The 53902-nt window shown below is 64.4% G+C and carries 62 protein-coding genes (2 of these 62 cut by a window edge); 33 read left to right on the top strand and 29 right to left on the bottom strand.

All coding sequences use genetic code 11. From position 1 onward, the window contains the following. Nucleotides 1–192, top strand: the end of a protein-coding gene (locus Q8M85_RS20335) for a DMT family transporter (RefSeq protein WP_305548029.1). It extends 669 nt beyond the left edge of the window; 192 of the gene's 861 nt are visible here — the last part of the coding sequence; its start codon lies off the left edge, out of view; the stop codon is at nucleotides 190–192. 37 nt (nucleotides 193–229) lie between these two features. Here the strand turns inward: Q8M85_RS20335 and Q8M85_RS20340 are convergent, their stop codons facing one another. The 10 genes from Q8M85_RS20340 to Q8M85_RS20385 form a co-directional block, all read right to left on the bottom strand. Next, on the bottom strand, nucleotides 230–1234 hold the full coding sequence (locus Q8M85_RS20340; protein WP_305548031.1) for a GlxA family transcriptional regulator: 1005 nt from the start codon (nucleotides 1232–1234) through the stop codon (nucleotides 230–232). Next, the gene (locus tag Q8M85_RS20345; RefSeq protein WP_305548033.1) at nucleotides 1227–2297 is read right to left on the bottom strand and encodes a DUF3445 domain-containing protein; all 1071 of its coding nucleotides are present in this window, start codon (nucleotides 2295–2297) and stop codon (nucleotides 1227–1229) included. The genes Q8M85_RS20340 and Q8M85_RS20345 overlap by 8 nt, the downstream gene beginning before the upstream one ends. 9 nt (nucleotides 2298–2306) lie before the next feature. After that, entirely contained in the window at nucleotides 2307–3269 is a 963-nt protein-coding gene (locus tag Q8M85_RS20350) for a PDR/VanB family oxidoreductase (protein WP_305548035.1), read from the bottom strand. Then, a complete protein-coding gene (locus Q8M85_RS20355) occupies nucleotides 3266–3892 on the bottom strand; it encodes a dimethylamine monooxygenase subunit DmmA family protein (RefSeq protein WP_305548037.1) in 627 nt (208 codons plus the stop codon). The genes Q8M85_RS20350 and Q8M85_RS20355 overlap by 4 nt, the downstream gene beginning before the upstream one ends. Before the next feature lie 54 nt (nucleotides 3893–3946). After that, nucleotides 3947–5083, bottom strand: a complete 1137-nt coding sequence (locus tag Q8M85_RS20360) for an aminomethyltransferase family protein (RefSeq protein ID WP_305548038.1) — start codon at nucleotides 5081–5083, stop codon at nucleotides 3947–3949. Nucleotides 5084–5241: 158 nt separating this feature from the next. Continuing rightward, nucleotides 5242–6996, bottom strand: coding sequence for an APC family permease (locus tag Q8M85_RS20365; protein ID WP_305548040.1), 1755 nt, complete (start codon nucleotides 6994–6996; stop codon nucleotides 5242–5244). 356 nt (nucleotides 6997–7352) lie between these two features. Then, nucleotides 7353–7517, bottom strand: coding sequence for a hypothetical protein (locus Q8M85_RS20370; RefSeq protein WP_305548042.1), 165 nt, complete (start codon nucleotides 7515–7517; stop codon nucleotides 7353–7355). Between the two features lie 13 nt (nucleotides 7518–7530). Next, complete coding sequence (locus Q8M85_RS20375) at nucleotides 7531–8919, bottom strand: ammonium transporter (protein WP_305548044.1); 1389 nt, start codon at nucleotides 8917–8919, stop codon at nucleotides 7531–7533. Between the two features lie 245 nt (nucleotides 8920–9164). Further along, nucleotides 9165–10508: an NAD(P)-binding domain-containing protein gene (locus tag Q8M85_RS20380; protein ID WP_305548046.1), complete on the bottom strand. Its 1344-nt coding sequence runs from the start codon at nucleotides 10506–10508 to the stop codon at nucleotides 9165–9167. A gap of 182 nt (nucleotides 10509–10690) precedes the next feature. Next, a complete protein-coding gene (locus Q8M85_RS20385; protein ID WP_305548048.1) occupies nucleotides 10691–11104 on the bottom strand; it encodes a universal stress protein in 414 nt (137 codons plus the stop codon). Nucleotides 11105–11214: 110 nt separating this feature from the next. On the opposite strand from Q8M85_RS20385, the gene Q8M85_RS20390 reads away from it, so the two are divergent. Further along, nucleotides 11215–11577, top strand: coding sequence for a cupin domain-containing protein (locus Q8M85_RS20390; protein WP_305548050.1), 363 nt, complete (start codon nucleotides 11215–11217; stop codon nucleotides 11575–11577). 241 nt (nucleotides 11578–11818) lie between these two features. Here the strand turns inward: Q8M85_RS20390 and glnT are convergent, their stop codons facing one another. Genes glnT through Q8M85_RS20410 form a run of 4 tightly spaced genes read right to left on the bottom strand, consistent with a single transcriptional unit; the run spans nucleotide 11819 to nucleotide 16104 of the window. Next, nucleotides 11819–13126 (bottom strand): type III glutamate--ammonia ligase, encoded by a 1308-nt coding sequence (gene glnT, locus Q8M85_RS20395; protein WP_305548052.1) that lies wholly within the window; start codon nucleotides 13124–13126, stop codon nucleotides 11819–11821. A 51-nt stretch (nucleotides 13127–13177) separates the two neighbouring features. Next, nucleotides 13178–14506 carry an FMN-binding glutamate synthase family protein gene (locus Q8M85_RS20400; RefSeq protein WP_305548054.1) on the bottom strand — a complete coding sequence of 443 codons (1329 nt, stop codon included), beginning with the start codon at nucleotides 14504–14506 and terminating at the stop codon, nucleotides 13178–13180. A gap of 7 nt (nucleotides 14507–14513) precedes the next feature. Continuing rightward, on the bottom strand, nucleotides 14514–15203 hold the full coding sequence (locus Q8M85_RS20405) for a GXGXG domain-containing protein (RefSeq protein ID WP_305548056.1): 690 nt from the start codon (nucleotides 15201–15203) through the stop codon (nucleotides 14514–14516). A gap of 4 nt (nucleotides 15204–15207) precedes the next feature. Then, the gene (locus Q8M85_RS20410; RefSeq protein ID WP_305548058.1) at nucleotides 15208–16104 is read right to left on the bottom strand and encodes a glutamine amidotransferase family protein; all 897 of its coding nucleotides are present in this window, start codon (nucleotides 16102–16104) and stop codon (nucleotides 15208–15210) included. Nucleotides 16105–16338: 234 nt separating this feature from the next. On the opposite strand from Q8M85_RS20410, the gene Q8M85_RS20415 reads away from it, so the two are divergent. Genes Q8M85_RS20415 through Q8M85_RS20440 form a run of 6 tightly spaced genes read left to right on the top strand, consistent with a single transcriptional unit; the run spans nucleotide 16339 to nucleotide 19610 of the window. Then, nucleotides 16339–16626 carry a hypothetical protein gene (locus Q8M85_RS20415; protein ID WP_305548060.1) on the top strand — a complete coding sequence of 96 codons (288 nt, stop codon included), beginning with the start codon at nucleotides 16339–16341 and terminating at the stop codon, nucleotides 16624–16626. A gap of 2 nt (nucleotides 16627–16628) precedes the next feature. Then, the gene (locus Q8M85_RS20420) at nucleotides 16629–17006 is read left to right on the top strand and encodes a hypothetical protein (protein ID WP_305548061.1); all 378 of its coding nucleotides are present in this window, start codon (nucleotides 16629–16631) and stop codon (nucleotides 17004–17006) included. A gap of 6 nt (nucleotides 17007–17012) precedes the next feature. Next, complete coding sequence (locus Q8M85_RS20425; RefSeq protein WP_305548062.1) at nucleotides 17013–17183, top strand: hypothetical protein; 171 nt, start codon at nucleotides 17013–17015, stop codon at nucleotides 17181–17183. A gap of 1 nt (nucleotide 17184) precedes the next feature. After that, the gene (locus Q8M85_RS20430; protein WP_305548064.1) at nucleotides 17185–18621 is read left to right on the top strand and encodes an APC family permease; all 1437 of its coding nucleotides are present in this window, start codon (nucleotides 17185–17187) and stop codon (nucleotides 18619–18621) included. A gap of 39 nt (nucleotides 18622–18660) precedes the next feature. After that, nucleotides 18661–19338, top strand: coding sequence for a hypothetical protein (locus tag Q8M85_RS20435; protein ID WP_305548066.1), 678 nt, complete (start codon nucleotides 18661–18663; stop codon nucleotides 19336–19338). Further along, nucleotides 19335–19610, top strand: a complete 276-nt coding sequence (locus Q8M85_RS20440; RefSeq protein ID WP_305548068.1) for a hypothetical protein — start codon at nucleotides 19335–19337, stop codon at nucleotides 19608–19610. Before Q8M85_RS20435 ends, Q8M85_RS20440 begins: the two co-directional genes overlap by 4 nt. Nucleotides 19611–19666: 56 nt before the next feature. On the opposite strand, the gene Q8M85_RS20445 is transcribed toward Q8M85_RS20440, so the two are convergent. Together Q8M85_RS20445 and hemF are read right to left on the bottom strand one after the other, a co-directional pair. Next, complete coding sequence (locus Q8M85_RS20445; RefSeq protein ID WP_305548070.1) at nucleotides 19667–20020, bottom strand: hypothetical protein; 354 nt, start codon at nucleotides 20018–20020, stop codon at nucleotides 19667–19669. A 4-nt stretch (nucleotides 20021–20024) separates the two neighbouring features. Then, nucleotides 20025–20885: an oxygen-dependent coproporphyrinogen oxidase gene (hemF, locus tag Q8M85_RS20450; RefSeq protein ID WP_305548072.1), complete on the bottom strand. Its 861-nt coding sequence runs from the start codon at nucleotides 20883–20885 to the stop codon at nucleotides 20025–20027. 75 nt (nucleotides 20886–20960) lie between these two features. On the opposite strand from hemF, the gene Q8M85_RS20455 reads away from it, so the two are divergent. Then, entirely contained in the window at nucleotides 20961–21353 is a 393-nt protein-coding gene (locus tag Q8M85_RS20455; RefSeq protein WP_305548075.1) for a hypothetical protein, read from the top strand. Between the two features lie 10 nt (nucleotides 21354–21363). Here Q8M85_RS20455 and Q8M85_RS20460 read toward each other — a convergent pair whose 3' ends face one another. The 3 genes from Q8M85_RS20460 to clpS are packed head-to-tail and all read right to left on the bottom strand — an operon-like array spanning nucleotide 21364 to nucleotide 23536. Continuing rightward, complete coding sequence (locus Q8M85_RS20460; RefSeq protein WP_305548077.1) at nucleotides 21364–22176, bottom strand: SDR family NAD(P)-dependent oxidoreductase; 813 nt, start codon at nucleotides 22174–22176, stop codon at nucleotides 21364–21366. A gap of 13 nt (nucleotides 22177–22189) precedes the next feature. Beyond that, on the bottom strand, nucleotides 22190–23170 hold the full coding sequence (locus Q8M85_RS20465) for a class I SAM-dependent methyltransferase (protein ID WP_305548079.1): 981 nt from the start codon (nucleotides 23168–23170) through the stop codon (nucleotides 22190–22192). Nucleotides 23171–23215: 45 nt separating this feature from the next. Next, a complete protein-coding gene (gene clpS / locus Q8M85_RS20470) occupies nucleotides 23216–23536 on the bottom strand; it encodes an ATP-dependent Clp protease adapter ClpS (RefSeq protein WP_305548081.1) in 321 nt (106 codons plus the stop codon). Between the two features lie 107 nt (nucleotides 23537–23643). Between clpS and Q8M85_RS20475 the strand changes: the two genes are divergently transcribed. The 3 genes from Q8M85_RS20475 to Q8M85_RS20485 all read left to right on the top strand — a co-directional run bounded on the left by Q8M85_RS20475 (nucleotide 23644) and on the right by Q8M85_RS20485 (nucleotide 27185). Beyond that, nucleotides 23644–24339, top strand: coding sequence for an HAD family hydrolase (locus tag Q8M85_RS20475; RefSeq protein ID WP_305548083.1), 696 nt, complete (start codon nucleotides 23644–23646; stop codon nucleotides 24337–24339). Nucleotides 24340–24583: 244 nt separating this feature from the next. Beyond that, the gene (locus Q8M85_RS20480; RefSeq protein ID WP_305548085.1) at nucleotides 24584–26506 is read left to right on the top strand and encodes a D-alanyl-D-alanine carboxypeptidase family protein; all 1923 of its coding nucleotides are present in this window, start codon (nucleotides 24584–24586) and stop codon (nucleotides 26504–26506) included. A 1-nt stretch (nucleotide 26507) separates the two neighbouring features. Beyond that, nucleotides 26508–27185, top strand: a complete 678-nt coding sequence (locus tag Q8M85_RS20485) for a fumarylacetoacetate hydrolase family protein (protein ID WP_305548087.1) — start codon at nucleotides 26508–26510, stop codon at nucleotides 27183–27185. Between the two features lie 83 nt (nucleotides 27186–27268). Here Q8M85_RS20485 and ccoS read toward each other — a convergent pair whose 3' ends face one another. Genes ccoS through ccoG form a run of 4 tightly spaced genes read right to left on the bottom strand, consistent with a single transcriptional unit; the run spans nucleotide 27269 to nucleotide 31565 of the window. Beyond that, the gene (gene ccoS, locus Q8M85_RS20490; RefSeq protein WP_295080716.1) at nucleotides 27269–27427 is read right to left on the bottom strand and encodes a cbb3-type cytochrome oxidase assembly protein CcoS; all 159 of its coding nucleotides are present in this window, start codon (nucleotides 27425–27427) and stop codon (nucleotides 27269–27271) included. Nucleotides 27428–27444: 17 nt separating this feature from the next. After that, nucleotides 27445–29646 (bottom strand): heavy metal translocating P-type ATPase, encoded by a 2202-nt coding sequence (locus tag Q8M85_RS20495; protein ID WP_305548091.1) that lies wholly within the window; start codon nucleotides 29644–29646, stop codon nucleotides 27445–27447. A 1-nt stretch (nucleotide 29647) separates the two neighbouring features. Then, nucleotides 29648–30100, bottom strand: a complete 453-nt coding sequence (locus Q8M85_RS20500) for a FixH family protein (protein ID WP_305548093.1) — start codon at nucleotides 30098–30100, stop codon at nucleotides 29648–29650. Then, nucleotides 30093–31565 (bottom strand): cytochrome c oxidase accessory protein CcoG, encoded by a 1473-nt coding sequence (gene ccoG, locus Q8M85_RS20505; protein WP_371135320.1) that lies wholly within the window; start codon nucleotides 31563–31565, stop codon nucleotides 30093–30095. Before ccoG ends, Q8M85_RS20500 begins: the two co-directional genes overlap by 8 nt. 229 nt (nucleotides 31566–31794) lie before the next feature. On the opposite strand from ccoG, the gene Q8M85_RS20510 reads away from it, so the two are divergent. After that, entirely contained in the window at nucleotides 31795–32226 is a 432-nt protein-coding gene (locus Q8M85_RS20510) for a DUF2270 domain-containing protein (protein WP_305548098.1), read from the top strand. 73 nt (nucleotides 32227–32299) lie between these two features. Here the strand turns inward: Q8M85_RS20510 and ccoP are convergent, their stop codons facing one another. Genes ccoP through ccoN form a run of 4 tightly spaced genes read right to left on the bottom strand, consistent with a single transcriptional unit; the run spans nucleotide 32300 to nucleotide 35742 of the window. Further along, the gene (gene ccoP / locus Q8M85_RS20515; protein ID WP_305548101.1) at nucleotides 32300–33175 is read right to left on the bottom strand and encodes a cytochrome-c oxidase, cbb3-type subunit III; all 876 of its coding nucleotides are present in this window, start codon (nucleotides 33173–33175) and stop codon (nucleotides 32300–32302) included. A 3-nt stretch (nucleotides 33176–33178) separates the two neighbouring features. Then, nucleotides 33179–33376, bottom strand: a complete 198-nt coding sequence (locus tag Q8M85_RS20520; RefSeq protein WP_305548103.1) for a cbb3-type cytochrome c oxidase subunit 3 — start codon at nucleotides 33374–33376, stop codon at nucleotides 33179–33181. 11 nt (nucleotides 33377–33387) lie between these two features. Further along, a complete protein-coding gene (gene ccoO / locus Q8M85_RS20525; protein ID WP_305548106.1) occupies nucleotides 33388–34131 on the bottom strand; it encodes a cytochrome-c oxidase, cbb3-type subunit II in 744 nt (247 codons plus the stop codon). A gap of 12 nt (nucleotides 34132–34143) precedes the next feature. Further along, nucleotides 34144–35742, bottom strand: a complete 1599-nt coding sequence (gene ccoN / locus Q8M85_RS20530; RefSeq protein ID WP_305548109.1) for a cytochrome-c oxidase, cbb3-type subunit I — start codon at nucleotides 35740–35742, stop codon at nucleotides 34144–34146. Nucleotides 35743–35952: 210 nt separating this feature from the next. Between ccoN and Q8M85_RS20535 the strand changes: the two genes are divergently transcribed. Beyond that, entirely contained in the window at nucleotides 35953–36798 is an 846-nt protein-coding gene (locus Q8M85_RS20535) for a universal stress protein (RefSeq protein ID WP_305548111.1), read from the top strand. A 123-nt stretch (nucleotides 36799–36921) separates the two neighbouring features. Here Q8M85_RS20535 and Q8M85_RS20540 read toward each other — a convergent pair whose 3' ends face one another. Beyond that, complete coding sequence (locus Q8M85_RS20540; RefSeq protein ID WP_305548114.1) at nucleotides 36922–37296, bottom strand: MerR family DNA-binding transcriptional regulator; 375 nt, start codon at nucleotides 37294–37296, stop codon at nucleotides 36922–36924. Nucleotides 37297–37416: 120 nt separating this feature from the next. On the opposite strand from Q8M85_RS20540, the gene Q8M85_RS20545 reads away from it, so the two are divergent. The 7 genes from Q8M85_RS20545 to Q8M85_RS20575 all read left to right on the top strand — a co-directional run bounded on the left by Q8M85_RS20545 (nucleotide 37417) and on the right by Q8M85_RS20575 (nucleotide 42547). After that, a complete protein-coding gene (locus Q8M85_RS20545; RefSeq protein WP_305548117.1) occupies nucleotides 37417–37839 on the top strand; it encodes a PaaI family thioesterase in 423 nt (140 codons plus the stop codon). After that, a complete protein-coding gene (locus tag Q8M85_RS20550; RefSeq protein ID WP_305548120.1) occupies nucleotides 37836–38330 on the top strand; it encodes a PaaI family thioesterase in 495 nt (164 codons plus the stop codon). Before Q8M85_RS20545 ends, Q8M85_RS20550 begins: the two co-directional genes overlap by 4 nt. After that, complete coding sequence (locus tag Q8M85_RS20555; protein ID WP_305548123.1) at nucleotides 38327–39637, top strand: MATE family efflux transporter; 1311 nt, start codon at nucleotides 38327–38329, stop codon at nucleotides 39635–39637. The genes Q8M85_RS20550 and Q8M85_RS20555 overlap by 4 nt, the downstream gene beginning before the upstream one ends. A 55-nt stretch (nucleotides 39638–39692) precedes the next feature. Beyond that, the gene (locus Q8M85_RS20560) at nucleotides 39693–40148 is read left to right on the top strand and encodes a universal stress protein (protein WP_305548126.1); all 456 of its coding nucleotides are present in this window, start codon (nucleotides 39693–39695) and stop codon (nucleotides 40146–40148) included. Nucleotides 40149–40273: 125 nt separating this feature from the next. Then, nucleotides 40274–41911 carry a phosphoethanolamine transferase gene (locus Q8M85_RS20565; RefSeq protein WP_305548129.1) on the top strand — a complete coding sequence of 546 codons (1638 nt, stop codon included), beginning with the start codon at nucleotides 40274–40276 and terminating at the stop codon, nucleotides 41909–41911. A 3-nt stretch (nucleotides 41912–41914) separates the two neighbouring features. Continuing rightward, complete coding sequence (locus tag Q8M85_RS20570; RefSeq protein ID WP_305548132.1) at nucleotides 41915–42286, top strand: diacylglycerol kinase; 372 nt, start codon at nucleotides 41915–41917, stop codon at nucleotides 42284–42286. Between the two features lie 105 nt (nucleotides 42287–42391). Then, nucleotides 42392–42547 (top strand): hypothetical protein, encoded by a 156-nt coding sequence (locus Q8M85_RS20575; protein ID WP_305548135.1) that lies wholly within the window; start codon nucleotides 42392–42394, stop codon nucleotides 42545–42547. Between the two features lie 48 nt (nucleotides 42548–42595). Here the strand turns inward: Q8M85_RS20575 and Q8M85_RS20580 are convergent, their stop codons facing one another. Continuing rightward, the gene (locus Q8M85_RS20580; protein WP_305548138.1) at nucleotides 42596–43717 is read right to left on the bottom strand and encodes a hypothetical protein; all 1122 of its coding nucleotides are present in this window, start codon (nucleotides 43715–43717) and stop codon (nucleotides 42596–42598) included. 142 nt (nucleotides 43718–43859) lie between these two features. Between Q8M85_RS20580 and Q8M85_RS20585 the strand changes: the two genes are divergently transcribed. The 12 genes from Q8M85_RS20585 to Q8M85_RS20640 all read left to right on the top strand — a co-directional run. Continuing rightward, nucleotides 43860–44423 carry a NifU family protein gene (locus tag Q8M85_RS20585; RefSeq protein ID WP_305548141.1) on the top strand — a complete coding sequence of 188 codons (564 nt, stop codon included), beginning with the start codon at nucleotides 43860–43862 and terminating at the stop codon, nucleotides 44421–44423. A 100-nt stretch (nucleotides 44424–44523) separates the two neighbouring features. Then, nucleotides 44524–45138, top strand: coding sequence for a tRNA (adenosine(37)-N6)-threonylcarbamoyltransferase complex dimerization subunit type 1 TsaB (gene tsaB, locus Q8M85_RS20590; RefSeq protein ID WP_305548144.1), 615 nt, complete (start codon nucleotides 44524–44526; stop codon nucleotides 45136–45138). Further along, on the top strand, nucleotides 45135–45566 hold the full coding sequence (rimI, locus tag Q8M85_RS20595; protein ID WP_305548147.1) for a ribosomal protein S18-alanine N-acetyltransferase: 432 nt from the start codon (nucleotides 45135–45137) through the stop codon (nucleotides 45564–45566). The genes tsaB and rimI overlap by 4 nt, the downstream gene beginning before the upstream one ends. A gap of 154 nt (nucleotides 45567–45720) precedes the next feature. Continuing rightward, on the top strand, nucleotides 45721–46716 hold the full coding sequence (locus Q8M85_RS20600) for a BMP family protein (protein WP_305548150.1): 996 nt from the start codon (nucleotides 45721–45723) through the stop codon (nucleotides 46714–46716). 117 nt (nucleotides 46717–46833) lie between these two features. After that, nucleotides 46834–48378, top strand: coding sequence for an ABC transporter ATP-binding protein (locus Q8M85_RS20605; RefSeq protein WP_305548153.1), 1545 nt, complete (start codon nucleotides 46834–46836; stop codon nucleotides 48376–48378). Beyond that, nucleotides 48375–49220, top strand: coding sequence for a type VI secretion system-associated protein TagO (locus Q8M85_RS20610; protein ID WP_305548157.1), 846 nt, complete (start codon nucleotides 48375–48377; stop codon nucleotides 49218–49220). Before Q8M85_RS20605 ends, Q8M85_RS20610 begins: the two co-directional genes overlap by 4 nt. Before the next feature lie 52 nt (nucleotides 49221–49272). Next, on the top strand, nucleotides 49273–50373 hold the full coding sequence (locus Q8M85_RS20615) for an ABC transporter permease (RefSeq protein WP_305548159.1): 1101 nt from the start codon (nucleotides 49273–49275) through the stop codon (nucleotides 50371–50373). Then, a complete protein-coding gene (locus tag Q8M85_RS20620) occupies nucleotides 50373–51341 on the top strand; it encodes an ABC transporter permease (RefSeq protein WP_305548161.1) in 969 nt (322 codons plus the stop codon). Before Q8M85_RS20615 ends, Q8M85_RS20620 begins: the two co-directional genes overlap by 1 nt. Before the next feature lie 3 nt (nucleotides 51342–51344). Continuing rightward, entirely contained in the window at nucleotides 51345–51710 is a 366-nt protein-coding gene (locus tag Q8M85_RS20625; RefSeq protein ID WP_305548163.1) for a hypothetical protein, read from the top strand. A gap of 4 nt (nucleotides 51711–51714) precedes the next feature. Further along, entirely contained in the window at nucleotides 51715–52518 is an 804-nt protein-coding gene (locus Q8M85_RS20630; RefSeq protein ID WP_305548165.1) for a purine-nucleoside phosphorylase, read from the top strand. 98 nt (nucleotides 52519–52616) lie between these two features. After that, nucleotides 52617–53537 (top strand): sulfite exporter TauE/SafE family protein, encoded by a 921-nt coding sequence (locus Q8M85_RS20635; RefSeq protein ID WP_305548168.1) that lies wholly within the window; start codon nucleotides 52617–52619, stop codon nucleotides 53535–53537. After that, nucleotides 53534–53902, top strand: partial view of a TIGR02186 family protein gene (locus tag Q8M85_RS20640; protein WP_305548170.1) — the 5' portion only. Its footprint extends 390 nt past the window's final position; only the first 369 of its 759 coding nucleotides appear in the window; it begins with the start codon at nucleotides 53534–53536; its stop codon lies off the right edge, out of view. The genes Q8M85_RS20635 and Q8M85_RS20640 overlap by 4 nt, the downstream gene beginning before the upstream one ends.

Genomic DNA, 53902 nt, shown 5'->3' on the forward strand with positions numbered 1-53902 from the left:
GCGCTGGGTCTCGTCACGGCTTCAGGTGGCCTGCCTCGGGCGGAATACGCGTCGGTCGCCTCATCGCTGTTCGGGGTCCTGACGGTTCTGCTTGCCGCCTGGTTCCTCAAGGAAAGGGTGCGACCCGTGCAATGGTCCGGCATCGCCTGCGTCTTCGGAGGCATCGCCGTGCTTGGACTGCTGGGGGCATGAGTAGGGTGGGCGGTATCGCCCACCTTACGCTTGCGTTCTATTCCGCCGCCTCCACCCGGACCGGAGCGCGGCGCATGGTCTGGGTCAACCGCCGTTCATGGCGGGGCGAGACGCCGAAGAACTCGGTATAGTGCCGGATCATCGGGCTTGAGGTCATGTAGCCGACCGACGCCGCGATCTCGCGCAGGCTGTCGTTGGAATACAGCACCCGCTGCCGCGCCTTCATCAGCCGCAGGTGGTGGTAATAGCGCAAGGGGCTCTGCCCGGTCTCGCGCTTGAACATCCGTTCGAAATGGCGGCCCGACAGGCCCACCGCCGCCGCCACGTCGGGGATGCGCAGGGGGTCCTCGACATGGGTCTCGAACAGTCGGATCGCATCGCGGATCGTCGCTGGAAGGTTGTCGGTCGTGCCACCTGCCCGCGCTACGGGAACCTTCTGCGACGCATCGGCATCGCGGACGAAGGGATGCTGGAACCAGCACGCCACTTCGGTCATGCAATCGCGCCCCAGACGTTCCTCGATCAGCCGCAGCATCAGATCGAACACCGCCCCGGCGCCCGAGGCCGTGATCCGCCGCCCCTCGCGCAGGATGGTCACCTCCCGCGCTTCGATCCCCGGAAAATCGGCCTTGAACGCCGCCTCATAGCACCAGTGGACCGAGCAAGGTTTTCCCTCCATCAGCCCCGCCCGCGCCAGCGGGAAGATCCCGCCCGAGAACGCCCCCAGCGTCACCCCTGTCCGGTCCAGCCAGCGCAGTTTCGCCGGGCTTCGGCGCGGATCGGCGAACTCGGCCGTGGGAGGCGAGATCAGGTACAGATGGTCGACCGCCTCCAGGTCCTGCAGTGTCACGTCGGGATCGAACCCGATCTCGGCCGACGAGCGCACTGGCGTGGGCGCTTCGGCCACCAGTTTCCAGACGAACTCCTGCCGTCCGGTGATCTCGTTTGCTGCGCGCAGGGGTTCGATCGCCGAGGTGAGGCAGGCCATCGGAAAGCCGGGGAACAGCTGGAACCCCAGCCGGAGGGGACCGCGCTCAGTCATCGGGCCACCACCCGGGCGAGGTCGGCGCCCCGTCATCGTATTTCGACAACCACTCCACCATGGCGGGGCGGTTGCGGATGAACCCCTTGTAGGTCGCCAGTTCCTCCGGCAGGTCGCGGATCACCCGGTGCAGGCGGCGCGCCCATTTCGGGACGGTGACGATCTGGTCGAAGCTGCACAGGTAGCAGCGGATGTCGAAGGCGATCGCGTTCGACCGGGGAAGTCGATACAGGGTCTGCAACTCGACGCGCAAGTGCTGCTTCTGGCCCAGGTTTTCGGGCGTGATCGTCGCCTTCATCGGGCCCCATTTGGGGTAAGTCTCGGGCGCGGTGTCCAGCAGCGGGTTGACCGTCATCGTCCAGTTGAACCGCCGGACCGGCGCGCCATGCTGCAACTTCAGCAGGAATTTCAGCGCCCGGTCGAAGACCCCCTTCTCATGCGCCAGCGGGACCGGAGCATGCCATTCGTGGAAGTTCATGCCCACGTCAAAGTCTACCGACCAGTCGGCCTGGGAAGTCGCGATGCCTGCGTCCATCCACAAGGTCCCGTCGCGTTCGTCCTGCAGCGTCCAGTCGCCTTGCGTCTGTCGCATGATGTATTCGAACGGCGGATACGGCAGCGTCGATTCGTCCAGGAATGTGAACGACTGTTCGATACCCAACGGCCGGTTCACCCAGTGCCAGCGATTGCCATCCTTGGTCAGGGAAAACCACTGCGGATAGTCCCGGGCCTTGGCCTCCATGATCAATTCCAGCACGTCCCATCCGGCCAAGGTCATGTGCGGCAAAGATTGGCAACGCAGCGGGTCCTCGGCCAGGACCTTGGCGCGGTCGATCATCTCGGCGATGTAGTGTTCGTCGACATCGAAGACGTGCTCGAAGGCCGTCCCCGGACGTCCCGGAACATGCGGCTCCATGTTGACCGAATACATATAGTCGTCGCGGTCGAAGGGAAACGGGAACCGCCGTGGATTGCTGTTGGTGTAGGTGAAGGTCTCACGGAAGGTCTCGTCCCGGAAGAACCCACCGAAATCGTCGGGCGCAAACTTGAAATCAAGGCTCATCGTCGTCTCCTATCGGTCGATGACGAGGGTCTTGCCCTCGAAGCGGCTCACGCAGGGCATGATCTTCTGGTTGGAAGCCTGCTCTTCCGGCGACAACCAGTGGTCGCGGTGCAGGATTGTGCCTTCGCATTTGTGAACGGACGTTTCACATTGCCCGCAGGCCCCGCCACGGCAAAGATAGGGCGCATCGACCCCGGCGGCCTCCATCGCCTCCAGCAGACTTTGCGTGGTGCCCACGGTGATGGTCTTGCCGCTGGCCGCCAGTTCCACCTGGAAAGGCAGGCCGGTGCCGGGGGCCAGGAATTCTTCGTGGTGCAATGCCTGCTTCGGCCAGCCCATGCCTTCGGCGGTCGACAACACCCAGTTGATCATGCCCTTCGGCCCGCAGACATACAGGTGCGTGCCAATCGGCTGATTTTCCAGGACCTTCTTCAGATCGATCATCTGCTTCTGGTCGTCGAAGTAGCAATGCACCCTGTCAGGATGCGCCGCCGTCAGCCGGTCCATGTAGGCACCAAGCGGCCTTGACCGGGCCGAATAGTGCAGCTCGAACTTGCCGCCGAAATGGGTGATCTGGGCGATCTGGGCCAGGAACGGCGTGATGCCGATCCCCCCTGCGATCATCAGGTGCTTCTTCGCCCGGTTGTCCAACGGGAACAGGTTCACCGGGTACGAGAGCGTCATCTCCATCCCCGGCACCACGTGCCGATGCATGTAAAGCGACCCGCCCCGCCCGACATCGTCACGCCGGACGCTGATCTCGTAGCCTGTCCGATCCTCGGGGTCGGACATAAGTGAATAAGGGTTCAGCCTTCGCGTGCCGTGATCGTCCATCTCGACCACCGTATGCGCGCCGCCGGAAAAGGCAGGCAGGTCAGACCCGTCGCGGCTGACAAAGCGGAACCGCTTGATCAGGTTGTTGACCTCGACCACCTCGGCCACTCGAACCTGAAGTTTCGCACCCCCGCTCATTTGAACCTCACCACGCTTTCCGGGACCAGCCCGGGGTCTTCGGCGTCGATGTTCACGCCCTGGAAGGCGGCCATCCGACGCGAATAATGATCGCGGACGAACAGGCTCAGCCCGCAATGGCTGCACTTGAACGGGTCCGTCGCCACGTTCTCGGTGATCCCCTTGCAGTGCACGCATTGCACCCGCCGCAGGGTCGATCCGCGCTGTTCCTTCTGGATCGAGGCGAAGGGAAAGCCGGTGTTCATGATTTCGCGCTCTGCCTGACCGATCAGGCTTTCGGTGCCCGCAAGGTAGAACTGAGTTCCCATATGGGCGTCCGACAGCACCCGTACAAGCCTTGGCATCAGCGCCGGGATGGTCGGCGCGCGGAAAAACTGTGCCGCGCCCAAGGCTTCCAGCTTCGCCGATCCGTCGGTCCCCGTCGGACCGGGACAGTACATCACGTGGATGGCCGAAAGCATTTCCGAACGGTTGTTCGCTTTGACCAGCATGTCGGCCACAGCATCCGCACCGGCATCGTCAGCGACGATCACATGCAGCTTTCCCGCACGCGGTTCCAGCGGCGCATAGACCGGGCGCGACTTGATCGAAGGGGCGTCGATGGGGGTCAGGTCAGTCTTCAAAGGTCCGATTCCTAGAAGTGGGGACCCGCTTTGGCAGCGGGTCCCGAACGCGGTTCAGTCCTTGGCGGTACGGCGCTTCTTCTCGACGTCGTAGAAGGGCAGCGAGTGGGTCACGGCCTTGATCGGGCCATGCGTCCCGCAGCGCACTTCCACCTCCACGCCGTTCACCGCGCAATCGACCGGCAGACGCGCAATCGCCACGACCCAGTCGTTCAGCGGCGAGTACATCGGCTGCGTCACCACGCCGATCTTCTTGCCATCCTTGTAGACCGGGGCATTGCCGGGGACGTTCTTGCCCTCCAGCTTCAGGCCCCAGATCTTGAACCGCTCCTTGCCTTGCAGCCGATAGTGCTCCTCGGCCCCGCGGAAGCCGGTCTTGCCCTTGGTGACCGTCCAGTCGAGGCCCAGCTCCCACAAGGTATCTCCCGGCCCCTCGTTCTCGAACGGATACATTTCCGAGTTGTCGAAGGGGAAGAACAGCAGGTAGCTTTCGGCCCGCAGCATATCCAGCGTCGTAAAGCGGCAGGGGATGATCCCCATGCTGGCGCCTTCCTCCAGTATGCGGTCCCAGATTTCGCCCGCGTCCTGGCCACGACAGAAGATCTCGTACCCGCGCTCGCCGGTATAGCCGGTGCGCGACAGGGTGATCGGCTTGCCGAACAGCATCGCCGGCATGTGGCCCATATAGGCCAGCTGGCGCACGGCTGGAATGTGCTTTTCAAGATAGTCCACCGCCAGCGGGCCTTGCAGCGAAAGGTCATGCAGGTTGTCGTCGAACCGGATCGAGACATCGCGCCCGGTCGCGGCCATGGTCAGTTGCTCATGCCCCTGACCCGAGCCATGCACCACGGTATAGCTGTTCGGCCCCATCCGGTAGATGATGCAGTCGTCGATGAATTTCCCTGCGTCGTTCAGCATGCAGCCGTAAACCGACTTGCCGGGGGCAACCTTTTCCGGGTCGCGGGTTGTCGCGCGGTCGATCACGTGGCTCGCCGCATGGCCGGTGATATGGACCTTCTTCAGGCCAGACACATCCATCAGACCCGCCTTTGTGCGGATCGCCATGTATTCGGCATCCGGGTCGCCCTTGGAATAGGACCATGCGGTTCCCATCCCGCTCCAGTCCTCAAGGTTGGACCCCAGCGCGCGGTGGCGGTCCATCAGCGCCGAAAAACGCCAGGAATTCGTCATGAGCAGTCCCTCCCAGTGGGCTTTGATTTTCGACGAGTGTCAGGCGATTCCCGCCAGAAAGCAATAATGAAGTGCAACAATCTTTCTTACCAGAAAACATCCGCCCAAGAAAAAGGCCGCCCCGAAGGACGGCCTTTCCCAAAGCGGTTTGCGTAGGCTCAGGCGGGCAGGACAAAGAACCAGTTGGCCCAAAGCACTACCGCAGCGCCCAGAATCAGCGCCAGGTAGGGCAGCATCCCGGCCTTGCGCGCGCCCAGCTCGCCATAGGGCAGACCCAGGTCGTCATAGGCCTCTTTCGGGAACTTGCCGCCGTCCTGGAAATAGTGGCGATACCAGAACACCGGGACGATGAAGGCCGCGAAGATCAGGCCAGACCAAAGCGCGTTCTCATAGCCCCAGACCTTTGCGCCCGCGCCCAGGAACAGTGCGTTGACGAAGGCCAGCAGCGTGTTCAGCCCGATCAGCCAGGTCGGGGCCTTCCAGGGCCGCTCCATGTGGGCGCTGTCGATGCGGTGGATCCAGCCGGCATTCAGGTTCAGGAAGTTGAACAGGATGTAGCCGACGTTCGAGATCGCAAGCACGTAGAAATACCCTCCGGCGTCCGATGCCAGCGCCAAGAGGAAGATGTTGAACGCAACGTCGGTCCACATCGCGTTGCGCGGCGCGCCGTGGGTGTTGACCTCGCCCAGGTACTTCGGCAGCCAGCCATCGCGCGACCCCTGGTACAGCGTGCGCGACGATCCGGCCATTGCGGTCATGATCGCCAGGAACAGCGCGATGATCATCAGGATCACGAAGATCTGGGTGATCACCGGACCGCCGCCGATCATGTTGCCCAGTGCCTCGCCTACGCCCGTCCCTTCGACGATGCTCGCCTCGGTCATCCCGTCCTGGCCAAGGTAGCCCTGGAACGAGAACGGGATCAGGAAGAAGAACACCATGCACAGAAGGCCCGAATAGAAGATCGCGCGGAAGGTGTCGCGCTTGGGGTCCTTCAGTTCGCGGGTGTAGCAGACCGCCGTTTCGAAACCATAGGTGGACCAGGCCGCGATATACATGCCGCCAAGGAACAGCGTCCAGCCGCCGATGTTCCACGACCCGTCCGCATCAGCATTGGGCGGGGTCAGGCTGGTGACGTTCATCCAGTCGATCGACCCGGTCAGGATCGGCACCAGACCGACAAGGAACAGCGGGATCAGCACGATCAGCGCCAGCCACTTCTGTGCCGAAGCGGTCGAGGCGATGCCGCGTTCCTGAATCATCAGGATGATCAGCATCAACACAACGCCGATGATGAAGGTCGAGTTGAAGTGCAGCGTTCCCAGGCCCGGAATGGTGATCGTGAAGGCCTCATAGACCCGGAACCAGGGCGTCAAAGCCTCGACCCCGGCACTACCGGCGACGGCCTGGATTGCCTGTTCGACCGTCACGCCCGCGTTTGCGGCCATATAGGCCACGACCGCCTCGCTGTCGGCGGTGAAGCTGCCGATGTTGGCCGACACCCAATCCACGACCATCTGGCTTTCCGCCAGCGGGATCGGGAACAGCGCATTCAGGATATATCCCGCGGCAATGGCACAGCCCAAGGACAGCACTGGCGACCAGGCGAACCAGTTGCACCAGACCGACAAGGGCGCGATCAGCTTGGAATAGCGCAGCCAGGCGGTCGCGCCGTAGACCGAGGTGCCGCCTGACTTGTTGCCGAACATCCCGGCCATTTCGGCATAGGTGAAGCTTTGCGAGAACCCCATCAGCATGGACAGGATCCAGACCACGAAGGCATATTGTCCCACGGTCCCCGCGATCCCGCCGATCGAGAACAGCACCAGGGGCGGCACACCAGCCGCAACCCAGAAGGCGCCCTTCCAGCTTAAAGCACGGACCATCTGGCCCGATCCAGTTTCAGTCGTCATTCCCTCTCTCCTGTCAGACGGACAGTGCGGCCTTGGGCTTATCGTCTGCCCTTCTTGCCGGATGTCCTGTTGGGTGTTCGCGTCGGATCGTCGTGAGGTGTGGTCCGCTCCTCAGCCTTTCGCCATCCGGCGCAGAATCGTCTCAGGCAGGCGTGCCCTGCGGCCTGATGTCGCGAAGAAAGCACGGTCTTGCACGCAAGGCGAGAAGAATTTCATCTAGGCGAATATTTGTTTCCCAAAAAGTCTGGCCAAGCCGCTGGTGCCCATAGGCAGCCAAAAGGTGCGCGGACCGGGGGGCATCCCCGGTCCGCACACTCGACCCGAAGCTGGGTCGATCCGTCAAAGCGGCGCTGGTGTCAGCGAGCCTTCCTGTAGGCAGCGCTTTCGTGCCGTGACCCTGCTACAAGGACGACGATGCACAGCAGCAACGACAGGCCCAGCCAGATCGCCTCGGTCCCCTGTCCGGCGTAATAGGCGCCTTCCACGGTGCTCCAGTCGGTGATGTTGGTTCCGATCAACATTCTCTCTCTCCTATCATTCGGCAGGGGTGGCAGGCGCAGGTCTTGCGCCCAGGAACTCGGGATAGGCCTCGACCGGAACCTTGACCTTGTCCAGGCCCAGGATCTCGGCCGCTTCGGGTACGCGCAGCAGGCCAAGCTTCTTCAGGGCAAGCGAGACGAGGTAGCCCGGAATGAACCCCAGCGCCGCCATCACCAGCGCGCCCACCACCTGGCCATACAGCGTGATGACCGGAGCCCCCTCGGCCGTCAGCGCCGGATAGCCGCTGGCAAAGATGCCCACCGCGATGACGCCCCACAGCCCCACGACCCCATGCAGCGCCACCGCGCCCACCGCGTCGTCGATCCGCAGCTTTTCGACATAGCCCGCGACAAGCGGCATGATCGCCCCGCCGATCATCGCAATGACGAAGGCCATCGGCGGCCAGTAAAGGTCCAGCCCCGCCGCGACCGAGATGATCCCGCCCAGCGCGCCCGACATCATCCAGAACGGGTCATGCGTCATCACCCAGGCCGCAATCGCGCCCCCGGCAAAGCCCATCAGGATGTTGAAGGTCATTGCCGACAGCGTCACCGGCGTGCCGTAGATCGTGTGGAAGATGCCGGTGCCCCAGCTCCACGGTTCTCCCGGGAAGATCACGCAGCCCATCAGGAACCCCCAGAAGCCCGCGATGATCAGCATGAGGCCGACCAGCGCCGCCGGCATCGAATGGCCCGCGATGGCATTGGCGCTGCCGTCCGGGTTGAACTTGCCGATCCGGGCGCCAAGGTTGATCAGCACGCCCAGCGTGAAGAACCCGGCAATCGCGTGGACGACGCCCGAGGCGCCGAAGTCATGGTAGCCGAAAGCCGTGACCAGCCAGCCGTCCGCATGCCACCCCCAGGCCGCGCCCAAAATCCAGACGAAGCTGCCCAGCACGATGGCCAGGATGGTGAAGCCGACGATGCGGATGCGCTCGATCAGCGACCCGGACATGATGCTGGCCGTCGTCGCCGCGAACATGGCGAAGGCGCCGAAGAACACCCCCGTCGCACTGTCGGCCACGTTCGGACCCATCGCCGTACCAACCGGGCTTGCAACCGCAACCGCATAGTCCCAGCCCGAGGTCCCTATCGGTCCCGGGGTCATGCTGAACCCCGTCGGGAAGGCCCAGTAGATGAACCAGCCCGCGTAATAGAAGGTCGGGATGATGAAGGCGAAGGCCAGGATGTTCTTGATCCCCGAGGCCAGCGCATTCTTCGCGCGGCTGGCCCCCATCTCGTAGGACAGGAACCCGGCGTGGATCAGCACCATCAGCGGGATGGTCAGCCAGTAGAAGGTTTCCGCTGTCGTACGGTTCAGTCCAGCCAGACTGTCCTTCAGGACGGCAAGCTCTGCGGTCAATGCCGCGATCTGTTCTTCCATGATCGTCTCCCCGTTTGTCGCTGCCGCTGTTTGCATGCCGGGCAGCTGGCAGGGAAAGTTAACCACGGGTCGGCAGCCGCCCTTCATCCAGGGCAAAAGTGTTTCCCGCCAGAGTGACGCCCCTGGCTTGATCCGCCCAATGGAAGGCCGGACTGCGGGCGACTGCACGGAAATCCGGCAGAAGTGAATCCCAAAGCAAAAGGCCCCGGACGATACCGGGGCCTTTTCCTCTGGTGACACCTGCCTCAGTTGCGCAGGTAGCTTTCCATCGAATCCTCCAGCGCATCCTTCCACGGCGTGTGGTGGACCGGGGCCATCGTGCCGGTGATGACCGACTTGTAGGCGTTGTTGCGGAAGGCCATGATGTCCTTCTTCTTGTGCTCTTTCCACTCGAAGAAGGCCTCGCAGGCGCCGTCGACGTCAAAGGACGGATAGTCCGTCTCGGCGATCAGTTCCTTGACGTAGTCGCCCTGATAATGGATCGCGTCGTGGGCATCCTTGCCCTCATCCTCGTGGCGAACCCGGTCCTCGACATCCTTCATCAGAACGGCCTTGTCCGTCGGGATCTGGATCTTGCCCATGATCGCGTCGCGGACCCACCACGCCTGCGCGTCGAACATGTTGAAGGTGAACCACTGGTCCTGCATGCCGACATAGAACAGCTTCGGATTGTGGACCCAGGCCACGCCTTTATACAGGTCCGCCGTCGCCAGCCGGTTCGCCGTCTTCAGCCGCAGATCGTCCGGCAGGAAGGGGAAGTGGTGCTTGTAGCCGGTGCACAGGATGATCGCGTCGATCTTCTTGGATGTCCCGTCCGCGAAGTAGGCCGTGGTCTCGTCCACATGGCTTAGCTTCGGGACTTCCTTCCAGTTGTCCGGCCAGTTGAACCCCATCGGAGCATTGCGATAGGCGACCGTGATCGACTTCGCGCCGTACTTCCAGCACTGCGATCCGATGTCTTCGGCCGAATAGGACGACCCCAGCAGAAGCAGGTCCTTGCCCGCAAACTCCCGCGCGTCGCGGAAGTCGTGGGCGTGCAGCACGCGGCCGTTGAACTTGTCGAAGCCGGGGTATTCCGGCACGTTCGGCACGCTGAAGTGGCCAGAGGCAACGATGACATTGTCGAAGTCCTCGGAATACATCCGGTCGGCCTTCAGGTCATGCACCGTGACGGTGAAGTTGCCCTTGTCCTCGTTGTACTTGACCATCCGCACCGTGGTGCAGAACCGGATCCAGTCGCGAACGCCCGCCTTCTTCACCCGGCCCTCGATATAGTCGAACAGCACGGCGCGCGGCGGATAGCTGGCGATCTGCTTGCCGAAATGTTCCTCAAACGAATAATCGGCAAACTCCAGACCCTCCTTGGGGCCGTTCGACCAGAGATAGCGGTACATGCTGCAATGCACCGGCTCGCCGTGTTCATCCAGACCCGTGCGCCAGGTGTAGTTCCACAACCCGCCCCAGTTCGACTGCTTTTCAAAGCAGACGACTTCGGGAATATCCTCGCCCTTTGCCTTGGCCGACTGGAACGCGCGCAGCTGCGCAAGGCCGGACGGCCCCGCTCCAATGACGGCAACTCTCTTCTTCATGGTCAACCTCCGGATGGTGAGTCTTTTATCACGCGTCGGGCGCGCTGGTTTTGGGCTAGCCTAGTGACAAAGTTGCGCCTGTGTCAAATCTTCTTCCTGTTGGTAAACAGACCGCCCCCGGGATCACATGTCCAGTGGGGGCGGCCTTACAACTTCTGCAAGAAAGTTAAGCGCAAGCTGACCTAACGGGCAATGGTCACGGTGCAATGTGCGCGCGTTGCCACTTCGCTGGCGACCGACCCCAGGACCAGCCGCTGCAACCCGCGCTTGTCGCCGGTTCCCATGACGATATGGGTATAACCATTCTGCTCGGCATAAGCGATGATCGCAGGGGCCGCCTCCCGCGCGACGACCTCGACCGTGCCGACATCGGTGGCCCCTTCGCTTTTCGCCAGCGCCTCGGCATCGGCCATCAGCTTCTGCACGTCCTCGGCTTTCCAGTGGCTGATCGTTGGACCCCGCGCGCCACCGTGGGCGATGTTGACAACGCAGATCGTCAGATGGCCGCCGGTTGCCTTGGCAACCTCTGCTGCCTGAAGGACCCCGACCGTGGCGTGATCGCTTCCGTCGGTGGGGCAAAGAATCTTGGCTGTCATGATGTCCATTCCCTTCACAGTTGGCTGGACACCACCAACCATCAAACGGCACACTCGGCTTTGACCTGCGTCAATAAAGTTCACCCGCAGGCAAATTTTCGGAGCCCGCCATGCAGCCTGTCGACCCCAAGGACCGCCGGATCGCGAACATTCACAGCGCCCGTTTCACCCCCTTCGTCTATCCCGACGGCGTGGCGCTGGGGGATACGGTCCTGCAACTGGATAAGGATCAGCCGCTCGGCACCGGCTTCCACGTCTACCGTATGCCCCCCGGCATGACGACGCGCGGCCACCGCCACAACGGGCACGAGCAGTTCCTGATCCTCGAAGGCGAGCTGCACGAAAGTGACGGCACGATCCTGCGGGCCGGGGACCTGGTGTTCTACCGCGACGGCACCGAGCACAATTCCTTCACGCCCGATGGCTGCCTTCTGGCCGTCCACATCACTGCGCCGGAAACCCCGGTCGACTAGGCGCTGCCCTGTCAACCCGCGTCCCCTCTCCCCACCGGGGGCGAGGGTCAGGGATTGGGGGGAGAGCCGGGACAAGAGAAAAGCCCCGGATCGCTCCGGGGCCAGTTGGGGGGTTCAGGTCAGGTAACCGCCGTCGGCACCGGGCCAAACGCCCTGCGCCAGAAGTTAAGAAACAGTGTACGTCCGCAACCAAGCTATTGATAATAATCATGTAGTCGCGATTTTCCACCGTGGACAGACCTCAGATATCCAGCGTCGTCTGGGTCTCCCAGGCCGAGAAATGCGAACAGTAGTCGTTCCATTCCTTGTGCTTCAGTTTCAGGAAGGCCGCACTGAACTCGTCGCCCATCATCGACTTCAGGGTCTTGTCCCGGTCATACTCCCGCAGCGCGTCCAGCAGGTTCAGCGGCAGCTTCGGCGCGTTCTTCACCGTGTGCCCCATCTGATACATGTCGATGTCATGCCGCTTGCCGGGGTCCGCCTTGGTCCGCACCCCGTCGATGCCCGCCGCAAGGATCACCGCCTGCATCAGGTAAGGGTTCGCCGCGCCATCGGGGAGCCGCAGCTCGAACCGCCCTGGCCCCGGCACGCGAACCATGTGGGTCCGGTTGTTGCCGGTCCAGGTCACCGTGTTCGGCGCCCAGGTCGCGCCCGAAGAGGTGCGAGGAGCATTGATCCGCTTGTAGCTGTTCACCGTCGGGTTGCAGATCGCCGCCAGCGCCGATGCGTGTTTCATGATCCCGCCCAGGAAGTGCCGCCCCTGATCCGAAAGCCCCAGCTCCTTGGAGTTGTCGGCAAAGGCGTTCTTCTTCCCGTCCAGCGTCCAGACCGAGATGTGGGCATGGCAACCCGACCCGGTCAGCCCCTTGAACGGCTTCGGCATGAAGGTGCAGCGCAACCCGTGCTTTTCGGCCACCGACTTCATCATGAACTTGAAGAAGCTGTGCTTGTCCGCCGTCTGCAGGACGTCGTCGTACTTCCAGTTCATCTCGTACTGGCCGGTCGCGTCTTCGTGGTCGTTCTGGTAGGCCTCCCAACCCAAGTCCAGCATGTAATCGCAGACTTCGGCGATGCAGTCATATTGACGCATCATGGCCTGCTGGTCGTAACAGGGCTTTTCGGCGCAGTCATAAGGATCGGCGATCCTGTCGCCCTCGGGGGTCAGCAGGAAGAATTCCGGCTCGACCCCGGTCTTGACCCGCAGACCGTCCTTGGCCGCCTCGTCGATCAGACGGCGCAGGACGTTGCGCGGGGCCTGAGCCAACGGCTTTTCTTCCATGACGCAGTTCGAGGCAACCCAAGCCACCTCTTTCTTCCAGGGCAACTGGATCGCCGCCTCTGGGTCGGGGACTGCCATCATGTCCGGGTGCGCCGGAGTGAGGTCCAGCCAGGTCGCGAAACCCGCAAAACCCGCCCCATCCACCGCCATGTCGTTGATCGCCTGCGTCGGCACCAGTTTTGCACGCTGCCCACCGAAGAGGTCGGTGTAGGAAACCATGAAATACTTGACGCCTTTTTCCTTTGCCCACTTGGCAAGGTCTTTAGCCATCACTGTAACTCCCTAGGTCTTTTCTTGTGTGTTTAAGGGGAAACGGCGGCCTTACCAGCCGCCGTTCCGCCCCGGTATCCAGTTGGTGCCTGCCAGCGGAACGCCAGCCATCGCCGCCGCCTCGATGGTCAGCGAGACCAGGTCCTCGGGCTCGAGGTTGTGCAGGTGGTTCTTGCCGCAGGCGCGCGCGATGGTCTGCGCTTCCAGCGTCATCACCTTGAGGTAGTTCTTCAGCCGCCGCCCACCCAGGACCGGATCGAAGCGCTTGGACAGCTCGGGGTCCTGCGTGGTGATCCCGGCGGGGTCACGGCCTTCGTGCCAGTCGTCATAGGCGTCGGCGGTGGTACCGAGCTTCTGGTATTCCTCTTCCCACTTCGGGTCGTTGTCGCCCAAAGCAATCAGCGCCGCCGTCCCGATGGCAACTGCATCGGCACCGAGGGCCATCGCCTTCGCCACGTCCGCGCCCGACCGGATGCCGCCCGAGACGATCAGCTGCACCTTCCGGTGCATCCCCAGGTCTTGCAGCGCCTTCACGGCTTGCGGGATACAGGCCAGGATCGGCATGCCGACATGCTCGATGAACACGTCCTGCGTCGCCGCCGTGCCGCCCTGCATGCCGTCCAGCACGACCACGTCCGCGCCCGCCTTCACCGCAAGGGCCGTGTCGTAATAGGGCCGCGCACCGCCGACCTTGACGTAGATCGGCTTTTCCCAATCGGTGATCTCGCGCAGTTCCATGATCTTGATCTCAAGATCGTCGGGCCCGGTCCAGTCCGGGTGACGGCAGGCACTACGCTGGTCGATCCCCTTGGGCAGGTTGCGCATGTTGGCGACGCGGTCGCTGATCTTCTGGCCCAGAAGCATCCCGCCGCCGCCGGGCTTTGCACCCTGGCCGACCACGACCTCGATCGCATCCGCCCGGCGCAGGTCGTCGGGGTTCATCCCATAGCGCGACGGCAGATACTGATAGACCAGCGTCTTGGAATGGCCGCGCTCTTCCTCGGTCATGCCCCCGTCGCCGGTGGTGGTCGAAGTGCCCGCCTCGGACGCCCCACGGCCCAGGGCTTCCTTGGCCGGGCCGGACAGAGCGCCGAAGCTCATCCCGGCGATGGTGATCGGGATGTCCAGGTGGATCGGCTTCTTCGCAAAGCGGGTGCCCAGCCAGACGTCGGTCGAGCATTTCTCACGGTAGCCTTCCAGCGGATAGCGGCTGATCGAGGCCCCAAGGAACAGCAGATCATCAAAGTGCGGCAAGTGCCGCTTGGTGCCGCCGCCGCGGATGTCGTAGATGCCGGACGCAGCGGCGCGGCGGATTTCGGCGTTCACCGCCGGAGTGAACGTGGCCGAGAAGCGCGGCGGAGTATGGGGGAAGTCGCTCATCTTTACCTCAGTATGCCGCTGCGTTGTCGATGTTGAAGTTGTACAGCTTCCGGGCCGAGCCATAGCGCTTGAACTCTTCTGGCCTGGCCTGGCCGTCGGCCTCGCCGCGTTTCAGAAGGTCTGCCAGCAGGGCCAGATGTTCCGGCCGCATCTCTTTCTCGATGCAGTCCGCGCCCAGCGACTTGACCGATCCGCGCACGAACAGACGCGCTTCGTACAGCGAGTCGCCCAGCGCGTCGCCCGCGTCCCCAAGCACTACAAGGTTCCCGGACTGCGCCATGAAGGCCGACATGTGGCCGATGCTGCCGTGGACGACAATGTCGATCCCCTTCATCGACACACCGCAGCGCGACGAGGCATTGCCCTTGATCACCAACAAGCCACCACGCCCGGTCGCCCCGGCATACTGGCTGGCATTGCCGTCGATGATGACGGTGCCCGACATCATGTTCTCGGCCACGCCGGGGCCAGCAGAGCCCTTGATGCGGATCGTCGCCTGCTTGTTCATGCCCGCGCAGTAATAGCCCGTCGAGCCTCGGACCGTGATATCCACCGGCGCGTCCACTCCGGCGGCAATTGCATGCGCGCCCTTGGGGTTGACGACCTCCCAGGCGGTCATGTTGGTCTGGCCCTTCAGGGCGTGCAGCGAGGAGTTCAGGGCGCGCAGGCCCTCTTTCCCCAGATCGAAGGTCTGCATTCTCTCAACGCTCCCAGAAGTACACAGTGGCGGGTTCGGGCTCCCAGACGCGGGCGTTCTCGATGCCCGGCAGGTTGACCAGCGCCCGGTATTCCGATCCGAATGCCACGTAGGCGTCGGTCTCGGCCATGACGGCGGGCTTGCAAGCGATGGGGTCACGGACGACGCCAAAGCCGTTCTTGGTGCCGACGACGAAGGTGTAGAAGCCGTCCAGGTCTTCAAGACCGGATTCCAGCGCGGTGCCAAGATCCTCGCCTTCTTTCAGCTTCTGGCTGACATAGGCGGCGGCGACCTCGGTGTCGTTCTGGGTCTCGAAGGTCATGCCCTTGCGGATCAGCTCGCGGCGCAACCCGTTGTGGTTCGAAAGGCTGCCGTTGTGCACCAGGCATTGATCCGGCCCGGTCGAGAACGGGTGCGCGCCCATCGTGGTCACGGCGGATTCGGTCGCCATGCGGGTGTGACCGATGCCGTGAGTGCCCTTCATCCGGGCGACGTCGAAGCGGGCGGCCACATCCTTGGGCAGGCCGACCTCCTTGAAGATCTCGATGCTGTCGCCCGCGCTCATCACCTTCACGCCGGGGCGCAGATGCGACAGGGCCGACCGGGCGGCGTCCAGCTGATCCAGCGGCACTTCCAGCACCGCGTGGGTCGACTTGATCAGCATGGTCACCGGCTGGCCGATGGCGTCATGCAGATCGCCATCGAGGTTCTTGAAGTCCTTGTCGGGGCTTGCCGACTGGATGGTGATCTTGCCCAGACCGTCCTTTGCCCCGCCATAGATCGCGATGCCGGCCGAGTCGGGGCCGCGGTCGGTCATGGTGATCAGCATGTCCGTCAGCATGGCACCAAGCTGCGGTTCCAGCTTCGGGTCCTTGAGGAAAAGTCCAACGATGCCACACATGGATTCGTCTCCTTCACGTGATTGCGATGACGCTAGCACCGCTTGATCCACCTATCAACTGGTAAGAAACAAATTTCACCTGTCGGGAAAAACGCTGCTTATTGAACAGGCATCTGCAGTTTTTCTTGACAGATTGTCGCAGGTGGCTTTCCCTGTGGAAAACAAATTTGCCGTGCAGGGAAAGACGTCGGGGCCGCGTCGCACGGGTCGCTCAAGAGCTCAAGGGAGGAAATCGTGGGAGACCTTAATCAGCGGATTGAGGCGATGCACCGACGCGACGTGCTGGTGGCATGGGCGTTCGTGATCGGCCTTTGGTGCGCCGTGATCTTCGTTGCCATCGCGACCTGGGACCTTGCGCCGAATGGAACTGCGCGGGTGCTGCTTATGATCGCCGGGGCTGTCGTCCTGATCTTCAACACCGCCGCCATCCTGGCGATGCTGCGCCATTACCGCGAGGACCGCGACTTCATGTACGGCCTCGACATCAAGTTCCTTGACGAAGCCCGCGGCAGAAAGGGCTGAACATGGCACATTATCAACCCCCGAAGCAGGGCAAGGCCAGCCAGTTGTTTGACGTCGTCGTGCTGGTGGTTCTGACCGTCGGCGCGCTGTTCGTCCCGCTCTGGATGGGCATGGCGGGCGCGGCCAAGTCGGTTTCCACCCCGGTCGAGAATCCGACCTGGGAGACGTTGGGCCAGAATGAAGCGCAGTCCGCCAAATACGAAGCACTCGGCTACACGCCCGAGACCGCCCACGACCTGATCCTGGCACGCTTCGACTACAGCTTCTCGATCACCGCGCTGCTGACGATGATCGCGGTCATCCTGCTATATTACTTCCTGATCCTGCGGTTCTCCGAAGTGGAATACCGCGAAGTCATCTCAGAAAAATTCGGGGAGTAGGCCATCATGGACCTGTGGAACTGGCTTGAATACGGCGCCTGGGGGCTTTCGGCCGCCTTTGGCCTGCACATGGCTGTCGATTGGCTGAAGACCGACAGCACCTATTCCGAAGACGTCCTCACCTCATCCCGCGAAGGCGAGCTTGAGGCGATGGCCGAAGAACGCAAGGGGCACTGACATGGCTGATGTGGACATCACCTCGCAGACCATGGACGGCATGGGACCGCACGGCACCAAGGTCGGCCTTCTCCGGGTCCTTGGCCCGGCCCACGTCTGGGCGCTAGGCGTCGGCATCGTTCTGGTCGGCGAATACATGGGCTGGAACTTCGCCGTCGGCAAAGGTGGGGCCTATGCCGCACTGATCGCCTGCTGGTTCGCGGGGATTCTGTATTCCTGCGTCGCCATGATCGACTCGGAGGTCACCTCGACCGTCGCTTCGGCCGGGGGACAATACACGCAGGCCAAGCACATCGTCGGGCCGCTGATGGCGTTCAACGTCGGTCTCTACCTTGTCTTCGCCTACACGATGCTTGAGGCTGCCAATGCCATCACGGCAGGCTACCTCTTTTCTGTCGTCGCCTCGATGACGGGACATGCCGACGCGCTGGACCAGCGACCCTTCATCATCCTGGTCATCATGTTCCTGGCCTGGCTGAACTATCGCGGCGTGCTGGCGACTCTGACCTTCAACCTGGTCATCACCTCGATCGCCTTTCTTGCGATCCTTGTGCTGTTCCTGTCGACCAGCGGAGTCATCGGCACCGGGATCATGGAGCACGCGGCCTTGTTCGAGGGCCATGAGCTTCCCTATGGCTGGATCGGCGTCCTGGCGGCCATGCACTTCGGCCTATGGTACTACCTTGGCATCGAGGGCACCACGCAGGCGGCCGAGGAAGTCCGCTCTCCAGCCCGCGCGCTGCCTTTCGGCACGCTGGCCGGGATCATGACGCTCCTCATCGCTGCGACGCTGACCTGGTACGTCTGCTCGGGTGTCCTGCCTTGGGAGTTCCTGGGGGATGGGGTCAACGGGTCGGTTGCGCCTCTCTTTGACACGGCGCGTCTGTCCGGGTCGAACGCGCTGATCTGGCTACTGGGCTTCGGCACCCTTTTCGCGACACTCGCCAGCGCCAACGGCTGCATCAACGACGCCTCGCGCGCCTGGTTCGCGATGGGCCGCGACAAGTACCTGCCCGGCTGGTTCGGCGCGGTTCACCCGAAGTACCGCACGCCCTACCGGGCTATCATCTTCCTGGTCCCGATCGCGCTGATCTTCGCCCTTGGCGCGCCTCTGGACCAGGTCATCACCTTCTCCATCCTGTCCGGCCTCTTGGGCTATACCTTCATGCCGCTGAACATCATCCTCTTCCGGCGCAGGTGGCCGTTGGAGACGATCAAGCGCGGCTATGAGCACCCGTTCCATCCCGTGCCCGCGATCACGCTACTGACGCTGTGCGGCGTGACCTTCTTCGCGGTGTTCCTGGGCTATGGCACGCAACTTGTCGCGATGATCGGCTTCTACATCGTCGTGTCGCTGTGGTTCCACTTCTGGCGTTACCGCTTCGTGAACCGGGGGGCGCAGTTCACCATGCCCTGGCCGAAACCTCGCGGCTACTAAGGACAAGCGGCCCGCCCCCGACAGGGCGGGCCTTTTCCCATGTCCCCACTCATTCCCCTTGGCATCGCCCTTGCCGCCCTTGGCCTGTGGCTCGCCCTCCGCCTGTTCCGCGAGGCCTCGGCTCGCGCGCGCGCGCGCGCGAACTACTTCTCTGCGGTCAAACCGCTGTTCGACGGCGGCGAGATACGCGTCCAGCCAACCGGATTTCCGCGCATGACCGGCCGGCGCAAGGGTCTTGCCTTCGACTTGCAGGCCGTCCCGGACACCCTGACCTTCCGCAAGCTTCCGGCGCTGTGGGTCCTGGTCACCCTGCCAGAGCCCCTGCCGCTTCGCGCTACACTCGACCTCATGGCGCGTCCCTCGGGAAACGAGCCCTTTACCCGTTTCGCCACCCTGCCGCAGTCGCTGCCGATCCCACCCGACATGGCGAAGGACATCGCCATCCGCAGCGATGATGCAACCCACATTCCGCCATCGGACCTGCTAACCCGCCATGCCGACCTGTTCCACGATCCCAGAATCAAGGAACTGGTCATTTCCCCCAAGGGCCTGCGCATCGTGATCCTGGCCGAGGAGGCCGACCGCAGCCGCTACCTGATCTTCCGCGAGGCCGAAATGGGCCGCGCGCCGCTTGCCCCCGCAAGACTGGAGCCGCTGCTCGACAGGCTGGCGGCCTTGCGCGAAGATGTCCTGACCCTTGCCAAGGCCCCCGCATGAAACCGCCGCCGAACCCCTACATCGTCCTTGCCGTTGCCGTGGTGCTGCCCGGCATGGGTCAGGTCCTGAACCGCCAGCCGGTACGCGGGTTGATCTTTGTCTGCTTTGCGATCCTGCTGGGCGGCTTCACCCTGAAGACCGCAGCACCCGAAGTGTCCTTCGTCGGCAAGATGGCGGGGGGGCTCTTCGTCTGGGCGATGGCAGTGCTGGACGCCTACAAGACCGCCCGCATCCGGCACGCGGTCTGGACCCACGCAAATGCTCCTCGGTGACTGCGTCACTCGTCGCGGAAGACCCCCGCGAGGAGAAGACGAAGTCGCACGACGAGCTACTCCTGCCAGAGGTCCCCAAGCATCGCCTTCAGCGCAGCCAGTGCCTCCGGCCCGTCCTCGCACCCCGTACCTACCCTGACCGCCACCGTCGCCGCGAACCCATAGGCTGCGCGTTTGTCCGACCGTATCGTCACTTCGAACCCCTTCGGCCCCGCAACAAGGTTTTCGATCGCATCCTCGGCCCCGAAGGTCTCGTCACTTGCCTCGAACCAGACCGGACCGCCGCCGACGGGCTGGCGGAACAGGGCATAGCCTTCGTCTGCGTCCTCCCCCTCGGCGAAGCCTATGAATAGCTCGCCCTCATCCTCGACGACCGAGCCATAGGCCGCTTTGACCGTGATGTCGGCCATGCGCCTAGTACCACTTCGCTACAGGCGGCAGGCTCATCAGCACGGCATTCGCATCGTGCCCCGTTTCCAGTCCGAACTTGGTGCCCCGGTCATAGACGAGGTTGTATTCGGCATAGAGCCCGCGGTGCTGCAGTTGCACCTCGCGATCGGCATCGGTCCAGGGCGTCTGGACGCGTCGTTCGGTCAGCGGCTGGAAGGCCGGCAGGAAAGCCTCGCCCACCGCGCGGGTAAAGGCGAAATCGCGGTGCCAGTCGCCGGTATTCAGATCGTCGTAAAAGATGCCACCGACGCCACGCGCTCGTCCCCGGTGCGGGACGAAGAAGTATTCGTCGGCCCAGGCCTTGAACTTCGCATAGTAGTCTGGCGAATGGGCGTCACAGGCTTTCTGCATCTCGGCATGGAAATGCGCGGTGTCCTCGGCGTATTCGATGCAGGGGTTCAAGTCCGACCCGCCGCCGAACCACCAGGCGCCGGGGGTCCAGAACATCCGCGTGTTCATGTGCACGGCCGGGGCATGGGGGTTGACCATGTGTGCAACCAGGCTGACGCCGCTTGCCCAGAACCGCGGGTCGCTGTCCATTCCGGGCACGCCGCGCGCGGCCATTGCCCGCTGGGCCTTTTCGCCCAGCACACCGTGCACTTCCGACCAGTTTACCCCGACCTTCTCGAACACCTCGCCGCCCCGCATCACGCTCATGATGCCGCCGCCGCCATCCGCGCGCGACGTCGGGGTCACCTCGAACCGGCCCGGAGCGCCCTTGGCATACTTGTCCTCAAGCCCCTCGAAAGCCGCGACGATACGGTCGCGCAGGGTCCGGAACCAGGCAGCGGCGACGGCGTTGCGACTGTCAGTGGGATCGGTCATTCTTGGGTCCTCGGCTGTTGGCACCGCATGCCTAGCACCCCCGCGCGCAGCTTTCCACTGTTTGAGGAGGACGCCATGAAACGGCTGGTTTTACTGACACTTGCCACCCTTGCGGCCTGTGGTACCCCTCAGGAACAATGCATCAGCCGCAACACCCGCGACTTGAGTACGGTGGACCGCCTGATTGCCGAATCCGAAGGTAACCTGGCCCGCGGCTATGCCTTCGAGACGGTGACGGTCTATGAGGATTACTGGGCCTACTGCCCGCAACCCCCGGTGGCCGAGGGCCAGCCCGTCCCGCCGCCGCGCCTTTGCCGGGACGAGCGCCCGGTGACCGAAAAGCGCCCGAAAGCCATCGACCTGAACGAAGAGGCGCGGAAGCTGGCAAGTCTGCAGGAAAAGCGCACAAGCCTGGCCCGTCAGGCCGAAAAGGTAATCACGGCCTGCAAGGCGCAGTATCCAGAATGACCCTGCGGGATCAGTGCGCTGGCGCGCAGACGACGTCCAGAAGACCACGCCCGCCGTCCACGGTCAGCACCTGCCCGGTGATGAAGCCCGACGCATCCGAAGCCAGGAACTGCACCGCCTCGGCAAGTTCCGCCGGCGCCGCGATGCGTCCCAGCGGGGTCGCTTCGGTGATCTGATCGCGAAAGTCGGGGTGTTCTTTGAGAGCGGCCTGCAGGCTTGCACTCATCACGCTGCCAAAGGCCACCGCGTTGACCCGGATGCCCTTCGGCGCCAGCCCCACCGCCAGCGAGCGGGTCATCTGGTCCATCGCCGCCGACGCCATCGAATAGGCCAACAGTTCCGGCCGCGTCGCCTGCGAGGCGATGGAGGACAGGTTGATGATCGAGCCCAGCATCGTCCCCGGCTCTACTTCGGCCCGCTGGGCGTGCTGGATCATCCGCTTGGCCGTCATCTGCGAAATCCGCAGCGCGGACAGGACGTTGTGGCGCCAAAGTTCTTCGACCCCGTCTCCCTCGGGGTTCAGGATGTCCGACACCAGGGTTCGGCGGTTGGCGTTCACCAGAATGTCCACCCGCTCGAACGCGTCGATAGTCGCCGACAGCAGGTTGGCGATGGTCAGCTTTTCGGTCAGGTCGCCCGAAAACATGCGGACCCCACCTTCGGCCCGCGCTTCATCGCCGACCTCGGCTTCAAGCTTGGTTTCGTCCACATCGGCGAACATCACGTTGGCGCCCTTGTCCACCAGATGCCGGGCGATGGCGAGCCCGATGCCAGAGGCCGAGCCGGTTACGATGGCAGTCTTGCCGGAAACAGAGAAAGACATGGGCGGCCTCGTGTCAGGGTTTGGCCCGCTTGGGCTTGATGGCTTGGATCACGCGGAAGCCGCCCTCGGTCACCACTTCCCGGACCTCGAGGAAGCTGTCCGAAAGCACGGCATCGTAGGGCAGATGGCGGTTCGCGACCAACCATAGCTCGCCGCTGGGGGCAAGCATCCGCCGCGCCGCCCGGATGAAGCCCGCGCCAAGCGCCGGATCAGCCTCGCGACCCTTGTGGAAGGGCGGATTCATGACCACGACGTCCAGCAGCGTCTCGGGCCGCCAGGTCGTTGCATCGGCCCAGTGAAAGCGGGCACGCGGGTCGGGGATGTTCACACGGGCGCAGTCCAGAGCGTCGGCTTCGGCCTCGACCAGGTCCAGTTTCTTGACGCCGGGGCGCTTCAGGATCTCGGCCGCAAGGAAGCCCCATCCCGCCCCCAGGTCGGCAACCTTGCCGCCCAGTTTCGCAGGCAGAGCCGAGGCCAGCAGGACCGACCCCCGGTCCGGCCCATCAGCCGAAAAGATGCCAGGCAGGGTCTGAAACCCGTCCACCAGGTGCGGTTTGGCCATCCAGTCCGACAGGTCGGGTCCCGCCCGGAACGACGCCAGCTTGCCATGCGCCTTCGACAGGCTTTCCGAAAGATCGACCCGTGCCCGCAGATCCTTCAGCGCCGTGTCGATCCCGTCGGTCTTCTGCCCATCAACGGCAATCCAGCCGCCCGGAGCGACCTCGGCCGCTGCCCGCGCAATCAACCCCCGCGCCGCCTCGCGTGAGCGGGGCAGGCAGACGATGGCCGCTGCATAGGGCGGCTCTGCGGTCCCCGAATACGCGGCGGCAAAATGGTCATGGTCCGGCTTGAACCCCGTCAGCACCGTCACCCGGTCGCGCGGCAGGTCCGAGAGGTCATCGCCGATCCGCGGCCGATAGACCGCGATCCTGCCCTGGGATGGCAGGTCCAGTGCGCCAGTCTCCAGCGCCAGGGACATTCGGGCGGAACGCATGGGCGGGGCCTCAGGCCCCTGGTCCCCTTATCACGGCACGAAAGGTCATTCCTTTTCCATCGTGCATTGCAGGGGGTGCTGGTGGCGGCGCGCGAAGTCCATCACTTGCGCCACCTTGGTCTCGGCCACTTCGAAGCTGAAGACGCCGACCACGGCCAAGCCCTTCTTGTGGACCGTCAGCATGATCTCGAACGCCTGGGCGTGGTTCAGACCGAAGAAACGTTCCAGAACGTGAACCACGAACTCCATCGGCGTATAGTCGTCGTTCAGAAGCAGCACCTTGTACAGCGGCGGGCGCTGCGTCTTGGACTTCGTCTTCGTCAGGATCGAGGTGTCATTCCCCGGGCCATCCGTCTTGTCGGACATGGTGGATGGGCGGGCTGACACGGGATGCGGGCTCCGGGCGTGGGATTCGGTGTTGCAACTGGTGTATGAAATATAGCCTCTTTTGCCGTGGCGAAAAGGGGGCGGACATGCTGACCACCATCGGCTTTGATGCAGACGACACACTTTGGCAGAACGAGACCTTCTTCCGGCTGACCCAGGACCGCTTCCTGCAGGTCCTGCAGGACCATGCCGATCCACATGATCTGCGCGACCGGCTGGAAGCGGCCGAGAGGCGGAACCTCGACTATTACGGCTTTGGCGTGAAGGGTTTCACCCTGTCGATGATCGAAACCGCCGTCGAGGTGACCGAGGGTCGCGTGCCCGCCAGCGTCATCGGCGACCTTGTGGCGATGGGGCGCAACCTTCTGGAGCACCCGATGGAGCTTCTGCCCCATGCCCGCGCTGCGGTGACGGCATTGTCGGGCGATTTCCGGCTGGTCGTGATCACCAAGGGCGACCTCTTGCACCAGGAACGCAAGCTGGCGCAGTCGGGCCTGGGCGATCTGTTCGATGGGATCGAGATCGTCTCGGACAAGACCGAGGCGACCTATCGCACCATCTTTGCGCGCCACGGAACCGGGGCGGATCAGGCATTGATGGTGGGCAACTCGCTGAAATCCGACGTCATTCCCGCGCTGCGGGCCGGGGCCTGGGGTGTCCATGTCCCGCATGAGCATGAATGGGCCTTCGAGGCCGCCAAAGCCCCGGTCGACCATCGCCGCTTCCATGTGCTTCAGCACCTTGGCGAACTGCCCGACCTTGTGCGTCTGCTTTCAGCCTGACCCCATAATTAGATGCGGAGGCGCCATACTGCCCAAGATATGCGACGATCGGCAGGAATATGCTGCATTCACGCAACTGAATGAACTAATGCTTGAAAGCCATTGGAATTTTTGGGTTTTCGCACGCCCGGTCCTGTGCTAGCCTTTGACTTGAGGCAGAATAAGGCACCGGAAAATTCGGGCCAACAGGCAAAGGGTGGGCGACGTGGCATCGCTTCTCGGGCGGATTTATCACGCTATTTTCTTGGCATTCGTTGTCAGTGCGGTGGTGCTGACATCACCCCTGCAGGCTGCGCCCTTCGCGGCCATCGTCATGGACGGTCGCACCGGCGAGGTGCTGTACGAAAAGAATGCTGACACGCGGCTTCACCCGGCATCGCTGACCAAGATGATGACGCTCTATGTCGTCTTCCAGGAGATCGAAGCCGGACGACTGACGCTGGATACCAAGGTGACCGTTTCGAAGTACGCGGCGTCGCAACCGCCGTCGCGGCTGGGTCTGAAACCGGGGCAGAAGATCGCCGTGCGCTACCTGATCCGCGCAGCGGCGATCAAGTCGGCCAACGATGCCGCCTCGGCCCTCGGCGACCACATCGGTGGCGACCATGTGGGCTTCGCCAAGCGGATGACTCGGACCGCGCGGCAGCTTGGAATGAACAACACGACCTTCAAGAATGCGAACGGCCTCACCGCCGAGGGGCACCTGTCGACCGCGCGGGACATGAATGTCCTGGGTCGGCATCTGTTCTACGACTTCCCACAATACTATCACATCTTCTCGCGCAGGACGGCGGATGCCGGAGTTGCGCAGGTCGCGAACACCAACTCGCGCTTTCTGGATGCTTATGAAGGGGCTGACGGGATCAAGACCGGCTACACCGTGGCCGCTGGCTTCAACCTGACTGCCTCGGCCCATCGTGGCAAGAAGCACGTTATCGCGACGGTCTTCGGCGGAACCTCGACCGTGAACCGCAATGCCAAGATGAAAGAGCTGATGGATATCGGCTTCGGCAAGGCACCGAACAACGTCAAGGAACAGCCTCCGGTCGCGGCAGCGGTAGACGATGCGCTGGTTGCGGCGCTGGAAACGGGGATCGACGAGATCGATGCCGAGGGTGGAGCGGGCAAGATTGTGCGCGTTTCTGGCGAGGTGAAGGTGTCGCCACGGCCCAAGGCCCGGCCTTCGATCCCGGCAGTACCGGACGAGGTTGTCGTCGCGATGAACGCCAGCATCGAGGACGCGCTGGCAGAAGCCACTGCCGCGCCAGCGCCCGAAGGAACGCTGGAGTTTCAGGCCGAGGCCATGACAATGGACGCCGCTCCTGCCGCCGTGACCGCCCTGGTCGCGACCGAGGTTTCGGAAGCTCCCTTCGAAGAGCTTCTGGCCAAGGACGCCACACCGACCGACGGTGAGATGACGCTGGCCGCAGCCGATCCTGCGGCAACTGCCCCTGCCGAGCCGGGAACGTTGGAAGCCCAGGCGGCTGCGCTGGAAGCTGGCGCCGCTCCGCTTGAGACGATGGTCGCCGCCCTTCCCGCAACGCCTCCAGCGGAAGCGGCTGACCCAACCCTTGCCGCGATGAAGCCGAAGGCACGGCCCGAAGAAGTCGCCGAGGTCGCGGACGCCCAGGCTCCGCTACCCGTCGATGAGGTCATGGTTGCTGAAGCCGCCCCTGAACCCGAGCTGGTCGTGACCGATCCGGGCACTGAAGTCATGTTGGCCGATGCGGCGCTTCCCCTGATGGGCGAGGTCACCGAGGTCGAGACGGTGGCGGGTGCCGCCAACCTCGCCCCGCCGAACATCGAGCTGGCTGCGGCCACCGTTGTAGCGCCACTGCCGAAACGGCAGGCGCCGATCTTCGATGCCGTGGCGGCAGAGGAAGCTCCCGCTGAGGCAAACCAGGAGGTCGTCGTTGTGATGTCGACTTCGGGCGGGCGGCATTTTGGGGTGAACGTGGGCGAGTTCCCGTCGCGCTATGATGCCGAAAAGGCGCTGTTGAAGACCGCGCTGGCCGAGAGTGCCACGCTGAACGACGGGCTGCGCAAGACCACCCAGTCGGGCGGGGCCTGGCGGGCCAGCTTCATGGGGCTGACCGAGGAGCAGGCCGAGCTTGCCTGCCGCCGGCTGACAGCGCGCGCGATCCCCTGTGAAACCGTGGGAGGCTGAGATGGTCGCTCTGGTCTTCCCCGCGCTGCCGACCGTGACCCTGCCCGTGACCGGCCGCGCCGAACGTTTCCCGGTCCGCCGCATCTTCTGCGTGGGACGAAACTACGCCGAGCATACCAAGGAGATGGGCGGCGATCCCGAGAAGGAAGCACCGTTCTTCTTCACGAAGCCCGGCGATGCGGTGGTCGAATCCGGCAGCCGCATCCCCTACCCGCCTGCGACCAACAACCTCCATCACGAGGGGGAACTGGTGGTGGCAATCGGCAAGGGGGGGGCGATGGTCTCGGAAGAGGCGGCGCAGGCGATGATCTGGGGACATGCGGCAGGGAATGACCTGACGCGGCGCGACCTTCAGGCCGAGGCGAAGGAGCGGCGGCGGCCCTGGGACATGGCGAAAGGGTTCGACAAGTCGGCGGTGGTGGGGGCGATCCGACCGGGGGCGCTGCCCGAGGCAAGGCTGCGCTGTTCGGTGAACGGGGCGGTGCGGCAGGAGACGGCCTTGTCAGAGATGGTCTGGTCGCCGGCGGCGATCATCGCGGCCTTGTCCCAGATGGTCAGCCTGTCACCGGGGGACCTTATCTTCACCGGGACGCCTGCGGGAGTCGGCCCGCTGAACCGGGGGGACACCTGCAAGGTCGAGATCGACGGGTTGCAGTCGGCAAGCGTGACGATCGCCTGATCTGTCCACGGTGGACAAATTCTGATTATCCCGCAAGTTCATCGACTTGCGGGTTTTCATTTACCTGGTCTTAACTTCTGCGATCACGGCTTGGGCTTGTCGTCCCAGTCCTTCGTCAGGATGCGGTTCGCGTCTCCTTCGGGGTCGTCGAACTGCTTGGTCCGCATTGCCCAGAAGAACGCCGCCAGCCCGATGCCGCCAAGGAACAGCGAGACGGGGATGAGGATTGCCAGGATTTCCATCTACTTCAGCCGCCCCGTCATTTCAGTCTCATGGCGTTCAAGGACACCGTGATCGACGACAGCGACATCGCCAGGGCGGCGGCCAGCGGAGTGGCCAGCCCGACCAGCGCCAAAGGCACAGCGACGATGTTGTAGCCGCCGGAAATCAGGAAGTTCTCCACCATCCGCCGCGTGGCCTGGCGACTGATGCGAACCGCGTCTGCGATGGGGGCAATATCCTGACCCAGCAGCACGATGTCCGAGGCAACCCGCGCGGCATCCAGCGCGGAGGCAGGGGAGATGGAGACGTGGGCCGCGGCAAGGGCTGCCGTGTCGTTCAATCCGTCTCCGACCATCAGCACCTTGCGGCCCTGCGCGGACAGCTCGGCCACGCGGGCGGCTTTCTCGGTCGGCAGGACACCCGCCTGCCAGTCGGTGATGCCAAGGCGGTCGGCCAGATCACGCACCGGGGCTGGCGCGTCGCCGGACAGAAGCTCGATCTTCATCCCGGCGGCTTTCAGCGCCGCAACGGCCTGCTCGGCGCCGGGGCGAAGACGGTCGGTGAAGCCGAAGGCATGGGTCACGCCGTCAAGGGCAAGGTAGGTCGCCGTCGCGGCAATCGGCGATGCCCCACACCAGTCGGCGCGGCCCAGACGGACGCGGACGCCGTGAAACTGCCCCTCAATGCCCTGACCGGGGACTTCGCGAATGTCGGTGACGGCAGCCGGGTCGATGCCAGCGGCCTTAGCGCCGTCGGCCAGCGCGCGAGCCAAGGGGTGCGACGATCCAGCCGCGAGGGCCGCGGCGACGGCCACCGATACCCGCGGATGGTCGTCAAGGCCGACGGGGTCAGGCCGACCCAGGGTCAGCGTGCCGGTCTTGTCGAAGACGACCGTGTCAACTTCGGCCAGACGCTCCAGCGCGGTGCCGTGCTTGATCAGCAGGCCCTTGCGGAAAAGGCGACCGGAAGCGGAGGTTATGACCGCCGGAACCGCAAGCCCCAGTGCGCAGGGGCAGGTGATGATCAGGACGGCGGCAGAAATGTTGATCGCATAGCGCAGATCGCCGCCGGTGGCCCACATCCAGTAGCCGAAGGCGCTGAACGACAGGATATGCACGAGCGGCGAATAGGCCTTGGCGGCCCGGTCGGCAAGGCTGGTGTAGCGGGTCTTGGCCCCTTCAGCGACGGCGACAAGGTCGGCCATGCGGTGCAGGCTGGAATCCTTGCCGGCAGCGGTGACCTGCACTGTCAGGGGGCCGGTCAGGTTGACCTCGCCCGCGCTGACGATAGTGCCCTGCCCTGCCTGCACGGGCAGGCTTTCGCCGGTCAAGAGGCTGCGGTCCAGCTCCGACGCCCCGTGCAGGACGATACCGTCCACCGGCATCCGCGCGCCAGGGCGGACAAGGACGGTGTCGCCCGTTGCAACTGCGGCAATGGGGGTCTCGACCTCGGCGCCATCAACGAGGACGATCGCGCGGGGCACTTCCAGCGCGGCCAGTTCCTCGGCGGCGGACCGGGCGATGGCGCGGGTGCGGTGGTCGAGGTAGCGACCGAGAAGGAGGAAGAAGGCCAGCATCACCGCGGCGTCGAAATAGGCGTGGTGGCCGGACATCCAGGTCTCGTAGACCGAGATCGAGGAGGCGAGGATCAGGGCGAGGGAAATCGGGACGTCCATCCCCAGCTTGCCCAGGCGCAGGCTGGCCCAGGCGGATTTCAAGAAGGGCTGCCCGGCGAAGATCACGGTCGGCAGGGCGATGGCGCCGGAAATCCAGTGGAACAGGTCACGCGTGGCATCCTCGGCCCCGGACCAGACGGCGACGGACAAGAGCATCACGTTCATCATCGAGAAGAAAGCGACGCCAAGGCGCATCAGCAGGTCGCGGCCCTGGCGGTCGGTCTCGGTGGTGGAGAGAAGACCAGGGTCAAGTTCGTGCGCTTCCTGGCCCTGGGATTCGAGAACCTGGATCAGCTGTGCGGCGGTGACGGTGCCTTCCGCCTCGACGCTGACGCGCTTCTGGGTCAGGTTGACGCGGGCCGAGATCACCCCCGGAAGGGCCTGCAGGGCGGACTCGACCGTGGAAATGGATTGGGCGCCACCAGCGTTCGGCAGCGACAGGATGATCCGCCCGGCGCGCTCGGCCCGCAGAGCGGCGATGCGTTCGGCGGCGGGAACGACGACGCAGGCCGGGCAGGCCGAGATCTGGGCGCGGTTGGACCCGAAGTCTTCGGCCAATGCCATGTCAGCCCCGTACGAACAGTTCGGACCGCTGCTCGAACAGCGTGCCGTCGGCAGAGCGGGCGGTGACCTTGACCATCCACTTGCCCTGATCAAGGTCCAGAAGCGCGGTGTAGACATCCCCCGCCAGCATGAACTGGGGCCGCGCATCGGCGGCGGTCGAGGTCGTGCGGCCGACCAGAACCTCCAGGTCCTTGACCGCGATTGGCAGGCCGTCGCGGTCAAGGAAGGCAAGGTCGATCCGTCCGGCGTCGTAGCTGGGGGCGAGGGTCCAGCCCAAAGCCTCTTGCGCGGCCTTGCGGGCGTTGAACCCCTGGCTGGCGACGTAGGAGTTGTCGACCTCCAGCCCCGGGAAGGTGCTCACGGCCTTGAAGGCGAGGGTGAGGTTGACCCCGATGATCACCGCAAAGGCCGAGACGGTGATCGCCAGGACATGCTTGCCCTTGAGTTCAGTCATCGTCGTCTTCCTTTTCCTTGCCGTTGAAGATCGTATCATGGTGGACGCGGTTCGTCGTGCCCAGTTCCTCGACCCAGAGGCGGACGTCGGAGCGGTCCTCAACCGCAGCACGGGTGCCGGCGGCGGCGGTCAGGTAGACCCGCTGCGACATCGTCTCGTTCGCAGGCACGGTAACGGTCAGGCCGTCGCGGCCTTCCAGCCCGAGGGTGACGAAGGCGTCAGAGGTCACGGCGATGGTGAACTGGGCGTCTTCCCCGTGCATGTTGCGCAGCCGGATGTCGTAGGCGTTGCGGATCGACCCGTCAGAAAGGGTGACGAAGGTCGGGTTCCTGACCGGGGTCACGTTCATGTCGATGGGCGAGCGCAGGAAAAGTGCCACGATCAGGCCGATCCCGACCCCGGCCCAAAGGACGGTGTAAAGCATGGTGCGGACACGGAAGACGTGGCTCCAGACCGACTTCGGCGTCTTGCCCTCCCGCTCGCTCACTTCGTCGGTCAGGGCAAGGTAGCCGATCAGGTCGCGCGGCTTGCCGATCCTGTCCATCACGTCGTTGCAGGCGTCGATGCACAGCCCACAGGTGATGCAGGCCATCTGCTGACCGTTCCTGATGTCGATACCCATTGGGCAGACGTTGACACAGGCCATGCAGTCGATGCAGTCGCCTGCGCCTTCGGTGCCCAGCTTGCCGCGCGGTTCGCCCCGCCAGTCGCGGTAGCCGATGGTCAGCGTGTCCTCGTCCATCATCGCGGCCTGGATGCGGGGCCAGGGGCAGGCGTAGATGCAGATCTGCTCGCGCGCAAAGCCACCGAAGAAGAAGGTGGTCAGCGTCAGGATCAGCATGGTGATGTAGGCGACCGGATGGGCCTGCCCGGTGACGAGGTCGCGCAGCAGTGTGGGCGCGTCGGTGAAGTAGAAGATCCAGGCACCGCCGGTCGCGAGGCCGATCAGGAACCAGACCGACCACTTGACCGCTGTCTTGCGGATCTTCTCGCCGTTCCATTTCTGGTGATGCAGACGGATACGGGCGTTGCGGTCGCCCTCGATCCATCGTTCGACCAGGATGAAAAGGTCGGTCCAGACCGTCTGCGGGCAGGCGTAGCCGCACCAGACGCGGCCGGCGGCCGAGGTGAAGAGGAAAAGCCCGAGCCCCGCCATGATGAGAAGGCCCGCGACGAAGTAGAATTCGTGCGGCCAGATCTCGATCATGAAGAAGAAGAAACGGCGGTTCCCGAGGTCGACCAACACAGCCTGGTCGGGAAGCGACGGTCCCCGGTCCCAGCGCAGCCAGGGGGTCAGGTAGTAGATCCCGAGGGTGATCCCCATGATCCACCACTTGAGCGTGCGGAAGGTGCCCTTCACCCGGCGCGGAAAGACGGGTTCACGCGCGGCGTAAAGGCTGGGCGGGGAATCGGGAGTGTCCACGGTGGCTCCTTGGGCGCAGGTCTTGGTTCTGCAATCGGGCATTTGCGGGTCGCGGGCCTTGACCTGCATCAATAGCGGCAATCCCCCGACCGACTGAATGCGGCATTGCAGCGCAAATCGGCGTGAACAGCGACAGGAACCTTGCCCCGGGGATCGAGTTTCGCAAAGGCAGCGCAGGGGGAAACCATGAACGCGCGAGACCGAAGACCTTTCCGCCGCCGAAATCGGCGCACTGGCGCATCTTTACCTCGGCGAGGTCTATCGCAGCACGGTGTGGCGGACGCGGCTGGACACCACGACGAACTGGGCCGTGGTCACGCTGGGCGTGGCCTTGTCGATCACCTATTCCTCGCCCGAGGCCTCACCCCTGCCCCTGGTGCTGGTAGGCGAGCTGATCCTGCTGTTCCTGACGCTGGAGGCCCGGCGTTACCGCTTCTTCAACGTCTGGCGCGCCAGCGCGTGCTGGATCGAACGGCATTTCTTCGTGCCGATGCTGACGGAGGCCGAGGATGCAGTCGGACGCGACTGGCGCGGGACGCTGGCCGAGGATTACCGCCTGCCGCAGTATCACGTCAGTCTTGGTGTCGCCGTCGCGCGGCGGGTCAGGGCGCCCCCCGCGCGGCGCGCACGTCCGAGGTGTTTTGCGTCCCGCACGCAAAACGCCGAGACAAAAGGTCTTCGCGCCGAATGGCGCTCTATCTGAAAGCCGCCCCGGTCCGGCGCGGCGAAAAAAGAAGGGGGCCCGAGGACCCCCTTCAGTCACAAGGGAAAAGGGATCACTCCCCACCACCGCGGCTGTGGACATAGAAGGACACAGCGCGGATTTCGTCCTCGGACAGCCGCTCGTTCCAGTTGGGCATCACGCCGAACCGGGCCTTGGTCACCGTCTCGATGATCTTCTCGCGCGACCCGCCGTACAGCCAGATCTCGTCGGTCAGCCTGGGTGCACCCTGAGTCCGGTCGCCGGAGCCGTCTTCCATATGGCATGCGGCGCAGTTGTCGGCGTAGAGGACAGCCCCTTCCGCCGCCAGGGCGGCGTCATGGCCTTGCCCGGAAATGGCCAGCACATGCTCGGTCACCTGGGCAATCTGGGTTTCGTCCAGGATGCCGTCCAGACCGAACTTCGGCATTTCGGAATAGCGGGCGTCCGGGTCAGTGGTGTTGCGGATGCCGTGAGTGATGGTGAGATGGATGTCCTCCATCGTGCCGCCCCAGAGCCAGTCGTCGTCCAGGAGGTTCGGATAACCCTTGCCCTCGAACCCCGCAGCGCCGGACCCGTGGCAGGTCGTGCAGTTGGTGCGGAAGACGGCCGCGCCCGCCCGTTCGGCATAGGCCGCAAGTTCGGGGTCGGCACCGATGGCGGTCAGGTCAGCTGCGACCAGCTTTTCCTTGATCGCCGCGTTGGCCGCATCGACCGCCCCGATCTCGACCGCCACGTCGGCGCGGGTCGAGGCCCCCAGCAGCCCGGGGGTTGCCTGAGTGATCAGCGGCCAGGCCGGGTAGGCGATGGTATAGCCGATCCCCCAGACGATCGTGGCGTAGAACACCCAGACCCACCAGCGCGGCAGCGGGTTGTTGTATTCCTCGATGCCGTCCCAGCTGTGGCCGGTCGTTTCCACCTGCCGCTGTTCTTTCTTGATTGGCTTGGCCATGGCTCAGGCCTCCTTACGCGGTTGGGCAGGGTCATCCGCCGCAGGACGGTCGTCGTTGCGGAAGATCGAGCTTGCGACGTCCTGGTGCATCGCGCGTGACCCTGGGCGGAAAGCCCAGACACAAAGCGCCAGGAAGCCAAGGGTCATCGCCAGAAGGAACCAGCTGTCGGCCAGGTGGCGGAGGAAGGAATAGGTTTCCATCTTTGCGCTCCTTACCGGTTCGCCACGGGGGTGTAGGTCGAGAAGTCGACCATCGTGCCCAGGACCTGCATATAGGCAATCAGCGCATCCATCTCGGTCAGTTCGGGCTGGCCGTCGAAGTTGCGCACGTTGACCGGGGTGCCGAAGGCGGTCTCGCCATAACGCGCCTCCAGCCCCGAGCTGTCTCCCAAGGGGTCGGCCTGGGCGGTGAAGTCGGCCAGCGCGCTTTCCACCATCTCGTCGGTGTAGGGCACGCCGGTCATCCGGTTCGTCGCCACGGTGTCCTGGATGTATTTCCCGTCGATGATGGTATTGGCCAGGAACCCGTAGGGCGGCATCACCGATTCCGGGACCACGGACTTCGCGTTGGTGAAGTGGTCCTGGTGCCATTCGTCCGAGTAACGGCCACCGACGCGGGCCAGGTCCGGCCCGGTGCGCTTGGACCCCCACTGGAAGGGCCGGTCGTACATCGACTCGGCTGCCAGCGAGTAGTGGCCGTAGCGTTCGACCTCGTCCCGCATCGGGCGGATCATCTGGCTGTGGCAGCCATAGCAGCCCTCGCGGATGTAGATGTTCCGCCCGGCCAGTTCGAGCGGGGTGTAGGGACGCATCCCCTCCACCTTCTCGATGGTGTTTTCCAGGTAGAACAGGGGCACGATCTGCACGATCCCGCCGATGGTCACGACCAGAAGGCTGAGGATCATCAGCAGGGTCGCGTTGGTCTCGATGACCTTGTGCTTGTCGAGAAAAGCCATGTTTGCGTTTCCTTATTCTGCCGGAACGGCGGAGTTCTGGGTGACGCGTGCGGGTTGCGCACGCACCGTCATCCAGAGGTTCCAGCACATGATCAGCGCACCCGTCAGGAACAGCCCGCCACCGGCAGCCCGCACCACGTACATCGGGAACTTCGCGGCCACCGTGTCGGCGAAGGCGTTCACGAGGAACCCGTTCGCGTCGACTTCACGCCACATCAGGCCTTCCATGATGCCCGTGACCCACATGGCCGAGGCGTAAAGGACGATCCCGATGGTCGCGAGCCAGAAGTGCCAGCTGACGAGTTTGAGGGAATAGAGGCCCTCGCGGTTCCACAGGCGCGGCACCAGGTAGTAAAGGACGCCGAAGGTGATCATCCCGTTCCAGCCCAAGGCGCCGGAGTGGACGTGGCCGATGGTCCAGTCGGTGTAGTGCGACAGGCTGTTGACGGCCTTGATCGACATCATCGGGCCTTCGAAGGTCGACATGCCGTAAAAGCCGATGGACACCACCATCATGCGGATGATCGGGTCGGTGCGCAGCTTGTCCCAGGCGCCCGACAGCGTCATCAGCCCGTTGATCATGCCGCCCCACGAGGGCATCCACAGGATCACCGAGAAGACCATGCCCAGGGTCGAGGCCCAGTCCGGCAGCGCGGTGTAGTGCAGGTGGTGCGGACCGGCCCAGATGTAAAGGAAGATCAAGGCCCAGAAGTGGATGATCGACAGCTTGTAGCTGAAGACGGGGCGTTCGGCCTGTTTCGGGACGAAGTAGTACATCATCCCCAGGAAGCCTGCGGTCAGGAAGAAGCCGACGGCGTTATGGCCGTACCACCACTGCACCATCGCATCCTGCACGCCGCTATAAAGCTGGACCTGCGCGCTTCCGAAGATGGAAACCGGAATCGCGGCGTTGTTCACCAGGTGAAGCATCGCCACGGTCAGGATCATCGACAGAAGGAACCAGTTCGCCACATAGATGTGGGGCTCCTTCCGCTTGAAGAGGGTGCCCATGAAGGCGATCAGGAAGGCGACCCAGACCACGGTGATCAGGATGTCGACGTACCAGACGGGTTCGGCATATTCCTTGCCCTGGCTCGCGCCAAGCACATAGCCCGTGGCCGCCAGCACGATGACCAGCTGCCAGCCCCAGAACACGAACCAGCCCAGCGAGCCGCCAAAAAGGCGCGCCGCGCTGGTGCGCTGGACGATGTAGAAGGACGACATGATCAGCGCGTTGCCACCGAAGGCGAAGATCACCGCGCTGGTGTGCAAGGGCCGCAGGCGGCCAAAGTTGCCGTAACCCTGCAGAAACTCGAAGTTCAACTGCGGGAAGGCGAGCTGCAGCGCGATGACCACCCCCACCAGAAAGCCGACGGCCCCCCAGAAGGCGGTGGCAATCGCTCCGGCGCGGATGACATCGTCGAAGTATTCGTGTTGCAGGTTCGGTCTCGGATCTCCTGCCGAGCGCAGCACCCACAGAAAGGCGATGCCTGCGGCAAGCATCACGGTGATCGCATTGACCTGGTAAGCCAGGTCATGAGCGTAGTTGGCCGCGATCGCGGCGCAGACCGCGACGAGGCCTAGCCCTGCCAGTTTCAAGTAATCCCACATGGTTGCGTCCCTTCGTCCTGTTTGCGCGCTTCGCCCGCCCGCATTGATTCGGGGCAACGAGCGCACTTTTCGGCAGGTTGACTTCTGCAGCGCAGCGGAGTCTGCCGCCTTGATCTGGGTCAACCGGGGTTCTGGGCCGCATTGACCTCTGTCAAGGCGCGTCGGTCAGGATGCAGCATGATGGGCCATCACCTTAAAGGGAGACCCATCATGGCCTACAAATCGCTTCTGACCATTGCCGCCTCGCCCGAGGGTGTGCCGGGCACCGTGACTGCGGCAGCGCAGCTTGCGCAGGCGATGGACGCGCATCTGGATGCGCTGGCGGTCGGAGTGGACCGGACGCAGATCGGCTATTCCTATGTGGGGTCGGGTGCCGTGGTGATCGCTGCGGCGATGGACCGCGCCGAGGCGGAAGCGCGCGAGGCGGAAGCCGCGCTGAACGCCGCCATCGGGGCGCAGACGTCGACGCTTCGATTCTCGGTCGAATCGGTAGTGACCCAGTTGGGCGCGCTGACCGATGTGGTGGCGTCCCGGGCGCGCTATTCCGATCTGGTGGTCCTGCCCCTGCCCTATGGCAAATCGCGTGGTATCGAGGACGAGGCGGTGACCGAGGCGGCCCTTTTCGAAGGCATGGCGCCGGTGCTGATCGTGCCGCCGTCAGGCATGCGGACGGCCGTGCCGAAGCGGATCATCGTCGCATGGAATCAAAGCCGCGAGGCGCTGGTCGCCGCCCGGCGCGCGATGCCGTTCCTGAAGCGAGCCGAACTGGTGCAGATCGTCGTCGTCGATCCGCCCGCCCACGGACCGGAACGGTCCGACCCCGGTGGCCTGCTGTGCCAGCTTCTGGTCCGGCATGGGGTAAAGGCCGAGGTCACGGTCCTCGCGCGCACCCTGCCCCGCGTGTCCGAGGTGCTGGCCCGACAGGTGCGAGATGTCGATGCCGAGCTTCTGGTGATGGGGGCTTACGGCCATTCGCGCTTCCGCGAGGCGATCCTGGGCGGGGCGACGCGCGACATGCTGGAACGCGCGGAAGTGCCGGTCTTCCTGGCGCACTGACTCAGGGGCGCGGACTGGGGGCGCGGACTGGGGGCGGCTCGTCGATGACCTCGTCACTCCTCGCAGGGCAACACTGCGACGAGGAGACGAAGTCGAACGAGGAGCGGTCCTTCAGTCCGTCCGCTAAAGCTTGTCCAGTTCCGCCACCGCCGTTTCGCGCAGGGCCCGGAGGTCAGCGATCGAGGCTTCCAGGTCCGCCTTCTGCCTGTCCAGCGCCAGAAGCTGGCGGTCGGCCAGTTGCAGCCAGGCTTCCAGCTGCGGGCGTTCGCCTTTCTTGCCGTAGATCAGGAGCCACTGGCGGATCTCCTCCAGCGAAAAGCCGAAACGGCGGCCACGCAGGATCAGCTTCATCCGCGCGACCTCACGCGGACCGTAGAATCGGGCGCGGCCTTCGCGGTCGGGGGCCAGAAGCTCGATATATTCGTAATAGCGCAGCGTCCGCGGGGTCACGTCGAACCTGGCGCACATCTCCTTGAAGCTGAGGCGGGTCTCGGTCATGCGCGGCTCCTCTCGTCGCGCAGACTAGGGTTGTGCCCGCCTTGGCGCAACCGTGTCGGGGGTTGCCATCCCGCAGTGGCGGCGCTTTGATGCGCGCCCGGAGATCCCCCGCGAGGTTCAATGTCCGACATTACCGCCATCGCCCGCCAGTTCATTCAGGCTCTGCCGCACAGCCATGCGCTGGGGATGCAGCTTGAAGCCATCGGCGCGGGCGCGGCCAGCATCGCCATGCCCTACGATGCACGGCTGATTGGCGACCCGACGACAGGGGTGGTCCACGGCGGGGCCGTGTCGGCCCTGATGGACACCGCCTGCGGGGCCGCCGTCATGAGCCACCCCGAGGCCGGATTTTCGACCGCGACGCTGGACCTGCGGATCGACTACATGCGTCCGGCAAGTCCGGGCCAGACGATCCGGGCCCGCGCCGAATGTCACCATGTCACCCGCAGCGTCGCCTTCGTCCGCGCCGTGGCGACCGACGACGACGAAAGCCGCCCGGTGGCGATGGCGACGGGCGCCTTCACGGTGGAGCGCAAGGGATGAAACCGCCCGAGCCGGTCCATGTCATCAAGCGGCGGCGCGAGGCGCTGTTGCGGAGCCTGGTCGACGGGGTGCCCTACATCCGGTATCTGGGTGTCCAGTTCGACCGGCGCGGGGACGAGTTGACGGCGGTCCTGCCGTTCCGCGACGATCTGATCGGCAACCCGCGCCTGCCCGCCCTGCACGGTGGCGCAACGGCGGCCTTCCTGGAAATCGCCGCGATGATCGAACTGTCGTGGAGCACGCTCTGGGATGGGGTCGAGGCGGACGGCGCATTGCCGGATGGCCCGTTGCGGCTGCCGAAGACCATCGATTTCACCATCGACTACCTGCGCGCCGGCCTTCCGCGCGATGCCTATGCGCGGGCCCGGGTCAATCGGTCGGGGCGGCGCTATGCAAGCGTGCATGTCGAGGCCTGGCAGGACAACCGCGCGCGCCTGTTCGCGCAGGCCACCGGGCATTTTCTGATGCCGCCGGTCGAACTGAAGCCGTGACCGAGATCACCCACGGCCGCCTTCTGCGGATCGCGGGGCCGATTGTCCTGTCCAACGTCACGGTGCCCTTGCTGGGGGCCGTCGATACGGCGGTGATCGGGCAGTTGGGTGATCCGGCCAGCCTGGGCGCGGTGGGAATCGGCGCGGTGATCCTGGCGACACTCTACTGGGCGTTCGGGTTCCTGCGCATGTCGACCTCGGGCCTGGCTGCACAGGCGCATGGCGGTGGCGACGCGGCCGAGCGGACGGCGGTGCTGATCCGGGCACTGCTGATCGGGGCGGCGGCGGGGGTGGCGCTGGTCCTGGCGCAGGGGGCGCTCTTTGCGGCGGCCTTCTGGGTTGCTCCGGCTTCGGATCAGGTGGAAGGGCTGGCGCAGGGCTATCTGGAGATTCGCATTTGGGGGGCGCCTGCCACCGTCGCGCTTTATGCGCTGACCGGATGGCTGGTGGGGCTGGGGCGGACCCGGGACGTGCTGATCCTGCAGCTTTGGCAGAACGGGCTGAACATCGGGCTGGACCTGTGGTTCGTGCTGGGGCTTGGCTGGGGTGTGCCGGGAGTCGCGCTGGCCACCCTGATTGCAGAGTGGACCGGCCTTCTGCTGGGACTTTGGCTGGCGCGGGAAGCCTTCGGGTCCGCCCTGCGACCGGCGCTGGCACGACTGGGGGATCGGGTGGCGATCCGACTGATGTTCTCGGCCAGCCGGGACATCATGGCACGGACGATCCTGCTGCAGCTGTCGTTCACCAGCTTTGTCTTCCTGGGCGCGCGGTTCGGTGACGTGACGCTGGCGGCGAACCAGGTGCTGATGCAGTTCCTGGAGATCACCGCCTATGCTCTGGACGGCTTTGCCTTCGCGGCCGAGGCGCTGGTCGGCCAGGCGATCGGGGCGCGCTCGGTGGCGCAAACGAAGGCGGCGGGGCGAATCTGCATGCAATGGGGCTTCGGCGGAGCGGCGGCGCTTGCGGTGGTCTTCGCTTTGGCGGGGCCTGGGATCATCGATCTGATGACGACTTCGCCAGAGGTACGAGAGGCTGCACGAGGCTACCTGCCCTGGCTGGTGGCGGCCCCGTTGATCGGGGTGGCGGCCTGGATCTACGACGGCATCTTCATCGGCGCGTTGCTGACGGGCGACATGCTGCGGGCGATGCTTTTGTCGGTCGCAGTCTACGGAGTGGCTTTGGCGGTGCTGGTGCCCCTCGGCGGGAACCACGGGCTTTGGGCGGCGCTCATGGTGCTGAATGCGGTGCGGACCGTGACCCTGTGGCGGAAGTATCCGAAGATCCTGGCGCGGGCGGGCAGCGCGTAAGGCTTGCCTTCCCCCCGTGCGCCGGGCCAATATCACCGCCGCAAAGGGGAGAGACATGCGGAAATTCCTGGTCGTGCTGGACGACAGCCGCGAATGCCTGAACGCGATGCGCTTTGCCGCGTTGCGCGCGGCCCATACCGGAGGCGGGGTGACAATCCTTTCCATCGTCCCGCCGGACGAGTTTCAGACCTGGGTCGGCGTGGCCGACCTGATGCGGGCCGAAGCGCGCGAAAGGATCGAGGCGCATTTCGAGGTCTTCGCCAAGTGGATGCGCGACAAGCAGGGCGTGAACCCGGAACTTGTTATCCGCGAGGGCGACCCGGTGGTCGAGATCCTGGCCCAGGTGAACGAGGACCCCGAGATCGGCATCCTTGTCCTGGGAGCGGGCACCGACAAGTCGGGGCCGGGACCGCTGGTCACCGCGCTCAGCCGCAATTCGGGCAATCTGCCGATCCCGGTTACCATCGTTCCGGGCGACATGTCGAAGGAACGGCTGGAAAGCATCACTTGAAGCACATTCGACCGGCACGCCGGAGCTGAGACCACGCCGATTAAGCGCCCGCTTACAGCCAGCGTCGTCACAAAGGTCTAAATGGATCGCGGGGCCATGCAGCGCCTCGCTTTCCTGGACCCTCCATGCCCATTCCCCCCAAGGCGACGTTCGCCGCGCGTCCGACGCTTTCCGCTTTCGCCCTGAACACACTGGTCGCAAGCTACCTTCTGGCTCTTTGCAATGCGACTTTCTGGGGTCATCTGTTCCGCATTTTCGACGGCCGCACCGTCACGGCGCTGGTCTTTGCCGGAGCTGTCTGGGCGCTGATGCTTCTGGTGATCTCGGTCCTTGCCGTCCGCCGGGCGCAAAAGCCGGTCCTGATTGCCATGCTGCTGACTGCGGGCGTCACCTCGTACTATGTCGACGTGCTGGGTGTCGTCATCGACCGCGAGATGATCCAGAACGCGGTGACCACGACCTTCGCGGAATCGAAGCATCTGGTCACCTTGCATTTTGTCGGCCATGTCGTGCTGTATGGGCTGCTGCCCTCGGCCATCGTGCTGTGGGTGCGCATCCGCCGCGACTCGATCAGGCGGGCCGTGGCGGGTTACGGGCTGGTGACGGCGGTATCGGCCGGGCTGGTGGTGGGGCTCCTCTTCACCGATCTCAAGGCATATTCCACCGTCCTGCGCGCCGACAAGGAACTTATGGGCGCGGTCCAGCCGCTTGCACCGCTGTCGGGGGCACTGCGCTACGCGAAGATGATGCTGAAGTCGACGCAGATCGTCGTGCAGCCAACCGCACAAGACGCGGCCAAGGGTCCCTTCGTGGCCAAGGTCGGCAAGCCCGTGCTCCTGGTGATCGTCGCCGGAGAAACCGGGCGTGCCGCGAACTGGTCGCTGGGCGGATACGGTCGCGAGACGAACCCCGAGCTGGTTCAGCGCGACATCACCTATTTCCCGAACGTCACCAGCTGCGGCACCGCCACGGCAACCTCGCTGCCCTGCATGTTCTCGCCCCTGACTCGGGCCGAGTATTCCTACGAGGGCGGTCTGAGCCACGAAAACCTTGTCGATGTGCTGGCCCATGCCGGGTTCCAGGTCGAGTGGTGGGACAACAACACCGGCCACAAGAATGTCGCCGACCGCGTGGCTTCGCGGGTGATGACGGCCGCCGACGGGGCAGAATTCTGCCAGCCGGAATGTATCGACGGGGTCTTCCTCAAGGCGCTGCGGCAGAAGGCCGCGACCATCACCGAGGACACCGTCATCGTCCTGCACCAGATCGGCAGCCACGGTCCCAGCTACTGGCTGCGCTACCCGGCGGACCGCGAGTTGTTCGCTCCGGCATGCCAGACGCCCGAACTGACCGACTGCACGACAGAAGAGATCGTCAATGCCTACGACAACACCATTGCCTATACTGACTGGTTCCTGGCCCAGGTGATCGACCTGCTGGACGCGCAGGACCGTGTCGTCCCGGCGATGTATTATGTCTCGGACCACGGCGAGAGCCTGGGGGAGGGCGGCCTGTACCTGCACGGGACGCCCTATTTCATGGCGCCAGAGTATCAGACGCATGTACCGATGGTCATCTGGATGTCGGAACGGTTCCGTGCCAGTCTTGCGGTCGACCCAGAGTGCATGAAGACTGCCGCTGGAAACCCTGCAAGCCACGACAACATGTTTTCAACGGTGCTTGGGATGCTGGATGTGACGACGAAGGCCAAGGACGATGCGCTGGACCTGGCGGGGGCCTGCCGACAGGTCACGACGGGCTAAGCCATGACGGTGCAGGAAAAGCCGCCGCGAAAGTCGGGGATCGCACATTTCCTTGCCGCCGCGGGCTATTCCATCGGCGGGCTCAGGCGGCTGGCCCGGGAAAGCGCCTTCCGGCAGGAAGCCGCGCTGATCGCGGGTCTGCTGGCGCTGTTGGTGGCCTTTGGAGCCTCGCTGCCCGAGATTCTGGGGATGCTGGCGATCGGCCTGGTGCTGATCGCGGTCGAAGCCCTGAACACCGCCATCGAAGTGCTGGTGGACCACCTCTCGCCGGGTTGGTCGCAGTTCGCCAAGGACGCCAAGGACCTCGGCTCGCTGGCCGTGGCCTGTACCATCGGGGCGCTGGTGATCTATGCGGGCGTCGTCCTGATCTGGTAGCTCATGCTGCAGCTGCATTGCCGCCATGCGGCGATGCGCCTTGGTCCGGTGAACGGAAGGGGCTACCTTGGAGGCTGGGAGGAGCCTTCCGAAAGGCTCAAGATCATGTCCATCCAACCATTCCGCCAAAACCGCCGTGACACAGTTTCCGCGCTGGCAGCCTATTACTCGACCGAGCCGGTCCCCCTGCCCGCGCCACGCCTGCGCCCGCTGACCGCGCTGGAGCAGATGTATGCCTACTGGGGGTCGGACCAGGCCTGACGCCGTAACGAACTTCCCCGGCCAGGCTGTCCCGGCCGGGGAATTGCCCTAGATGGCGTATCTCAGGATTGCGGCCAACGAGGCCTTTTGCGGAATGTCGTCGCGCCGGACTGCCAGAACCCGCCCGCCCGAAGCCAGAACGCGGCCCGCGATCTCGTCCACCACACCGTAGCTGATGGCGCTTTCGGTCTTCTCGAAGGTCACCTCGCCGGTGGTCTCGTCCACCGTGCCGGGCACCACCTCGTCGATATCGACCAAAAGCGTGTCGACCGCGCCGAAGGTAGCCGCCCGGGCAACGCGGGCGACTTGCGTGGACGCGCGGCCGTCGTTCTCGCGGGCCGAGAAAAGGTCATGCACCTCGGCGATCATCCGGGCGTGCAGCGCATCCAGGATCGGGCGGGCCTCGGTCGCCAGATCGGCGGCAGATTTGCGGACCGGGCTGGCCTTGATGCCGTCGGGGGCCAGATGGTCATGGCTGGAGACCGAGCGGAACATCGAGGCCAAAGGATCGGTCGCGGCCAGGATCAGCGGTTCGGATCGGCCCGACAGGACCGGGCGCAGCGCGGCATCGACCTTGCGGCAGAAGGCGCGCAACAGCACGTTCTGCCCCTCCGAGCCGCCCTTGCGCTGCGAATAGCTGCGCGAGTTAACATTGGCCGTGCCCGCGGCAGAAGCTGCGTCCTTCGGCATGTCGGCGACCTTCACCTCTTGCGCGGGCAGATCGGCAAAGACCTCGACCAGACGCACCTCGTTTTCGGCCAGCGCCAGCACGAAGGCGTGCTGCTGAACCGATACGGCGCGCAGGAGTGGCTTGATATGGAACCGGTCCGACACCTGGACCATGTCGGTCAGGTGGTTCGGAAGGCGGAACGACCGCAAGGATCGGGGCGTCACGAAGACGGCCAGAGAATTGGCCTGGAACCTCCAGAAGTCGTCATCGTCCAGCAGGTCCTGGACCTGTTCCTCGATCGGCCAGAGGGTGCGCTTTTCAGTGGCCACCGCTTCCAGTTGGGCAACGGCCTGTTTCAGAAGGTTGCCCAGTTCGGTTCGGGCCTGACCGATGTTCTGGGTTTCCGGCGTGGTGCTCAGGTAGAAGGAAACCGACGCCTCGCCGCGATGGGCGACAAGTTTCTGCAACTCGGGAGCGGTGGGAATATCGACATAAAGCATGGGTACCTCATTATGATGTCCTGAAGATGTGGGCCTTGCACGACGCCGGTTCAACCGTACGACTTGCCGGAAGGCGGCTGCCCACCTTGACAGCATAGGGTGGCGAGCGCATATCCGAGTGGAATAGTCGGAGACTCGCAGCATGTTCATCCAGACCGAATCCACGCCGAACCCCGCGACGCTGAAGTTCCTGCCCGGCCAGACCGTGCTGGAGCTTGGCACTGCCGACTTTCCGTCTGCCGAGGCCGCCGAGAAGTCGCCGCTTGCAAGGCGCATCTTCGCGGCTGGCGGCGTGACCGGGGTCTTCTTCGGCACGGATTTCGTCACCGTGACCAAGGCCGAGACTGTCGACTGGGCCCATATCAAGCCGCAGATTCTGGGCGCGATCATGGAGCATTACCAGTCGGGCGCGCCCGTCATCGAAGGTGAAGGCTCGACCGGCGGCGGCCATGCCGAACATACCGGCGAGGATGGCGACATCGTGCGACAGATCAAGGAACTCCTCGACACCCGCGTCAGGCCCGCCGTGGCACAAGATGGCGGCGACATCACCTTCCACGGCTTTGACCGGGGCGTGGTCTACCTGCACATGCAGGGTGCCTGCGCGGGCTGCCCGTCTTCCACACTGACGCTGAAGATGGGGATCGAAAACCTGCTGCGGCACTATATCCCGGAAGTGCTGGAAGTCCGCCCGGTCGCTGCATAACCGCGCGGCCTGATCCTTCGTGGTGGCGCCTCGCTCCCTTCGGGTCGCTCCTCGCGAGTCGGTCAGCGACGAGAAGTCGAAGACGCACGAGGAGCTTCCGTTGCTTGCCTTCGACACGTCCGGCCCGTGGTGCGCAGCCGCGTTGCTGCTGCCCGCCCCCCTGAACACGTGCCGCGTGATCCAGCGGCTTGAGCCGATGGAGAAGGGTCAGGCCGAACGTCTTTTCCCGCTGCTGGAAGGGCTCCTCGCTGAAGGCGGGATCGGCTGGCCCGACCTCAAGGCGCTGGCTGTCGGCACTGGCCCGGGCAATTTCACCGGCGTCCGAATCTCGGTTGCCGCCGCCCGTGGCCTGGCGCTTGGACTGGGCATCCAAGCCGTTGGCGTGACGCGACTGGAGGCTCTTGCCTTCGGGCTGCCCCGGCCGCTTCGCGTGATCGAGGATGCGCGCCGGGGTGAGGCCTATGTCCAGGACTTCACCGAAGACGGCCCCGGTCCCGCTCGGCTTGCCGTGGCAAGCAGTGTCGGGGGCCGGGCGCCCGCAACCGGCAGCGCCGCAGGTCCAGCCGCCCTTGATCCCGCCATGCCGCTTGCCGAGGCTATCGCCCGGATCGGTGCAACCCGCGCAGGCACGCCGCAGCCTCGTCCCGCCCCGTTCTACCTGCGTGGTGCGGATGCTGCCCCACCCTCCGACCCGCCGCCAGTGATCCTGCCGTGACACCCGAGGTTCTGGCCGCCCTGCACACCCGCGCTTTCCGCACGCCCGCTCCGTGGAGCCCTGCCGACTTTGCCGGGCTTCTTGCCGATCCACTTTGCTTCCTGCTGGTCGAGGGCGACGCGGGCTTCCTTTTGGGACGTGCCGTCGCGGGCGAGGCCGAACTGCTGACCATCGCTGTCGCACCGGAAGCACGGCGTCGGGGGCTGGGTCGCAAGCTGGTCGCACGATTTCTTTACCAGGCGCAGCTTCGGGGGGCAGAGCGGGCCTTCCTTGAGGTCGCCGCGGACAATGCCGCCGCCACAGGGCTATACGAATCGGCCGGTTTTGCCCCTGCAGGCCGCAGGCGGGGCTATTACCTGACGCCCGAGGGCCAGCGCATCGATGCCCTGCTCATGGCGCGGGAATTGGCAGCCGCGCCTTCGGGGTGAAAAAGTTTGACCAAAGGGTCAAGTTGCCGCACCTGCAAAAAGAATCCCGCTTGACCCCCATGCGGGCTTTGCCCCTAATCAGCGGCAGGAACCGCCCGCGACCGGGAAACCGGCGGACAGGGCGTCAATGTGTTCGTCAACCGGGAGACTATCCATGAGCCTTATGAAAACCCTTGCCGGGGCCACCTGTGCGTTCGCCCTGCTGTCGGGCGTCGCCGCAGCGGAACCTGCGATCATCTTCGACCTTGGCGGCAAGTTCGACAAATCCTTCAACGAGGCCGCCTTCAACGGCGCGACCCGTTGGGCCGAGGAAACCGGCGGCACCTTCAAGGAACTGGAGATGCAGGACGAAGCCCAGCGCGAGCAGGCGCTGCGCCGTCTGGCCGAAGCGGGCTCCAACCCGGTCGTCATGACCGGCTTTGCCTTCGGCGACGTGCTGAACAAGGTCGCCCCGGACTTCCCGAACACCAAGTTCGCGATCATCGACATGGTCGTGGAACAGCCGAACGTGAAGTCGGTCGTCTTCAACGAGCACGAAGGGTCCTACCTCGTCGGCATGATGGCGGGCCTTGCCACCAAGTCCGGCACCGTCGGCTTCATCGGCGGCATGGACATCCCGCTGATCCGCAAGTTCGGCTGCGGCTATGCCCAGGGCGTTCTGGCCGCGAAACCCGACGCCAAGGTCGTGCTGAACATGACGGGCACCACCCCGGCTGCCTGGAACGACCCCGTCAAGGGCGCGGAACTGGCCAAGGGCCAGAAGGCGCAAGGCGCGGACGTGATCTATGCGGCGGCGGGCGGCACTGGTGTGGGCGTGCTGCAGGCAGCGGCGGACGAAGGCATCCTGTCGATCGGCGTCGACAGCAACCAGAACTACATGCACCCGGGCAAGGTCCTGACCTCGATGCTCAAGCGCGTCGACAACGCCGTATACGAGGCCTTCAAGGAAGGCGAAGCGCTGACCCCCGGCATCAACGTCATGGGTCTGGCGAACGAAGGCGTCGGCTATGCGATGGACGAAAACAATGCCGCGCTCGTCACCCCGGAAATGCAGGCCGCAGTTGATGCGGCGGCAGAAAAGATCAAGTCCGGCGAACTCGTGGTCCATGACTACATGTCGGACAACACCTGCCCGGCCGCCGCGTTCTGATCGGATGACAGCCTGAAATGAAAGGTGCCGCGCCAGTCACCTGGCGCGGCACTTTGCAACCGGCACCCGTCAAAGCCGCAGTCAAGCGGCAAGGGGCCGTGCACCACGGGGGAAGATATGGCTGATGCATCATTCGCCATCGAACTGAAAGGCATCTCGAAGGCCTTCGGTCCGGTGCAGGCGAACAAGGACATCAACATCGCGGTGCCGAAGGGCACGATCCACGGCATCATCGGCGAAAACGGTGCGGGGAAGTCCACGCTGATGTCGATCCTGTATGGCTTCTACAAGGCCGACGCAGGACAGATTTTCGTCAACGGTCAACTGACCGCAATCCCCGATAGCCAAAGCGCCATCCGCGCCGGCATCGGCATGGTCTTCCAGCACTTCAAGCTGGTGCAGAATTTTTCGGTCCTGGAAAACATCATCCTGGGCGTCGAAGACGGCCCGATGCTGAACACCTCGCTGTCGAAGGCGCGCAAGGAACTGGAACGTCTGGCGCGGGACTACGACCTGGAGGTCGACCCCGACGCGCTGATCGAGGACCTGTCCGTAGGCCACCAGCAGCGGGTGGAGATCCTGAAGGCCCTCTACCGTCAGGCCGAAATCCTAATCCTGGACGAGCCTACGGGTGTCCTGACCCCCGATGAGGCCGACCACCTGTTCCGCATCCTGCGGGGCCTGAAGGACCAAGGCAAGACCGTGATCCTGATCACCCACAAGCTGCGCGAGATCATGGAGGCCACCGACAACGTGAGCGTCATGCGGCGCGGCACGATGGTCGCCACGGTCAAGACCGCCGAGACCAGCCCCGAGCAACTGGCCGAGCTGATGGTGGGCCGCAAGGTGCTGCTGGAGGTCGACAAGGGCGTGGCCAAGCCGGGTGAGGTGGTGCTGTCCGTGCAGGACCTGCGCGTGCGGGATGAGCACAAGGTGGAACGGCTGAAAGGCATCAGCTTCGAGATCCGCGCCGGCGAGATTCTTGGCATCGCCGGGGTGGCTGGTAACGGGCAGTCCGAGCTTCTGGCCGCCTTGGGCGGGATGCAGCCGGCAACCGGGACCGCAACGCTGAAGGGCGCGGTGCTTCCCCTGTCCGGCACCGGGTCTGACGGCCAAAGCCGCCGCCGCGCGGGCATCGCCCATGTCCCCGAAGACCGCCACCACTATGGCCTGATCCTGGACTTCACCGCCTGGGAGAACGTGGCCTTCGGCTATTTCAACGACCCGGACTATCAGAAGAACGCGCTCTTCATGGACAACGACGCGATCCGCGCCGACACCGAAAAGAAGATGGCCAAGTTCGACGTCCGCCCACCGATCGCGACCTTGCCCGCCAAAAGCTTTTCCGGCGGCAACCAGCAGAAGATCGTCGTCGCGCGCGAGATGGAGCAGAACCCCGCGCTTCTGCTGATCGGCCAGCCGACACGGGGCGTCGACATCGGCGCGATCGAGTTCATCCACAACCAGATCATCGCGCTGCGTGACGCAGGGGCGGCGATCCTGCTGGTCAGCGTCGAGTTGGACGAGATCATGTCGCTGTCGGACCGCATCGCCGTGATGTTCGACGGCAGGCTGATGGGCTTCCGCGACCCCGAGACGACGAACGAACGGGAATTGGGCCTGCTGATGGCCGGGGTAACCGGGAAAGGGGAAGCGGCATGAGCGTCGGCAAGGTCGCGTTCGGCCTTTCCATATTGTGCTGCGTTCCTGTCCAGGCAGAGGTCCTGCTGGTCTGCGCCTTCCCAACCCTTCCCGACGCGGTCATCCGTTATCCGGACGATCCAGCGGCAGAAAAGACAATGCAGGTCGGGGCGCGACCCGCGGTTACTTTTCAGGAAGGCCAGGGAGCCGGTCGGATTCTGTCAGCTAACGTCGATGGCTATTCCTTCCAGATTGCGCCCGAAAACTCATACATGGACGTTCTCCGCGAAGGGGCCACGATCCAGAGCGAGCAGGGAGATTGCGTCACAGTCGGAGGGCCGACCAACGATCAGCCGCTAAGCCTGGAAAGCGGGGACCAGGCTCAGGACGCTCCAGTAGCTGAACCGACCCCGAGTAAGGGGCGCTGGAAGACCACGGAAGAGAAATCCGCCTTCGACGACAGCCGGACCGTCGTGCTGTCGATCGAGTCGAATGAGACTGTGCGCGGACAGTTCGGCGCCCCGGGTCCGGCGTTTATGTACTTGCGCTGCATGGAAAACACGACCTCTGCCTATCTTTGGATCAACGAACTCTTCCTAAGCGATATTCAGGGCTACGGAGTGGTCGACTATCGGATCGATGATCGCAAGGCGTCAAAGCTTCGTGCCGAAAGCTCAACCGACAACAAGGCCCTTGGGGTCTGGTCGGGTGGCAAGGCGATTCCGTTCATCAAGGAGATGTTGGGCGGAGGACGCATTGCCTTTCGGGCCACGCCGTTCAACGAAAGTCCCGTTGAGTTCACATTTGACCTGACCGGACTGGACGCGGCAGTCGCGCCCTTGCGGGAGGCTTGTGCATGGTAAGTCTTGTCCCACAGGATCCAAATACGATGATACACGACCGGAGGGCCGCCTGATGGACCGCTTGCCACGCTGGGCCGATGTCGCCCTGGTTCCCTTCGTCTCGCTGCTGCTGGCCGCGATCATCTCGGCCCTGGTCATCATCGCCATCGGGCAGGACCCGTGGGAGGCGATCACCGTCATGGTCCAGGGATCGGTGATGAACGCCTATGGCTGGGGCTATACGCTGTATTACGCGACCAGTTTCATCTTTACCGGCCTTGCGGTGACCGTGGCCTTCCATGCCGGTTTGTTCAACATCGGTGGCGAAGGTCAGGCGCAGTTGGGCGGTCTGGGCGTGGCGATGGCACTTCTGTTCATTCCCTGGCCGCATTGGACGATTGCCCTGGTGGCCGCAGCCTGCGGGGCGGCGCTGTTCGGGGCGGCCTGGGCGGCGATCCCGGCCTACCTGCAGGCCAAGCGCGGCAGCCATATCGTGATCACCACGATCATGTTCAACTATATCGCCGCCAGCCTGATGATCTTCATGCTGGTCGACGTGCTGCGCCCCCCCGGCAAGATGGACCCGACCACCGCCAATTTCCCGCCCGCGGCGCATTTGCCCAGCCTGAACGAAATCCCCGGCCTGAACCTGATCTTCACCAGCGGCGTGCCCGCAAACGTCACTTTCTTCATCGCGCTGGCGATGGCGGTGGTGGTCTGGGGGCTTTTGTGGCGGACGCGGCTTGGCTACCAGATCCGCGCCTTCGGCAAATCCGAGCCAGCGGCGCGTTATGCCGGGATCAACCCGACGCGGATCATCATGATCGCCATGCTGATCTCGGGCGGGCTTGCGGGCCTGATGGCGATCAACAACGTGATGGGCGAGGCAGAGCGGCTTCTGGGCAACTCGGCGTCCGGGGCGGGCTTCATCGGCATCGCCGTGGCGCTGATGGGGCGGAACCATCCGATCGGCGTGGTGCTGGCGGCGCTCTTGTTCGGGTTCCTGTTCCAGGGCGGGGCGGAGCTGGGCCTTTGGACCAAGATCCCGATCGAGCTTCGGACCGTCGTGCAGGGTTTGGTGATCCTGTTCACTGGTGCCTTGGACGTGATGGTGCGGATGCTGCTGATCCGCATCTTCGCCGTCTTCCGTGGTCGCAAACTGGAGGCCGCGTGATGGATTACGCAACGCTTCTGCAAATCCTCGACTCGACCCTGCGGCTGGCAACGCCGCTCTTGCTGGCCTGCCTTGCGGGACTTTATTCGGAACGCTCCGGCGTCTTCGACATCGGTCTTGAGGGCAAGATGCTGGTCGCCGCGATGTGCGCTGGCGCCGTGGCGTTCTACACTGGCAATGCCTGGGTGGGAGCGCTGGCGGGGATCGCCGGGTCCATGCTTTTTGCCCTGATCCACGGGGTCACCTCGATTACCTTCCGGGGTAACCAGCTGATCGCGGGGGTGGCGTTGAACTTCCTGGCTTCAGGGATGACCGTGCTGGTCGCGCAGTACCTTTTTGGCCAGGGCGGGCGCACCCCGCCTTTGACCGGGGGTGCCCGGTTCAATCCGATCACCCTTCCCTTTGCCGATGCGGTGAAGGATGTCCCCGTGGTGGGCACCTTCTACCATGAGGTGATTTCGGGCCATTCGATCCTGGTCTATGCCGCCTTCGGCATCGTCGCACTGACCTGGTGGGTCCTTTACCGCACCCGCTATGGCCTGCGCCTGCGGGCCGTGGGCGAGAACCCGGCGGCGGTCGATACTGCCGGGGTCAGCGTGGTGGGCCTGCGCTTTTCAGCCGTGATGGTGACCGGCGTCCTGTGCGGGCTGGCCGGGGCCTACATGGCGACGGCGCTGCAGGCGGGCTTCGGCAAGGAGATGACGGCGGGCCGGGGCTACATCGCGCTGGCGGCGCTGATCTTTGCCAAGTGGCGCCCGGTGCAGGCGATGTATGCCTGTCTTCTGTTCGGCTTCTTCCAGGCGCTTGCGCTGCGGCCCGACGTGGTGCAGGCGGTGGTACAGGTGAAGGTGCCCGTCCCCTTCCTGGACGCACTGCCCTATATCCTTACCGTCCTGGTCCTGGCCGGGTTTGTTGGCAAGGCCATCCCGCCCCGCGCCGGCGGAGAGCCCTACGTCAAGGAGCGCTAAGGTATGAACCGGACCGTCGTGCTGCTTCTGGCAACCTTGGGTGCACCTGCCGCAGCCGAAACGCTGGCAGAGCTGCGCAACGGGCTGACCGGGCGAGAGATCACGGTGAGCGGTCACATCGGCACCGGCCTCGACATCGGCGATGACGAGGCGCTGTCGTTCCGCGACCTCGACGGAAACACCTACCCCGTGGTGTTCGATGCCGGACGCACCGCCCGCAAGACGCTGGAGGGCTGCAAGTTTGCCATGTTCGGAGGTGGTTCGCCCTGCGCGATGGACGGCAAGGCCGAACTGGAACTGGACGGCTCGCGGCTACGTCTCATCATCTACGAGGTCGCCAGCATCGCCCCACCTGCACCCTTGAAGTGAGCCCATGACCGATACGAACACCCTTTCCGCCCTGATCCGCTCCCGTGCGGGAGAGGCCCCGGTGGCCTTGGGCCTGATCCTTGGTTCAGGCCTGGGACACCTTGCCCACGCAGTCGAGGGGGTGGCGATTCCCTATGCCGACTTGCCCGGCTTCCCGCATGTCGGCGTTTCTGGCCACAACCCGAACCTTCACATCGGCACGTTGGAGGGGGTCCGGGTCGCCGTCTTTGGCGCGCGCGAGCATTACTACGAATCCGGCAATCCCCGCGCCATGTTGCTGCCACTGCAGGTGCTTAAGGCATTGGGGGCTGACAGCCTGATCCTGACCAATGCCGCAGGGTCGATGCGCCCCGATGTCCCGCCGGGCAACGTGATGCTTCTGTCGGACCACATCAACTATTCCGGCCTTAACCCGCTGATCGGCGAAAAGACCGATGCCCGTTTCGTGCCGATGACCGATGCCCACGACCCGGGCCTTCGCGCCTCGCTGAAAGCGGCTGCCGCAGCGCAGGGCATTGACCTGCCGGAAGGTGTCTACTGCTGGTACTCCGGTCCCTCGTTCGAGACCCCCGCCGAGATCCGCATGCTGAAACTGCTGGGCGGTGACGCCGTGGGAATGTCTACCGTGCCCGAGGTGATCCTGGCGCGCTTTCTGGGCCTGCGGGTCGCGGCCATTTCCACGATCACCAACATGGCCGCCGGCATGTCGGACGAGAAGATCAGCCACGAACACACCAAGGCGATGGCCCCGCTTGGTGCGGCAAAACTGGAACGCATCCTGCGGGAATTTCTGCGCTCACAGCATTGAGACGACGGGGCGTTTGACATCCCCGGCAAAGCCGCGCAACCCTTTGAAGACCCCGCCGCTTTCGCCCCGTCCCGCCTCTCCGACCGATTGCCGCCCTGATGCAGCTTTACCTTCCTATCGCCGAGGTTTCGGTCAATGCCTTCCTCATTCTGGGGTTGGGCGGCATCGTGGGGTTCTTGTCGGGCATGTTCGGGGTCGGTGGCGGATTTCTGATCACGCCCTTGCTGTTCTTCATCGGTGTCCCGCCCGCCGTGGCCGTGGCGACCGGGGCCAATCAGGTCGTCGCTTCGTCGATCTCGGGTGTGCTGGCACAGCTTCGGCGGAAGGGCGTCGACTTCACGATGGGGGGCGTCCTGCTGGCGGGGGGGGTCGTCGGCTCGGTCCTGGGGGTCTGGGTCTTCGGCATAATGACCCGGCTGGGGCAGATCGACCTTTTTGTCCAGCTGTCCTACGTGATCTTCCTGGGCCTGATCGGTGCGATGATGTTCCAGGAAAGCCTGCGGACCCTTCTGCGGTCGCGCAAGCCGGGCGGCCCGCCGATCCGCCGGGCGCATGTCCATTCCTGGGTCCACGGCCTGCCGTTCAAGATGAAGTTCCGGGCGAGCGGGCTTTACATCAGCGTCATTCCCCCGGTGCTGATCGGGGCTGCCGTGGGCTTTCTGTCGGCGATCATGGGGGTCGGCGGCGGCTTCATCCTGGTGCCGGCGATGATCTACCTGTTGGGGATGCCCACCAAGGTCGTGATTGGCACCTCGCTCTTCCAGATCATCTTCGTGACCGGTTTCACCACGGTCATGCATGCGGTGAACAGCCAGACCGTCGACATGATGCTGGCGCTGATCCTGATCCTTGGCGGCGTCGTCGGTGCCCAGATCGGCACGCGGGTCGGCGTCCGGCTCAAGGCTGAGCAGTTGCGCATCCTGTTGTCATTGCTGGTCCTGGCGGTCTCGATCCGCATCGCGGTCGATCTTCTGGTCCGGCCGTCCGAACTTTACTCGGTTGCGGGGGTCCTGCCGTGATCCGCGCATTTGCCCTTCTGCTGGCCCTTGCCTGTCCCGCCGCGGCGCAAGAGGTCATCGTCGCCGGGATGAGCCAGAACCGCGTCTCGATCACCGCCGATTTCGACGGGTCAGAAATCCTGATCTACGGCGCCGTCAAGCGCGACTCGCCGCCGCCCGAGGGCGGGCCGCTGGAGGTGATCGTGACGGTCGAGGGGCCCTCCAGCCCCGTTGCCGTGCGTCGCAAGGACCGGGTGGCGGGGATCTGGATCAACAACGCCTCGGTCCGGGTCGACAGCGCGCCCAGCTTCTACGCCGTTGCGACCACGGGGCCGCTGAACTACATCCTGTCCGATATCGACAACCTGCGCCACGGCATCACCATC

The organism is Tabrizicola sp., assembly GCF_030694085.1.
Taxonomy (GTDB): Bacteria; Pseudomonadota; Alphaproteobacteria; order Rhodobacterales; family Rhodobacteraceae; genus Tabrizicola.

Bases quoted from the DNA above. Each gene is read 5' to 3' on its own strand.
- Q8M85_RS20440 (WP_305548068.1), top strand. From the start codon at position 19,335: ATGAAACCGCCGCCGAACCCCTACATCGTCCTTGCCGTTGCCGTGGTG.
- Q8M85_RS20550 (WP_305548120.1), top strand. From the start codon at position 37,836: ATGAAACCGCCCGAGCCGGTCCATGTCATCAAGCGGCGGCGCGAGGCG.
- Q8M85_RS20625 (WP_305548163.1), top strand. From the start codon at position 51,345: ATGAACCGGACCGTCGTGCTGCTTCTGGCAACCTTGGGTGCACCTGCC.
- glnT (WP_305548052.1), bottom strand. From the start codon at position 13,126: ATGGCTAAAGACCTTGCCAAGTGGGCAAAGGAAAAAGGCGTCAAGTAT.
- Q8M85_RS20630 (WP_305548165.1), top strand. From the start codon at position 51,715: ATGACCGATACGAACACCCTTTCCGCCCTGATCCGCTCCCGTGCGGGA.
- Q8M85_RS20360 (WP_305548038.1), bottom strand. From the start codon at position 5,083: ATGACGAATTCCTGGCGTTTTTCGGCGCTGATGGACCGCCACCGCGCG.
- Q8M85_RS20580 (WP_305548138.1), bottom strand. From the start codon at position 43,717: ATGCTTTATGTCGATATTCCCACCGCTCCCGAGTTGCAGAAACTTGTC.
- Q8M85_RS20485 (WP_305548087.1), top strand. From the start codon at position 26,508: ATGGTCGCTCTGGTCTTCCCCGCGCTGCCGACCGTGACCCTGCCCGTG.
- ccoG (WP_371135320.1), bottom strand. From the start codon at position 31,565: ATGCCCGATTGCAGAACCAAGACCTGCGCCCAAGGAGCCACCGTGGAC.
- ccoS (WP_295080716.1), bottom strand. From the start codon at position 27,427: ATGGAAATCCTGGCAATCCTCATCCCCGTCTCGCTGTTCCTTGGCGGC.
- Q8M85_RS20535 (WP_305548111.1), top strand. From the start codon at position 35,953: ATGGCCTACAAATCGCTTCTGACCATTGCCGCCTCGCCCGAGGGTGTG.
- Q8M85_RS20345 (WP_305548033.1), bottom strand. From the start codon at position 2,297: ATGAGCCTTGATTTCAAGTTTGCGCCCGACGATTTCGGTGGGTTCTTC.
- Q8M85_RS20385 (WP_305548048.1), bottom strand. From the start codon at position 11,104: ATGACAGCCAAGATTCTTTGCCCCACCGACGGAAGCGATCACGCCACG.
- Q8M85_RS20455 (WP_305548075.1), top strand. From the start codon at position 20,961: ATGAAACGGCTGGTTTTACTGACACTTGCCACCCTTGCGGCCTGTGGT.
- Q8M85_RS20540 (WP_305548114.1), bottom strand. From the start codon at position 37,296: ATGACCGAGACCCGCCTCAGCTTCAAGGAGATGTGCGCCAGGTTCGAC.
- Q8M85_RS20615 (WP_305548159.1), top strand. From the start codon at position 49,273: ATGGACCGCTTGCCACGCTGGGCCGATGTCGCCCTGGTTCCCTTCGTC.
- Q8M85_RS20365 (WP_305548040.1), bottom strand. From the start codon at position 6,996: ATGACGACTGAAACTGGATCGGGCCAGATGGTCCGTGCTTTAAGCTGG.
- Q8M85_RS20435 (WP_305548066.1), top strand. From the start codon at position 18,661: ATGTCCCCACTCATTCCCCTTGGCATCGCCCTTGCCGCCCTTGGCCTG.
- Q8M85_RS20350 (WP_305548035.1), bottom strand. From the start codon at position 3,269: ATGAGCGGGGGTGCGAAACTTCAGGTTCGAGTGGCCGAGGTGGTCGAG.
- Q8M85_RS20460 (WP_305548077.1), bottom strand. From the start codon at position 22,176: ATGTCTTTCTCTGTTTCCGGCAAGACTGCCATCGTAACCGGCTCGGCC.
- Q8M85_RS20465 (WP_305548079.1), bottom strand. From the start codon at position 23,170: ATGCGTTCCGCCCGAATGTCCCTGGCGCTGGAGACTGGCGCACTGGAC.
- Q8M85_RS20340 (WP_305548031.1), bottom strand. From the start codon at position 1,234: ATGACTGAGCGCGGTCCCCTCCGGCTGGGGTTCCAGCTGTTCCCCGGC.
- Q8M85_RS20500 (WP_305548093.1), bottom strand. From the start codon at position 30,100: ATGACTGAACTCAAGGGCAAGCATGTCCTGGCGATCACCGTCTCGGCC.
- Q8M85_RS20380 (WP_305548046.1), bottom strand. From the start codon at position 10,508: ATGAAGAAGAGAGTTGCCGTCATTGGAGCGGGGCCGTCCGGCCTTGCG.
- Q8M85_RS20610 (WP_305548157.1), top strand. From the start codon at position 48,375: ATGAGCGTCGGCAAGGTCGCGTTCGGCCTTTCCATATTGTGCTGCGTT.
- Q8M85_RS20475 (WP_305548083.1), top strand. From the start codon at position 23,644: ATGCTGACCACCATCGGCTTTGATGCAGACGACACACTTTGGCAGAAC.
- Q8M85_RS20405 (WP_305548056.1), bottom strand. From the start codon at position 15,203: ATGCAGACCTTCGATCTGGGGAAAGAGGGCCTGCGCGCCCTGAACTCC.
- Q8M85_RS20560 (WP_305548126.1), top strand. From the start codon at position 39,693: ATGCGGAAATTCCTGGTCGTGCTGGACGACAGCCGCGAATGCCTGAAC.
- Q8M85_RS20570 (WP_305548132.1), top strand. From the start codon at position 41,915: ATGACGGTGCAGGAAAAGCCGCCGCGAAAGTCGGGGATCGCACATTTC.
- Q8M85_RS20575 (WP_305548135.1), top strand. From the start codon at position 42,392: ATGTCCATCCAACCATTCCGCCAAAACCGCCGTGACACAGTTTCCGCG.
- ccoP (WP_305548101.1), bottom strand. From the start codon at position 33,175: ATGGCCAAGCCAATCAAGAAAGAACAGCGGCAGGTGGAAACGACCGGC.
- Q8M85_RS20370 (WP_305548042.1), bottom strand. From the start codon at position 7,517: ATGTTGATCGGAACCAACATCACCGACTGGAGCACCGTGGAAGGCGCC.
- Q8M85_RS20430 (WP_305548064.1), top strand. From the start codon at position 17,185: ATGGCTGATGTGGACATCACCTCGCAGACCATGGACGGCATGGGACCG.
- Q8M85_RS20375 (WP_305548044.1), bottom strand. From the start codon at position 8,919: ATGGAAGAACAGATCGCGGCATTGACCGCAGAGCTTGCCGTCCTGAAG.
- Q8M85_RS20420 (WP_305548061.1), top strand. From the start codon at position 16,629: ATGGCACATTATCAACCCCCGAAGCAGGGCAAGGCCAGCCAGTTGTTT.
- Q8M85_RS20425 (WP_305548062.1), top strand. From the start codon at position 17,013: ATGGACCTGTGGAACTGGCTTGAATACGGCGCCTGGGGGCTTTCGGCC.
- hemF (WP_305548072.1), bottom strand. From the start codon at position 20,885: ATGACCGATCCCACTGACAGTCGCAACGCCGTCGCCGCTGCCTGGTTC.
- Q8M85_RS20635 (WP_305548168.1), top strand. From the start codon at position 52,617: ATGCAGCTTTACCTTCCTATCGCCGAGGTTTCGGTCAATGCCTTCCTC.
- Q8M85_RS20495 (WP_305548091.1), bottom strand. From the start codon at position 29,646: ATGGCATTGGCCGAAGACTTCGGGTCCAACCGCGCCCAGATCTCGGCC.
- clpS (WP_305548081.1), bottom strand. From the start codon at position 23,536: ATGTCCGACAAGACGGATGGCCCGGGGAATGACACCTCGATCCTGACG.
- Q8M85_RS20600 (WP_305548150.1), top strand. From the start codon at position 45,721: ATGAGCCTTATGAAAACCCTTGCCGGGGCCACCTGTGCGTTCGCCCTG.
- Q8M85_RS20390 (WP_305548050.1), top strand. From the start codon at position 11,215: ATGCAGCCTGTCGACCCCAAGGACCGCCGGATCGCGAACATTCACAGC.
- Q8M85_RS20445 (WP_305548070.1), bottom strand. From the start codon at position 20,020: ATGGCCGACATCACGGTCAAAGCGGCCTATGGCTCGGTCGTCGAGGAT.
- Q8M85_RS20410 (WP_305548058.1), bottom strand. From the start codon at position 16,104: ATGTGTGGCATCGTTGGACTTTTCCTCAAGGACCCGAAGCTGGAACCG.
- Q8M85_RS20520 (WP_305548103.1), bottom strand. From the start codon at position 33,376: ATGGAAACCTATTCCTTCCTCCGCCACCTGGCCGACAGCTGGTTCCTT.
- ccoO (WP_305548106.1), bottom strand. From the start codon at position 34,131: ATGGCTTTTCTCGACAAGCACAAGGTCATCGAGACCAACGCGACCCTG.
- Q8M85_RS20400 (WP_305548054.1), bottom strand. From the start codon at position 14,506: ATGAGCGACTTCCCCCATACTCCGCCGCGCTTCTCGGCCACGTTCACT.
- Q8M85_RS20565 (WP_305548129.1), top strand. From the start codon at position 40,274: ATGCCCATTCCCCCCAAGGCGACGTTCGCCGCGCGTCCGACGCTTTCC.
- Q8M85_RS20585 (WP_305548141.1), top strand. From the start codon at position 43,860: ATGTTCATCCAGACCGAATCCACGCCGAACCCCGCGACGCTGAAGTTC.
- ccoN (WP_305548109.1), bottom strand. From the start codon at position 35,742: ATGTGGGATTACTTGAAACTGGCAGGGCTAGGCCTCGTCGCGGTCTGC.
- Q8M85_RS20545 (WP_305548117.1), top strand. From the start codon at position 37,417: ATGTCCGACATTACCGCCATCGCCCGCCAGTTCATTCAGGCTCTGCCG.
- Q8M85_RS20605 (WP_305548153.1), top strand. From the start codon at position 46,834: ATGGCTGATGCATCATTCGCCATCGAACTGAAAGGCATCTCGAAGGCC.
- Q8M85_RS20620 (WP_305548161.1), top strand. From the start codon at position 50,373: ATGGATTACGCAACGCTTCTGCAAATCCTCGACTCGACCCTGCGGCTG.